Raw genomic sequence first — 57,516 nt, 5'->3', positions numbered from 1 at the left:
ACATCGTCCATGATTTGGCTAACCCGCAAATGCCAAGGACGGCGCATGGTTTCCTCACCGAAGCGCTGTCGCGCCGCCGTGGCGCCGGCATCCAGCCATTCACCGTGCTCTGCTGCGACAACCTTCCGGCCAACGGCGCAACGCTGCACCGCCTGCTGGTCGAATTCGCAGCACTGCGCGATTCCAGGCTCGCCACTTCAGGCGATGCCAGGCTCGCCGCACACATCGCCGACGGCGTCGCCTTTCCGTCGAGCATGGTCGACCGCATCGTGCCGGCGACCACCGATGCCGACCGGGCGCGTGTTGCTGTCGAGCTCGGGGTCGAGGATGCCTGGCCGGTGATGACCGAGCCGTTCTGCCAATGGGTGGTCGAGGACGATTTCCCCGGGGGCAGGCCAGCCTGGGAGAAGTTCGGCGTCACGATGGTCGGCGACGTCGGGCCATTCGAAGATATGAAGCTGCGGCTGCTCAACGGTTCGCATTCGGCAATCGCCTATCTCGGCCTGCTCAGCGGCTACGACACGGTCGACCGCGCCTTTGCCGATCCGGCGATCCGGCAATTCGTCGACGGACTATGGGCCGAGGCCATCCCGACACTGCCGCAGGACGCCGGGCTCGATACGGCCGGCTACACGACCCAGCTTGCCGAACGCTACTCGAACACCGCGCTCGCCCATCGCACGGCGCAGATCGCAAATGACGGCAGCCAGAAGCTGCCGCAGCGCATCGTCGCCTCCGCCCTCGATCGGCTGGGCGCCGGTGACCCGCCTGCGCATCTCATGCTGGTGGTAGCGGCCTGGATCGCCGCTTGCGAGGCGCGCAGCAAAACTTTGCCGGAAGCCCATTTTACCGACCCGATCGACACTCGGCTTACTGTGCTCGGTAGCCAGCCGGCTGTCGAAACCGTGATGGCGATGTTCGATCTCGGCGGCTTCGCCAAGGACCATTCACATCGCATGACACTGATCGATCTGACGGCAGCCCATCTCGAGCGCCTGCGGCGGGGCGGGCCTGCCGCTGCTTTCGCAGCGCTTGGCATAGGGAGTGAGAAGCCATGAGACAGACCTGGCGCTGGTTCGGGTCCGACGATCCGGTGACGCTTGCCCATGTCGGTCAGGCCGGCGCCGTCGGCATCGTCAGCGCGCTGCACCACCTCAATGACGGCCGCGCCTGGCCGGCGGACGAGATCGCCCGGCGCAAGGCCGAGATCGAGGCAGCAGGCCTGACCTGGGATGTGGTCGAGAGCATCGTTGTCCATGAGGATATCAAGACCCGCAGCGGCGACTGGCGCACCCTGATCGACAATTACAAGGCCTCGATCCGCGCCGTCGCTGCCGCCGGCATCAATACCGTTTGCTACAATTTCATGGCGATCACTGACTGGACGCGCACCGACCTCGACTATCCGATGCCGCATGGCGGCACAGCGCTGCGCTTCGATGTCGTCGAGCTCTGCGCGTATGATGTCTTCATCCTTGAGCGAGAAGGAGCGGAGGCCGATCACCCACCGGCCCGTGTCGAGGCCGCGCGCGGGCGGCTGCAAGGGATGAGCGACAGCGACAAGGCAAGGCTCGAGCGCAATCTGATCGGCTGGGTGCCGGCGCGCGAATTCATCTTCGATCGGGCAAGCTTCCGCCGTGCCCTCGACCTCTACAAGGACGTCTCCACCGAAGGCCTGCGCGAAAACCTGTTTGGTTTCCTGCGCGAGATCGTGCCGGTGGCCGAAGAGGCCGGCGTCAGGATGGCGATCCACCCCGACGATCCACCTTTTTCGCTGTTTGGCCTGCCACGCATCGTTTCCAAGGCCAATGATGCCCGCGCGCTGCTCGACGCCGTCGCTTCGCCGGCTAACGGGTTGACACTGTGCACCGGCTCCTACGGCGCGGGCGCGCAGAATGATCTGCCGGCAATGGCCAGGGCCTTCTCCGAAAACATCCATTTCGCCCATCTGCGCAATGTCACCAAGGAGCCCGACGGCTCCTTCCACGAAGCCGATCACCTCGACGGCGACACCGACATGGTGGCGGTCGTGTCGGCGCTGATTGGCGAAGAGCGGCGGCGCAAGGCGGCCGGCAGGGCGGACTGGCAGGTGCCGATGCGGCCCGACCATGGCCATGCCATTGTCGACGACATCGGCAAGAAAGTGAACCCCGGCTATTCCTGCATCGGCCGCCTGAAGGGCCTCGCCGAACTGCGCGGCGTCATGCGCGCCGTGGAGACGCTGACGGTGTGAGCAGCCCCTCCCTTCTCCCTTTGTGGAGAAGGTGGCCGAGCGAAGCTCGGATGAGGGGTGTTCCAGGGAACGCTAACGTCTCATTTCTTCCAACACCCCTCAACCGTCTTGGCCCGCCCTACGCGCCAATCCACCTTCCCCCACAAGGGATAAGGAGAGAGGACGCCTGTCACGCCGGCAGGATGGCGCCTTCAAGCGTGGTAAGCTGGCTAAGGAACTGCTCGGCCTTGCTGCGGGTCTGATCGTCCTTGGCGTCGGCGGCGTCTTCCCTCGCTTCCTGGATGCGGCGGGCAAGGTCGGCGCGGTCGATGTCGCCGACGGCCACAGCCGATTCGGCGAGCAGCGTGCAGCCTGCCGGAACGATGTCGGCAAAGCCGCCGAACACCACATAGCGCTCTTCCTTGCCTTGCGCGGTCCTCAGCGTGACGACGCCCGGCTTGATTGTGGTCATGACCGGCGCGTGATGCGCCATGACGGTCATCTCGCCTTCGGCGCCCGGGATGACGACGGATTCGACCTCCTCAGAAACCAGCAACCGCTCCGGCGAGACCAGTTCGAATTTGAAAGCTTCAGGCATGATCAATTTAGCGAGTAGCGGGAGTGAGTAGCGAATAGAAAAAAACGCTCGGTCACATCGCCCCTATTCGCTACTCCCTTATTCGCTATTCGCTTCTTTACGCCGCTTCGGCGGCCAGGCGCTGTGCCTTCTCGACCGCTTCCTCGATGCCGCCGACCATGTAGAAGGCGGCCTCCGGCAGGTGGTCGTAGTCGCCGTTGCAAAGGCCCTTGAAGCCCTTGATGGTGTCGGCGAGGTCGACCAGCTTTCCCGGCGCGCCGGTGAACACTTCGGCGACGAAGAAGGGCTGCGACAGGAAGCGCTCGATCTTGCGGGCGCGGGCCACCGTCTGCTTGTCCTCTTCCGACAGCTCGTCCATGCCCAGGATGGCGATGATGTCCTGCAGCGACTTGTAGCGCTGAAGGATCGACTGCACCTGGCGCGCGACCTGGTAGTGCTCTTCGCCGACGACCATCGGGTCGAGCATGCGCGAGGTCGAATCGAGCGGATCGACCGCCGGATAGATGCCCTTTTCCGAAATCGCGCGGTTGAGCACGGTCGTCGCGTCGAGGTGGGCGAACGAGGTCGCCGGTGCCGGGTCGGTCAGGTCGTCGGCCGGCACATAGATCGCCTGCACCGAGGTGATCGAGCCCTTGGTGGTCGTGGTGATACGCTCCTGCAGCGCGCCCATGTCGGTGGCCAGCGTCGGCTGGTAGCCCACGGCCGAAGGAATGCGGCCGAGCAGCGCCGACACTTCCGAGCCCGCCTGCGTGAAGCGGAAGATGTTGTCGACGAAGAACAGCACGTCCTGGCCCTGGTCGCGGAAATATTCGGCGACCGTCAGGCCGGTCAGGCCAACGCGGGCGCGGGCGCCCGGCGGCTCGTTCATCTGGCCATAGACGAGCGCCGCCTTGGATCCTTCGCCGCCGCCCTTCTTGTTGACGCCGGACTCGATGAACTCGTGATAGAGGTCGTTGCCTTCGCGGGTGCGCTCGCCGACGCCGGCGAACACCGAGAAGCCGCCATGCGCCTTGGCGACGTTGTTGATCAGTTCCTGGATCAGCACCGTCTTGCCGACGCCGGCGCCGCCGAACAGGCCGATCTTGCCGCCGCGGGCATAGGGGGCTAGCAGGTCGAGCACCTTGATGCCGGTGACCAGGATCTGCGCTTCCGTCGCCTGCTCGACATAAGTCGGCGCCGGCTGGTGGATCGAGCGCATTTCGATGCCGTCGACCGGGCCTGCCTCGTCGACCGGCTCGCCGATGACGTTGATGATGCGGCCGAGCATACCCGGGCCGACCGGCACGGTAATCGGTGCACCGGTGTCATAGACATCCTGGCCGCGGACCAGACCTTCGGTCGAGTCCATGGCGATGCAGCGCACGGTGTTCTCGCCCAGATGCTGGGCAACCTCGAGCACCAGGCGATTGCCGACATTGATCGTCTCAAGCGCGTTCAGGATGGCCGGCAGATGCTCACCGAACTGGACGTCGACAACGGCGCCGATGACTTGGCGAACCTTGCCTGCCAGGCCGGTTTTCTTGATGGTAACGGCCGGCGTATTCACAACGGCGGCCTTGGTTGCTGCCGCCTTCTTGGCCGGAGCGGCCTTTGCCGCTGCCGGAGCCGTCGCTGGTGCTGCGGCCTTCGGGGCTGCCGTCTTCGGGGTCGCTGCTTTCGCCATCGTCTTTACCCTTTTCGTCTCTTTGTTTCTCACACGCTTGAGGTCGATGACCTCCTTGTGAGCGTGCCTAGAGCGCCTCGGCGCCCGAAATGATTTCGATCAATTCCTTGGTGATCTGCGCCTGCCGCTGGCGGTTGTAGGTGATCGACAATTTGTTGATCATGTCGCCGGCGTTGCGCGTCGCATTGTCCATGGCGCTCATCTTGGCGCCCATCTCGCCGGCCGCATTCTCGAGCAGCGCGCGAAAAACCTGCACGGAAATGTTGCGCGGGATGAGGTCGGAGAGGATTTCGCCCGGCTCCGGCTCGTATTCGTAGACGGCGCTGCCGCCATCATTCACTTCCGCGGCAGCCGAAGGCGCGCCCGCCGGGATAATTTGCTGCGCCGTCGGGATCTGGCTGATCACCGACTTGAACTGCGAATAGAACAGCGTGCAGATGTCGAAGCCGCCTTCGTTGAACAGGTGGATCACCTTCTTGGCGATGGCGTCGGCATTGACGAAGCCCAGCGTCTTGACCTCGCGCAGGTCGACGCGCTCGATGATCAGCGCCCCGTAGTCGCGGCGCAATATGTCGAACCCCTTCTTGCCGACGCAGATGATCTTGACCTGCTTGCCGTCGGCGAGAAGCTTGCGGATGTGGTCGCGGGCAAAACGGGCGATCTGCGAATTGAAGCCGCCGCATAGACCGCGTTCGGCGGTGCAGACGACAAGCAGATGCACGTCGTCCTTGCCGGTGCCGGTCATCAGCGCCGGGGCATCGCCGCCGCCGCCGATCGCCTGGGTGATATTGGCCAGCACCGCGCCCATGCGCTCCGAATAGGGACGCGCCGCTTCCGCCGCTTCCTGCGCGCGACGCAGCTTCGCCGCGGCGACCATCTGCATCGCCTTGGTGATCTTCTGCGTCGCCTTGACCGAGGCGATACGGTTACGAAGGTCTTTTAACGAAGGCATGCTTCAAACCTGATCCCGTCCGTCCCGCTCAAGCAAAGGTCTTGGCAAAGGCGTCGATCTCTGCCTTCAGCCTGGCGCGCAGATCGTCGGACAGCACCTTCTCCTTGCGGATGCCGTCGAGCACGTCCTTACCGGCCGAGCGCATATGCGACAACAGACCATGCTCGAACTTGCCGACCTGGTTGATCGACAGCTTGTCGAGATAGCCGTTGACGCCGGCGAAGATTACCGCGACCTGCTCCTCGACTTTGAGCGGCGAGAATTGCGGCTGCTTCAACAGCTCGGTAAGACGCGAGCCGCGGTTGAGCAGGCGTTGCGTGGCTGCATCGAGATCGGAGCCGAACTGCGCGAAAGCAGCCATTTCGCGGTACTGCGCGAGCTCGCCCTTGATCGACCCGGCAACCTGCTTCATCGCCTTGATCTGCGCCGAGGACCCGACGCGCGACACCGACAGGCCGACATTGACCGCCGGGCGGACGCCCTGGAAGAACAGATTGGTTTCCAGGAAGATCTGGCCGTCGGTGATCGAGATGACGTTGGTCGGGATGTAGGCCGAAACGTCGTTGGCCTGCGTCTCGATGATCGGCAGCGCCGTCAGCGACCCACCGCCATTTTCGTCATTGAGCTTGGCGGCGCGCTCGAGCAGGCGCGAGTGCAGGTAGAAGACGTCGCCCGGATAGGCTTCGCGGCCCGGAGGACGGCGCAGCAGCAGCGACATCTGGCGATAGGCGACGGCTTGCTTCGACAGATCGTCGTAGCTGATCAGCGCGTGCATGCCGTTATCGCGGAAATATTCGCCCATGGTGCAGGCGGTAAACGGCGCCAGGAACTGCATCGGCGCCGGATCGGACGCGGTTGCGGCGATGATGATCGAATAGTCGAGCGCGCCGCGCTCTTCCAGCACCTTGACGAACTGCGCCACGGTCGAGCGCTTCTGGCCGACTGCGACATAGACGCAGTACAGCTTTTCCTTCTCCGGGCCGTTGTCGTGCACCGATTTCTGGTTGAGCATGGTGTCGAGGATGATCGCGGTCTTGCCGGTCTGGCGGTCGCCGATGACCAGCTCGCGCTGGCCGCGGCCGACCGGGATCAGCGCGTCGATGGCCTTGAGGCCGGTCGACATCGGCTCGTTCACCGATTTGCGCGGGATGATGCCGGGCGCCTTGACGTCGACGCGCTTGCGTTCGGTGGCCTGGATCGGGCCTTTGCCGTCGATCGGGTTGCCGAGCGCGTCGACGACGCGGCCGAGCAAGCCCATGCCGACGGGCGCGTCGACGATGGCGCCGGTGCGCTTGACGGTGTCGCCCTCCTTGATGTCGCGGTCGGCGCCGAAGATGACCACGCCGACATTGTCGGCTTCGAGGTTGAGCGCCATGCCGCGGATGCCGCCGGGGAACTCGACCATCTCGCCGGCCTGGACATTGTCGAGGCCGTAGACGCGGGCGATACCGTCACCGACGGACAGCACCTGGCCGACTTCGGAGACCTCGGCCTCCTTGCCGAAATTCTTGATCTGGTCTTTCAGAATTGCGGAAATTTCCGCGGCGCGGATGTCCATCAGCCGACCTCTTTCAGTGCAAGCTTGAGCGAATTGAGTTTGGTTTTGAGCGACGTATCGATCTGGCGCGAGCCGATCTTGACCACCAGTCCGCCGAGCAGCGACGGATCGACGGTGACGGTGATCGCCACATCCTTGCCGGCGACACTTTTCAGCGCCGCTTTCAGCTCGGTTTCCTGGGCAGGCGTCAGCGCATGCGCCGAGGTGACCTCGGCGGCGGTCTCACCGCGGTGTTCGGCGGCGATCTGGCGGAACGCCCTGATCATTCCTGGCACTGCGAAAAGCCGGCGGTTCTGGGCAACGACGCGCAGGAAATTGCCAGTGAGGCCGGTGATCCCCGCTCTGTCGGCGATCGCGGCGATCGCCTTGGCCTGGTCCTCGCTGGAGAAAACCGGGCTCCTGATCAGCCGCGAAAGGTCAGCGCTGCCTTCGAGCATCGCTTCAAACCTGTTGAGGTCGGCCTCGACGCTGGCGACCGAATTGGTCTGCAGCGCGAGTTCGAACAGCGAACCCGCATAGCGTTCTGCGACACCTGAGATTGGCGAGGACGATTGGGCCACGGACCGTCTTTTCTCTTGTCTGACAGGCCGCAGATTGTTGGCGCGAGCAAAAACTCTGGCTAAATCTTTGACCTTACTACATTTTTCCAAGCACGGAGGCGCGGCTCCCGCTATCCCCGGTTGAAAGTCGATTGCCGTCTAGCACAGGCATTTTCAGACCGCAATGCGTCGTCCGGCATGGTTTTCAGGCACTATTGTCGCATCCGCTGGCCGAGTTCAGCAACCAACCCCGGATTGATCCCTGATTCAGGGCAAAAAGCCGAAGGCGAAGGCAAGCGGCAGCGCCGCCAGCACCAGCTCGACGACGATGGATGCCCAGTTGAACGGCGTATTGGCGCCGTCCGACATCATCGATAGCAGCCGGCCGAAGGCGGTGAATAGCCAGGAGAAGCCGAGCGCCATGTAGAGCAGCGGCTGCGCCAGGAGGATGCAGCACAGGCTGACGCCGAGATAGAAGCCCGACATCCGGCCGCGCCCCTCGGCGATGGCCGCCGCCTTCTCGGGCTTGACCTGCAGCCGCAGGATGCGGAATGCCAGCTGTGGGGCCAGGAATAGCAGCAGCCCGAACAGTAACGTCACCGCGGCGCTCGACCATGCCAGCCACTCGCCCTGGCTCATCGGCCACGGAAACGCAAATTCCATCTTGTCCCCTCGTAAATGGCGGTTCTAATTTCGGGCATTCTAACCAAGGACTTGCGACGCGCCAGACCGGATTCACCAAATCCGGCGTATCGATGGCCACCTTACAAAAAGCTTTGCGGGTCGATATCGACCTGGACCCGCACCGAGGCCCTTATCTTCGGTCCCTCGGCCAGCATGGTGCGAATGAACCCTTGCATGTCGGCGCGCCGCTCGCCCTGGATCAGCAGGCGAAAGCGATGACGGCCGCCGATCAATGACAGCGGCGCCTCGGCCGGGCCGAGCACGAACAGGTCGCTGGCCTGCGGCGCGGCACGGCGCAGGCCGCGGGCGTGCCCCTCGGCTTCCGCGCGCGTCGCCGCGCTGACGATAACACCAGCGAGCCGGCCGAAGGGCGGCAGCCCCGCCCGCTCGCGCTCGGCGATCTCGCGCTCATAAAAGGCCTCGGCATCGCCGGAGACGATCGCCCGCATCACCGGGTGGTCGGGCTGGAAGGTCTGCAGCAGGCCGAGGCTCTTCTTGCCGGTGCGGCCGGCGCGGCCGGTCACCTGGCTGAGCAGTTGGAAGGTGCGCTCGGCGGCGCGCGGGTCGCCATTGGCCAGGCCGAGATCGGCATCGACGACACCGACCAGCGTCATGTTGGGGAAATTATGGCCCTTGGCGACGAGTTGCGTGCCGATGACAATGTCGGCCTCGCCATTGGCGATGGCTTCAAGCTCGAGCCGCAGCCGCCGCACGCCGCCCATCAGGTCGGACGACAGTACGATGGTGCGGGCATCGGGGAAATGCGCGACGACCTCCTCGGCGATGCGCTCGACGCCCGGCCCGCAAGCAACGAGATGATCGAGCGTGCCGCATTCCGGGCAGGCCTCGGGACGGCGTTCATTGTGCCCGCAATGATGGCAGACGAGCTGGCCGCGAAAGCGGTGCTCGACCAGCCAGGCCGAGCAGACCGGACAGCCGAAGCGGTGGCCGCAGACCCGGCAGAGCGTCAGCGGCGCATAGCCGCGCCGGTTCAGGAACAGCAGCGACTGTTCCTTTCCTTCCAGCGTCTGCCGCATATGGCCGAGCAGCACCGGGGACAGGAAGCCGCCGCGTGCAGGCGGCGCACGGCGCATGTCGATCGTCTTGAGTTCGGGAAGTGCCGCCTCGGCAAAGCGCGCCGAAAGCACCGCCCTGCTGTAGCGGCCCTGGCTGGCATTGACGCGGCTTTCGACCGACGGTGTCGCCGAGGCGAGCACGACCGGAAACCCGCCGATATGGCCGCGCACCACGGCCATGTCGCGCGCGTTGTAAAAGACGCGATCCTCCTGCTTGTAGGCGGGGTCGTGCTCTTCATCGACGACAATCAGCCCAAGCTCCCTGAACGGCAGGAACAGCGCCGAGCGGGCGCCGGCGACCACTCGCACGCCGCCTTCCGCCACCTGCCGCCAGACCTTTTCGCGCATTCTTGGCGGCAGGTCCGAGTGCCACTCCGCCGGCTTGGCGCCGAACCGCTCCTGGAAGCGTTCGAGGAAGGCGTGGGTCAGCGCGATTTCCGGCAGCAGGATCAACACTTGCGTGCCGCGATCGAGCGCGGCCGCAACCGCCTCGAAATAGACCTCCGTCTTGCCGGATCCGGTCACGCCGTCGAGCAGGGTGACGCCGAATATGCCGGCCGCGACATTGGCGCGCAGCATCTCGGCGGCATCGCTCTGATCGGGCATCAGCGCCGGCACGGCATAGCCGGAATCGGGTGCTGCGACCACCGGCCGCGGCGGGATCATCACCGTCTCGAATACCCCCTGCGCCCGCAGCCCGTCCACCACCGTCGACGACACGCCGGCCGCATGCGCCAGGCCGGACCGCGTCCAGGCCAGCCCGCCTTCGGCCGTCTCCAGCACGCGCGTCCTCGCCTCCGTCATCCGGTCGGGCTTGGCGAAGGTGCGCTGTAGCCCTTCGATCCACGGTTCCGGGTCGAACGCCTCCGGCGCCCTGAGCAGCATGCGCGCCACCATGCCGGGCGGCGACAGCGTGTACTGCGCCACCCAATCGACAAAACGCCGCATCGCGCGGTCGATCGGCGGGCAGTCGAAAACCTGCTCGATCGGCCGCAATTTCTTCGCGTCAACCTTTTCGACGGCGCCGTCCCAGACGATGCCGGCGACCTGGCGGGGCCCTAGCGGAACGCGCACGATCGAGCCCGGCACCACGCGCATGCCGGCCGGCACGGCATAGGTGTAGGGGCGCTCGGCGGGCATCGGCACCAGCACCGGTGCGGCCGTGACAAAGGGCGAATCTTCGATCATGAGGCGTGACCTTGCCCCGACTTTGGTCTAGATCAAAGTCCGACCCCGAATGTGCATGACCTGCACATGAAAAATCTTCAGGAGACCGCCATGAAATTTTTTGTCGACACCGCCGATGTCAAGGAAATCCGTGAGCTGAACGATTTGGGGCTGCTCGACGGCGTCACCACCAATCCCTCGTTGATCCTGAAATCCGGCGGCAAGATCGCCGACGTCACCAGAGAGATCTGCGAGATCGTCAAGGGCCCGGTCTCGGCCGAAGTCGTTGCCACCGAATACAAGGATATGATGACGGAGGCCAAGATCCTGGCCAGGATCGCCGACAATGTCTGCATCAAGGTGCCGCTGACGCTCGACGGCCTGAGAGCCTGCAAGGACATCCGGTCGGACGGCCGCATGGTCAACGTCACGCTGTGCTTCTCGGCCACCCAGGCGCTGCTCGCCGCCAAGGCCGGCGCCTCCTTCATCTCGCCCTTCGTCGGCCGCATCGACGACAGCGGTTGGGACGGCATGGAACTGATTGCCGATATCCGCACCATCTACGACAATTATGATTTCCAGACCGAAATCCTGACCGCTTCTGTGCGCACGGTGAACCATGTCAAACAGGCGGCACTGATCGGCGCCGACGTCATCACCGCCCCGCCGGCGACGCTCAAGGCGCTGGTCAAGCACCCGCTGACCGACAAGGGCCTGGAGCAGTTCCTCGCCGACTGGGCAAAGACCGGCCAGAAGATCGGCTGAAGCGAAATATCCTACGTCGAACAAAAAAGGCCGAGCAATCGGCCTTTTGCAGATAGCGCAATCCGCCACAGACGGAGCGCTTCAATCCCAGGATGGAAAGACCTAGCTTGCCGCCGGCTTGCCGTGCTTGATCAGATCTTGGGCGATCGACAGCCGCAGCACATCCGCCAGCTCGCGCGCCGCGCGGTTCTCGGCGTCGATCTGCGCCCGATATGACGCGAATTCCTGGCGCGGCCTATCGTATGAGGACGGGATCGAGCGCTTGCCCCTCGCTATGACCGTGCCGGTCTTGGCATCGCTCAGCACATAGTTGGCGGTCAGCGTCACCGTGCCGGCGGTCGGCTCGTCCTCGTCGGTCGTGACCTGCTCGATTGCCGCCGATTCGACGAGTTCGGAGACGCCGAGATCAAGCGAATAGACGGGCGAAGCCGGCTCGCCGGCGCCCTGGCCGAGCGCGAAGATCAAATTGTTGCGAACCTGCTGGGCGTAGCGGGTCTTGACCGGCTTGACCGAGATCGATGCCAGTTCGGCAGCAGCGCCGACCTGAGAGCCGGCGATCAGCGGCGCGCTTGAATAGAGCGGCCGCACCGTGCAGGCGGAAACGAGCGCCACCGAAGCGAGCAGCCCGCAAAGCACGATACGGCGCGGCGTCAGCTCCGCTTTTTTCGGATCAGGCAACAACATTGACGATCCTCTGCGGCACGATGATCACCTTGCGCGGCGCCTTACCTTCGAGCGCTTTCTGCACGAAGTCGAGAGCCAGAACCGCTTTTTCGACCGCACCTTGGTCCGCGTCGCGGGCAATTGTCAAATCGCCGCGTTTCTTGCCGTTGACCTGGACCGGCAGCACGATCTCGGCGTCGACGACAAGCGAGGGATCGTAGTCCGGCCAGGGCCGTTCGGCGACAAGGTCGGTGCCGCCGAGCGTCTGCCAGCACTCCTCGGCCAGATGCGGCATGACCGGCGCGATCAGGTGCACCAGGATCTCGACGGCCTCACGGCAGGCCGCTTGCAATGCCGGATCGGCTTTGCCTTCGGCCGCCTCGTTGAGCGGCACGGTCAAGGCATTGGCGAGCTCATAGATGCGGGCGATGGCACGGTTGAAGGCGAGCTTTTCAATATCCTCGCCGACCGACTTCAGGATCTTGTGGGCGGGCTTGGACACTGTCCAGGCCTCGCCGTCCTTCGCCGTCTCTGGCCGAACTCCGGCGAGCGATTCGGCAGCCGTCGACACCAGCCGCCAGATGCGCTGGATGAAGCGATGCGCGCCGGCCGCACCCTCGTCGGTCCATTCGACATCGCGTTCGGGCGGCGAGTCCGACAGCATGAACCAACGCGCCGTATCGGCGCCGTAGCCGTCGGTGATCTCTTCCGGGCTGACGGTATTCTTCTTCGACTTCGACATTTTTTCGAGCGGACCGATCGCCGCCTCTTTGCCAGTGGCGATTTCGAAGGCGCGGCGCTTGCCGTCGGCGTCCTCCAGCCTGACCTCGCTCGGCGCAAGCCAGCGACCGTTCGAGGCGCCGCCAACCCGATAGGTCTCGTGCACCACCATGCCTTGCGTGAACAGGCCTCTGAACGGCTCGGCGAGATCGACATGGCCGGTCTCGCGCATCGCGCGGGTGAAGAAGCGCGAATAGAGCAGGTGCAAAATGGCGTGCTCGATGCCGCCAATATACTGGTCGACCGGCAGCCATTCAGTCGCGGCCTTGGGATCGGTCGGATCGTTGGCCCAGGGCGCTGTGAAGCGCGCGAAATACCACGACGAATCGACGAACGTGTCCATCGTGTCGGTTTCGCGCCGCGCATCCTTGCCGCAACGCGGGCATTTGACGTGCCGCCATGTCGAATGACGGTCGAGCGGATTGCCCGGCCGGTCGAACTCGATGTCGTCAGGCAGCCTGACCGGCAGGTCGGCTTTCGGCACCGGCACAACGCCGCAATCCTCGCAATGGATCATCGGGATCGGGCAGCCCCAATAGCGCTGGCGCGAAATGCCCCAGTCGCGCAGGCGGAAATTCACCTTGCGCTCGGCCATCGGCCGGTTGCCGATGACCTTTTGTTCCAGCAGCTTAGCCACCTCGTCGAATGCCTGATCCGGCTTCATGCCGTCGAGGAAGCGCGAATTGATCATCGAGCCATCATCGACATAAGCCTCATCGATGACCTGGAAGCTTCCTTGATTCTCGCCCTCCGGCATCACCACCGGAATGACCGGCAGGCCGTATCTGTTGGCGAAGTCGAGGTCGCGCTGGTCGTGTGCCGGGCAGCCGAAAATGGCGCCAGTGCCGTAGTCCATCAGCACGAAATTGGCGACGTAGACGGGCAGCGTCCACTTCTCGTCGAACGGATGGACGACGCGAATACCGGTATCGAAACCCTTCTTCTCGGCCGTCTCCAGGGCCGCCACCGAGGTGCCCATATGGCGGACCTCGTCGATGAACTTTGCCAGCGCCGGATTGTCTTCGGCGGCCTTTTTGGCCAGCGGATGGTCGGCGGCAATCGCCATGAAGGAGGCGCCGAAGATAGTGTCGGGCCTTGTCGTGTAGACTTCGAGCTCATGCTCGCCGGCTATTGGCTTGGCCAGCGGCCAGCGGACCAACAGGCCTTCCGAACGGCCGATCCAGTTCGCCTGCATCAGCTTCACTTTTTCCGGCCAGTCGTCGAGCTGGTCGAGCGAATCCAGCAGATCCTGCGCGTAGTCGGTGATCTTGAAGAACCATTGCGTCAGCTCGCGCTGTTCCACCAGCGCGCCCGAGCGCCAGCCGCGCCCGTCGATGACCTGCTCGTTAGCAAGCACCGTCATGTCCTCCGGGTCCCAGTTGACCTTGGAGGATTTGCGCGTCACCAGGCCCTTCTCGACGAAATCGAGGAACAGCATCTGCTGGCGATGGTAATAATCGACATCGCAGGTGGCGAACTCGCGTGCCCAATCGAGCGACAGGCCCATGACCTTGAGTTGCTCGCGCATGGCGGCGATGTTCTGATAGGTCCAGTCCTTGGGATGGACCTTGTTTTGCATTGCTGCGTTTTCGGCTGGCATGCCAAAGGCGTCCCAGCCCATCGGGTGCAGCACGTTGAAACCCTTGGCCCGCTTGTAGCGCGCCACCACGTCGCCCATCGTATAGTTGCGGGTATGGCCGATATGGATGCGCCCCGACGGATAGGGAAACATCTCCAGGACGTAGTATTTCGGGCGCGGGTCATCGTTGTCGGCTTCGAACAGCTTCTTGGCGTCCCAGGCCTTCTGCCATTTGGGCTCTGACGCGCGCGGATTGTATCGTTCGGTTGCCATCGGGTGTTTTTCACTTAAAAGCATGCGCGAGCCGCCGGACAATGCCCGGGCGGCTCAGGAAATGTCGTCGCGGTGTTCACCATGGATTACCGGACCCGTCAACTGCGGCGATCCGGCGAAAAGCCAAACACAGGCAGGATATAGGCATGGCGAGCGCCGTCGAACAGCTTTTCACCGTCAAGGCAAGGATCGCCACTGCCGAGCGCCAGGCCGGACGCGAGACCGGGGCGGTGACGCTGGTTGCGGTCTCGAAAACCTTCGATGCCACCGATATCCGCCCGGTTATCAAGGCCGGCCAGCGCGTCTTCGGCGAGAACCGCGTCCAGGAGGCGCAAGCCAAATGGCCGGCGTTGAAGGAAGCTTTCCACGACATCGAGTTGCACCTGATTGGGCCGTTGCAATCGAACAAGGCCAAGGAAGCGGTGGCATTGTTCGACGTCATCGAAACCGTCGACCGTGAAAAGATCGCCGCCGAACTCGCCAAGGAAATCGCCAGGCAGGGCAGGACGCCAAGGCTCTACGTCCAGGTCAACACCGGCTCGGAGCCGCAAAAGGCCGGCATCGAGCCACGCGAGGCGGTCGCCTTCATCGCCCGCTGCCGCGATGTCCACGGCCTCGCCGTCGAAGGGCTGATGTGCATCCCGCCGGCCGACGAGAATCCCGGCCCGCATTTCGCGCTGCTGGAAAAGCTCAGCACGGAGGCCGGCGTCGAAAAGCTCTCGATGGGTATGTCCGCCGACTACGAGACCGCGATCGCCTTCGGCGCGACCAGTGTCCGGGTTGGTTCGGCGATTTTCGGCGCCAGATGAGGCGCAGCGACCTTAGGCCACAGGCCGACATCGGCGAAGCCAGAGTATAGAAACGGAACGTTTCGTTCCTATATGGTTCGAGTTATCGCAAAGCCTCTGGAGCCACCATGCGTTACAATCAACTTGGAAATACGGGGATGTTCGTCTCCGAACTTTGCCTCGGTACAATGACGTTCGGCGCGGCCGGCGAGAATGCCCAATGGGGCCTGATCGCCAGCCTCGACCAGAAGGGCGTCGACGAGATCGTCGCCCGCTCGCTCGCCGCCGGCGTCAATTTCTTCGACACCGCCGATGTTTATTCCTTCGGCGCCTCGGAACGGCTTCTCGGCCAGTCGCTGAGAAATCTCGGCGTCAACCGGCAGGACGTGATCATCGCCACCAAGGTTCACGGCGCCATGGGCGGCGGCCCGAACCAGCGCGGTTCTTCGCGCGGCCATATCATGGATTCGGTCGAAGGCAGCCTCGAACGGCTGCAGCTGGACCATATCGATCTCTATCAGCTGCACGGCACCGACACGGTCACGCCAATAGACGAAACGCTGCGGGCGCTCGACGACCTGGTTGCCGCTGGCAAGGTCCGCTATGTCGGCGTCTCGAACTGGCAGGCCTGGCGCATCGCCAAGGCGCTGGGTATTGCCGAGCGCAAGGGCTTTGCCCGTTTCGAGACCGTGCAGTCCTATTACTCGATCGCCGGCCGCGATCTCGAGCGCGAGATCGTGCCGCTGCTCGACGAGGAGAAGCTCGGGCTGATGGTCTGGTCACCGATGGCTGGCGGCCTGCTCTCGGGCAAGTACGGACCCGGTGCCCCCGGCAATGGCGAGGGCCGCCGCGCCAGCTTCAATTTCCCACCGGTCAACGAGGACCGCGCCTGGGCAGCGGTTGCCGTCATGCGCGAGATCGCCGCCAAGCACGGCGTCAGCGTCGCCACGGTGGCGCTCGGCTTTGTCCTGGCCAAACCGTTCGTGATGAGCGTCATCATCGGCGCCAGCCGCATGGAACAGCTGGAACAGAACCTTGCGGCCACCGAGTTGAAACTCGATGCCGACGACCTTGCTCGTCTCGATGAAGTCAGCGCACTGCCGCCCGAATATCCGGGCTGGATGCTCGAACGCCAGGCGGCGGGCCGCAGGCCGGCGCCGTTCACGCCAAAGAAGTAGTTCCTTGTCGACATGACATTTCGGGAGCCAGATTCGGGAGCCCAGTGGGCTCCCGAGTGCCTTTCCGCTTCAGCCCAGCCGCGCCGTTTCGGCCAGGAAATCTAAAAAGGCCCGCACCCGCGCCGGCAAATGCTTGCCTTGGCCGACATAAACCGCATGTGTCAGTTCCTCGTCGTCGGGGTTGAACTCTTCCAGCAGTGGCAGCAGCCGGCCGGCGGCAATGTCGGCCTCCACGTGCCAGCGTGCCAGCCGGGCGATGCCCGCCCCTGAGAGCGCCATCAGCCGCATCGCCTCGCCGTCGCTGACCAGCGTGTTTCCAACGATCGAAATGGTGATCGGCTTGCCGGCCGCGTCGACAAAAGGCCAGCCCTCGAGGTGGCGCACGAAGCAGAAGCCCATCCGGTTGTGACGATCGAGATCGGCGAGCGTCTTGGGTGTGCCACGCGCTTCGAGATACGATGGCGCGGCAACGACGACCACCCGGCTTTGCCCGAGCTTGCGCGCCACCAGCCGTGATTCGCCGAGCGGGCCGGCACGGATGGCGACGTCGGCGCGCTCCTCCATCAGGTCGATAACACTGTCGGTCAACACCAGATCGACCGAGATTTCGGGGTATCGTTCTAGAAAACGCGGCAAAAGCGGGATCAGCCGGTGCTGCCCGAAAGGCACGTAGCTATTGACCCGCAGCCGGCCACGCGGCGCGGCACCCGCCGCTGCCTCGCGCTCGGCTGCCGCCATATCGGCCAGGATGCGCACGCCGCTGTCGAAGAAGGCCGCCCCTTCCGGTGTCAGTTGCAGCTTGCGCGTCGAACGGCTGACCACGCGCGTCCCGAGCCGTGCCTCCAGCCGCGCGATCAGCTTGCTCACCCCCGACGGCGTCATCCGCAGCGCACGGGCAGCGGCCGAAAAGCTGCCCGCCTCGACGACGCGGACGAACACTTCGATCTCGCCTGAACGGTTGATGTCGGGCCTGGCCATTGGTGAATCTATTTCACAGGCAATGTGCCCTAGGCAAGGCTAGTTCACAGGTCGGTGCATCACGATCTTTCGGGCCGGGCGTGAGAGGACACGGCGCCCATCGCCGAAACTGGCCGTCATCGAAGTGGGAACCGCCATGCCTCTTGCTCTCTACGCTCTTGCCGCCGGTGCCTTCGGTATTGGCGTCACCGAATTCGTCATCATGGGCCTGCTGCTCGACGTCAGCACCGATCTCGGCGTCTCGATCTCAGCTGCCGGCCAGCTGATTTCGGGCTATGCGCTCGGCGTCGTCATCGGCGCGCCGCTGCTGACGATCGCCACAGGCCGCTGGCCGCGCAAGACCGTGCTTCTGGCGCTGATGGCAATCTTCACGCTAGGCAACCTCGCCTGCGCGATGGCCCCTGACTACTGGACGCTGATGGGTGCGCGCGTGCTCACCGCCTTCGCCCACGGCACCTTCTTCGGCGTCGGCTCGGTCGTGGCGACCGGGCTGGTGGCGCCCAACAAGAAGGCATCGGCGATCGCCCTGATGTTCACCGGCCTGACCATCGCCAACATCCTCGGCGTCCCCTTCGGCACATGGCTCGGCCAGGCCTTCGGCTGGCGCGTGACCTTCTGGGCGGTGACCCTGGTCGGCATGGTCGCTTTCGCCATCATCCTGCTGCTGGTGCCGCGCAGCCAGACAGCGCCTGAGACAAGCAATTTGCGAGCCGATCTCGCCGTGCTCGGCCGCACGCCCGTCCTGCTTGGCTTTGCCACCACCGTGCTCGGCTATGCCGGCGTCTTCGCCATCTTCACCTACATCGCCCCGTTGCTGACCGAGATCACCGGTTTTGGTGAAGCAGCGGTGTCGCCGATCCTGCTGGTCTTCGGCGGCGGCCTCATCGCCGGCAACCTCGCCGGCGGCAAGTTCGCCGACCGCTGGCTGGTGCCTTCCGTTCTCGGCAGTCTCGTCGTGCTGGCGCTGGTGCTCGGCACCATGACCTTCGCCCTGCACAGCCAGGTTATGGCCGTCATCTATGTCGGCCTGCTCGGCGTCGCCGCCTTCGCCACCGTGGCGCCGCTGCAGATGTGGGTACTGGAAAAGGCACAAGGCGCCGGCCAGAGCCTCGCCTCGTCCTTCAACATCGCCGCCTTCAATCTCGGCAATGCGGCCGGCGCCTGGCTCGGCGGCGTGGTCATCGCCCATGGCCCCGGCCTCGGCGCCGTCACCTGGGTCGCGGCCCTGCTGCCGCTCTCGGCGCTTGCCGTCGCCACACTGGCGCTTCGCCTCGATCGCCCAACGCTCGGTGAACCGGCACCCGCCCGCTCGTAGCAACTCGACGAACCCTTGTACATCATAGGAGAAAAAGATGGATTATCGAAATCTTGGCGCATCGGGCCTGAAGGTCCCGGCGCTCTCGTTCGGCGCTGGAACCTTCGGCGGGTCAGGGCCGCTGTTCGGCGCCTGGGGCAACAGCGATGCGACGGAAGCGCGGCGGCTGGTCGACATCTGCCTGGAGGCGGGCGTCAACCTGTTCGACACCGCCGATGTCTATTCGAATGGCGCTTCCGAACAGGTGCTCGGCGAAGCGATCAAGGGCCGTCGCGATGCCGTGCTGATCTCGACCAAGACTTCGCTGCCGATGGGCGACGGTCCCAACGATGCCGGCTCGTCCCGTTCGCGCCTCATCACGGCCGTTGAAGACGCGCTCAAACGGCTCGGCACCGACTACATCGACCTGCTGCAACTGCACGCGTTCGACGCCGCAACACCGATCGAGGAGGTGCTATCGACGCTGGATAGGCTCGTGCGCGCCGGAAAGCTGCGTTATGTCGGCGTTTCCAATTTTTCCGGCTGGCAAGTGATGAAGTCGCTCGGCCTGGCGGACAGATACGGCTATCCCCGATACGTCGCCCATCAGGTCTATTATTCGCTGGTCGGGCGCGATTATGAATGGGAGTTGATGCCGCTCGGCCTCGACCAGGGTGTCGGTGCGCTGGTGTGGAGCCCGCTCGGCTGGGGCCGCCTGACCGGCAAGATCCGCCGTGGCCAGAAACTGCCGGAGAAAAGCCGGCTGCACTACACGGCAAGCTTCGGACCGCCGGTCGAGGACGAGCATCTCTATCGGGTCGTCGACGCGCTTGATGTTGTCGCCGAGGAAACCGGCAAGACCATACCGCAGATCGCCATCAATTGGCTGCAGCAGCGGCCGACCGTCGCCTCCGTCATCATCGGCGCGCGCAACGAGGAGCAGTTGCACCAGAATCTCGGCGCCGTCGGCTGGTCACTGACCCCGGATCAGATGAAAATCTTGGACACGGCAAGCGAGGTCACCGCACCCTATCCCTATTTCCCCTATCGCCGGCAGGAAGGTTTTGCCCGGCTGAACCCGCCCGCGGTTTGACGCTCCAAAAGCTGGGCGGCGGCTCCCAGGCTGCCGCCCGCGCTTTAGTGCAGCACGAACTCGCCGTCGACCTTGCGCCATTCGTTCGGCGCGATCAGCTTCTGGTGCGTGTAGCTGACCGAATGCAGCGGGCCTTCAAGCTTGGCCTGCCAGAACTCGATGAAGCGGATCAGCACCGGAAATTTCGGGGCGATGTCGTAGTCCTGCCAGATGAAACTCTGCAGCAGATGCGGATGATCGGGAAAGTGATAAAGAATCTTGGCCGTGGTCAAGCCATAGCCCTTGAGCATCAGGTCCATTTCGGAATGGTCGCGCATTGCGGTCCCCTGGTTGATTCTCCGTTCCTCCCAGCCTGAAATTGTGCTCGCCATTTGCTTAATCGTCTATTGATATTTTTGCGATCAAACTTGGTTTCTCCCGCAAAAACATACCCTTAGCAGCCATCTCGCCTGAGTGCTGACACCGCCCGGGAACGGGGCTGCGGCATCGCGCCGCGCAAATCCAACGTCTAATGTTGCCGACACCGCCGAACTGTTAATAATGCGCGCGAATTCGCGGCCGCATCGCTGCGATCCTGCCGGCAGTCAAGCCGGCGGTTTGGTTTCGGGAGGAAAGCTAAGAAATGTCCGATGTTCATGTCCACCGCGTCCAGCCGGCGTGGAAGAAGAATGCGCTGATCGACAACGACACCTACCTGAAATGGTATGCCGACAGCGTCAAGAACCCGGACAAGTTCTGGGGCAAGCACGGCAAGCGCATCGACTGGTTCAAGCCTTTCAGCAAGGTCAAGAACACCTCCTTCGACGGCAAGGTCTCGATCAAATGGTTCGAGGACGGCCAGACCAACGTTTCCTGGAACTGCATCGACCGGCATCTGAAGAAGCGCGGCGACCAGATCGCCATCGTCTGGGAAGGCGACAATCCCTACGACGACAGGAAGATCACCTATAACGAGCTTTACGAGCATGTCTGCCGGCTCGCCAATGTGATGAAGAAGCACGGCGTCAAGAAGGGCGACCGCGTTACCATCTACATGCCGATGATCCCTGAAGCGGCCTTCGCGATGCTTGCCTGCACGCGCATCGGCGCCATCCATTCCGTGGTCTTTGGCGGCTTCTCGCCGGATGCATTGGCCGGCCGCATCGTCGACTGCGAATCGACTTTCGTCATCACCACCGATGAAGGCCTGCGCGGCGGCAAGCCGATTCCGTTGAAAGACAACACCGACAAGGCGATCGACATCGCCGCGAAGAATTTCGTGATGGTCAACAAGGTCGTCGTCGTGCGCCGTACCGGCGGCAAGGTTGGCTGGGCTCCGGGGCGCGACGTCTGGTACCACGACGAGGTCGCGACGGTTAAGGCGGAGTGCAAGCCGGAGAAGATGAAGGCCGAGGACCCTTTGTTCATCCTTTACACGTCGGGTTCGACCGGCAAGCCGAAGGGCGTGCTGCACACCACGGCCGGTTATCTCGTCTACGCCTCGATGACCCACCAATATGTCTTCGACTACCAAGACGGCGACATCTTCTGGTGCACCGCTGATGTCGGCTGGGTCACCGGCCACAGCTACATCGTCTACGGGCCGCTCGCCAACGGCGCCACCACGCTGATGTTCGAGGGCGTGCCGAACTATCCGTCGCAATCCCGCTTCTGGGAGGTCATCGACAAGCACAAGGTCAACATCTTCTACACCGCGCCGACAGCGTTGCGCGCCCTGATGGGCGCCGGCGACGCCCATGTCACCAAGACGTCGCGCAAATCGCTGCGCGTGCTCGGCACGGTCGGCGAGCCGATCAATCCGGAAGCCTGGGAGTGGTATTTCAACGTCGTCGGCAACGGCAAGGTGCCGATCGTCGACACCTGGTGGCAAACCGAGACCGGCGGTATCCTGATCACGCCGCTGCCCGGCGCCACCAACCTCAAGGCGGGTTCGGCGACGCGGCCCTTCTTTGGCGTCAAGCCGCAACTGGTCGATGCCGACGGCAAGGTGCTGGAAGGCGAAGCCAGCGGCAATCTTTGTATTGCCGACTCATGGCCGGGCCAGATGCGGACCGTTTATGGCGACCACGACCGCTTCGTGCAGACCTATTTCTCGACCTACAAGGGCAGGTACTTCACCGGCGACGGCTGCCGCCGCGATGCTGACGGCTACTACTGGATCACCGGCCGCGTCGACGACGTCATCAACGTCTCCGGCCACCGCATGGGCACCGCCGAGGTCGAATCGGCGCTGGTTTCGCATGAGAAGGTCTCGGAGGCCGCCGTCGTCGGCTACCCGCACGATATCAAGGGCCAGGGCATCTACTGCTATGTCACGCTGATGGCCGGCGAGACGCCAAGCGAGGAATTGCGCCAGGAGCTCGTCGCCCATGTCCGCAAGGAGATCGGCGCCATCGCTTCGCCCGACAAGATCCAGTTTGCGCCCGGCCTGCCGAAGACGCGTTCCGGCAAGATCATGCGGCGCATCCTGCGCAAGATCGCCGAGGACGATTTTGCCGCGCTCGGCGACACCTCGACGCTGGCCGATCCGGCAGTTGTCGACGACCTGATCGCCAACCGGCAAAACAAGAAGGGCTGATGCAACCCGCGTCGGGCGCCGTCACCGAGCTTTGGCGCCGAGGATTGGGAAAGCCGCAGTGATGGCCAATCTCACCTCGGTGGGGCAGATGTCCGGCAGGACAGAGCGGGGCGCGAAGGATCGCGACAGAACGGAATACGCTCCCTACTCCCGGTACAAATCCGCCCGCGTCGGCGGCAGGCCGCTTGGGCCGCGCGCGCGCCTTGTGGCGACGGTCTGGAAAATCTGCGCCGACGCACGTTCGAAGGTGATCGAGCAGCCGGTGAGATAAAGCAGCCAGAGCCGCGCCTTGGCTTCGCCGACCTCGGCGATAGCTTCGTCGAAGTGTGCATGGAGACGCTCGGCCCACAGCCTGCAGGTGCGCGCATAGTGCTCGCGCAAGTTTTCGACGTCGTAGACGAGTAAGCCGTGCGCCTCGAGATTGCCGAGCGTCATGCCGACCGTATCGAGTTCGCCGCCCGGAAAAATGTATTTGATCAGCGCCTTGAATTCCGGCCCCTTGCGCAGCGTCTTCTTCATGTTGCCCTTGTCGCGCCGGGTGATGGCGTGGTGCAGATAGATGCCGCCGGGTTTGAGCAGGCGATGGATCCTCGAGAAATAGGCCGCATGGTTGGCAAGCCCCAGATGCTCGAACATGCCGATCGACGAGATCTTGTCGAAGGAGCCGGACAGCTCGGCATAGGACTTGATCTCGATGGTGATGCGGTCCTCCAGCCCCTCGGCCCGGATGCGTTCGCGGGCGAGCTCGGTCTGTGCCTCCGACAGCGAGACGCCGTGGCCGACGACGCCATAATTCTTCACCGCATGGATGAGCATCGCTCCCCAGCCGCAGCCGATGTCGAGCAGTTTTTCGCCGGGTTTCAGCCGAAGCTTGCGGCAGATATGGTCGAGCTTGTCTCTCTGCGCCTGATCGATATCGTTGGCGAAATCCTTGAAGTAGCCGCAGCTATAGACCATGCGCTCGTCGAGGAAGAGCCGGTAGAACGCGTTGGAAATGTCGTAGTGATGTTGGATCGCCTCCTTGCTCGAACCGCTGACGTAAGGATTGCGGCCGGAAAGATCGGTTCGCGCCGTCATTTGTTTTCGCGAAAACAGCACCGCTGGCAGGTCGCGCAGGATCGCCAGCTTCGGCAGTGTCTTGAGCTTGGTCCTGAGCTTGCCGTGCGTGGGCAAGGCGTAGAAATCGAACAGCGATCCGTCTTCGACGTCGACCGCCTTGGCAATCCACATCTCGATCAGCGTCGATAAGGATGGGCGGCGTACGATCTGCCAGACGATGTCCTGGTCGTTGATGGTGAGCACCGGGCCGGCAGCCGGGCCGATCCGCTCGCCCGTCCACAGCCTCACCGCAAAACCCGGCTTCAGCGTCTCGATCACCGTCCGAATAATCCGGGCCGCTCTCTCGGCTGCCTCCATCCCCGTCCTCCCTTAACCGGCAAATATTGGCCCGGAACAATAGCGGCTCGATCTTGCCTGCCCGATGGGCCGGCCGCAAGCCGCCTGGGTGCGCAAGCACGCTTGTTCAGGATTTTCGGGTGCCGCGCCTTGCCATTTGCCGGATGACACCCCATCATGAGGGAGTGTTCAACAAATCGAAAGGAGGTGATCCGATGTCGAGTGATTTCGTTTTCCAGAACGTGGCCTCAGCGGATCGCACTTTCGGGAAGCAGTCTTCCCGTTAAGGCGCGAGATGCGCGGCTGGCGACCGATGGTCGCCGCCATGAGCCGCGCCATGGACGGAAACACGGAAGGCCGCCGGCTTCGCGGGAAGCGGCGGCCTTTTCCTTTTTGGGCTGCTGTCTCCCTGTTTGGTTCCCTTACCTCGTGACAGTCAGCGTCTCGATGTTGCGCGCTATATCCTGGAAAGCCTGATTGAGTTCCGCTCCGGTGGCGGCCTGATAGAAGTGCTTGATCTTGGCGGTGTCCGGACTCGCGCAATCCTGGAGCGTCGCTTTGGCGTTCACTTCCTTGAGATCGAAGCCGACGGTGAAGATTTCGATGCCCTTGTTGCGCATGGCAGCGCAGAGTGTCTTTGCGGCCGTGCGGGTCGGCTCCTTGCCGGCGCCATTGTAAACGTCGCTGACGGTGCTGGCATCAAAGTAAGATAGGTTGAACTCGCCGTCGGTCATCAGGATCGCGATCTTCGCAACCCTCTTTGGATCCGTCTTGGCCGGCCGTTCCGAGGCTTTCATCACACTGCCCCAGTTTTCCGAAAGCATGTACCAGCTCCACTGCACGCCGATATGGCCGGCGGTCCCACCCGATGCGACAAAGGTCTTTATGACGTTCTTGAGCGCCGTGGCGTCCGCCGTCAGCGGTTTCAATGCGGCGGCAGGGCAGGCAGCCGTGCCGGTCTGCCAGGCGAAGGATGACAGCAGGTAGTCGCGATTGACCATGCTGACGTCGGGGCCCGCATCCGAATACTGATAGATCCCCTTGCGCTCGGTGGCGCAATTATCGGGACGGATAAAGCCCGAGACATACTGTAGGGCGCCATTTCCGGGCGCCTGCTTGCGTTGGCTGGCGGTGGTTTCCACATAGACGCTGCTGGCGGCAAGTGTACCGGCATTCACCGAATTGGCATAAGGCACGATAGCAACCCGCACACGTGGCTTGGAGGGGTCCTGGCCGCCCAGGAAGCTGTCGACAGCATTCGCCGCAGCCGCCCGCAGATCGATGATTTTCTGGCCGGCCATCGACCCGGTCACGTCGAGCATCATCGCGACTTCGACCTGCTTGTCCGAATAGAGCGCCGTCGTCGATGCGGGGACGCGTTGCGTGCCACTCGTGCCGAAAAGCGGGAAATAGTAGTTGACGTTGACATGGGCGTCCGCCTGGACAGTCTTGGCTGTCCTGTCGACAACCAGATTGTCGAGAACGATCTGGTTGTCCTGTAGGATACCCGCCCTGCTGTTGGCATCGAGAAAAGCCTGCACCGATTTGCTGGCGTCGGCCTCGCCGATGACGCCGGTTGTCAGGTCGCGGGCCGTCGAGGTGACCGCAGCATCGACGACGCCTTGCAGGCTCGATTTCACGTTGTAGAGTTGCGACATGTTGACGGCAAAGCCGACACTCAGGGCCAGCACTGCGCCGATTATCCCAAACAGCACCGCGAAATTTCCGCTGCGATCCCCGGCAAAGCCGCCGATCGCCTGAACAAGACCCCCGAAATGCCGCATCCCTTCCGCCTCAATTCGCTACAGCCTGCAGCTGTCCGAACGCGCATTGCAGGAATCCGGCCGGATCGCGCCGCCAGACGCGGGAAGGTGGGCGACTCCCGCTCAGGCCATTGTTCCAAAGAGTTTCGAGCGGCGGCAAGGTAAACAACGGGTAAACGAAAGCCGCGTGGGCGCGGCTTTGTTGACAAAGCGCTTACCAAGATTCGGGCTCGCAATTCGAGACGGCTGGACTGTGTCCCAACCCGGTACAGGCGAGATGTATCGAACCGGATCAGCGCGACCGCGTTGGCGGGAAATGGAGACACGGACTGTGAATGTGTCCCGAAAGACTAGGCCAGCATCCGTGCGCTGACCGTCTTGTCGACGCCACGATGGGGCGGCTTGAACAGATTGCCTTCCTGCTCGTGCGTCCAGACCTTGAACCGGCTGAGCCGATGCGGGCCGAAACTGTGCAGCAGCGGCACGTCGGTGGCGTCGCGGCCGCGGGCGATGACGACGCGGCCGATCCTCGGCACATTGTGGCGAGGATCGAAAGTGTACCATCTGCCGTCGAGGAACACTTCCACCCACGCCGAGAAATCCATTGGCGCCGGATCGGCGGGCACGCCGATATCGCCGAGATAGCCGTTCACGTAACGGGCGGGGACGTTCATGCAGCGGCAGAGCGTGATCGCCAGATGGGCAAAGTCGCGGCAGACGCCGACGCGTTCCTCATGCGCCTGCGCCGCCGTGCGGGTCGAGCGCGCATAGCCGTAGCCGAAGGACAGGCGGTTGTGGACATAGTCGACGATCGCCTGCACCCGCGCCCAGCCCGGCGGAAGCTGGCCGAAAAGTTGCCAGGCCAAGTCGCCAAGATGGTCGGTCTCGCAGTAACGGCTGCCAAGCAGATAGCCGAGCACGTCGTCCGGCAATTCGGCGACCGGGACTTCCCTGGCCAGCGTGTTGACCTCGTCCGTCTCGCCGCTGTCCTCGACCACCGCGTCATAGAGGATGCGAAAGCTCCCGGCCGGCGCCGTGAAGCGGCGGCAGCTATTGCCGAAAAGATCGTGGTAGACCCTGGTCGGGACCGACGGCGATGTCAGCACGCGCGTCTGCCGCTTGATGTCGGCCTGGCGATCCCCGTGGATGTCGAGCAATGAAATGACCGGCGTCGCTGCAACGCATTCAATGGCAATTTCATAGCCAAGCCGAATCAGCATTGCCCTCCCCCTACGATCGTCATGGAAGATAGTGCCGATCAACGCGGGACAGTGCGCAGCGGTTCCGTTGGGTGTCGAAAACGACACCGCCCGGCTTCCCATACGGACGCGGCGACGTTATGGTCGATCGATATGCGTCTTTCGAAATAATCCCTCCCAAGATTACCCCGGGAAAACCGATGTTCGCAGGCAGAAAATTCGCGGCCTTCCTGTTCGATATGGACGGCACGATTCTCAATTCGATTGCCGCGGCGGAAAGGGTCTGGGCAGCTTGGGCGCATCGGCAAGGTCTTGACGTCGCTGCATTCCTGCCGACTATCCACGGCGTGCGGGCGATCGAGACCATCGGCCGGCTCGCGCTCCCGGGCGTCGATCCTGCCCGCGAAGCCGATTCGCTTTTGCAGGCCGAGGCGGCCGATGTCGAGGGCATTCGCCCGATTGCCGGCGCCGCGGCCTTCCTGGCGTCGCTGCCGCCTGGAAGCTGGGCGATCGCCACTTCGGCACCGCGCGAACTCGCCCTGCTGCGCCTGCAGGCCGCGGGTATTCCGGCTCCCGCCGTGATTGTTGCGGCGGAGGACGTCTCCCGCGGCAAGCCGGCACCCGACTGCTTCCGGCTGGCGGCCGAACGGCTCGGCGTCGATGTGGGCGACTGCCTCGTCTTCGAGGACGCACCGGCCGGGGTTGCGGCGGCCGAAGCCGCGGGCGCTGCAATCGTCGTGATCAGCGCCACGCACCGGCATCCGTTGGACACGTCACATGCCACCATCGCCGGCTATGAAGCGATCGGCATCGCCGTCGATGCCAGCGGCTGGATTGCCATCGAAGCGGAACGGACCGCGCAGCCTGCGTAGTTTGGCGCCCTGCCTGGGCTAAAAGTCGCTGGTCAGGCCCTTGACTTCCCAGTCGCCGTAGCGGCCGGGCTCCTTGCCGCCGCGCCCGCCGATCTCCCTCGGCAGTGTGGCTTCCTTCTCGCGATATTTCTCGCGCCGGGCCTCGGCCTCGGCCAAGGCACGCTGGGCTGCTGGCCTCAGCGCCTTTTGCGGCTCGCCGTTAGCATTCGTTGTGCTGGTTTCGTCGATCATGCGATCTTCCGCTAGATTGAAACAGGCGCCCGATTGAACGGGAACCGCTGTTTCCCATCATATAGCGATGGGCCCACAAGGATCGACCCCTTTGTTGGGCCACAACGGAGCAGACGATGAACACCCTTCGCACCGCCATGCTTTTGGCCGCAATGACGGCCCTGTTCATGGGTGTCGGCTATCTGGTCGGCGGATCCGGCGGCATGATGATCGCCTTGCTGATCGCCGCCGGCACCAATTTGTTCAGCTATTGGAACGCCGACAAGATGGTGCTGTCGATGCATCGTGCGATCGAGGTCGACGAAAACAACGCGCCTGAATATTACGCCATCGTGAAGGGTCTGGCGCAACGTGCCGGCCTGCCTATGCCGAGAACCTATCTCATCGACAATCCGCAGCCCAATGCTTTCGCTACCGGCCGCAATCCGCAAAATGCCGCTGTCGCCGCCAGCACCGGTCTGCTCGAGCGGCTATCGCATGAAGAAGTCGCGGCGGTGATGGCGCATGAGCTCGCCCATGTGCAGCACCGCGATACGCTAACCATGACGATCGTCGCCACCTTTGCCGGCGCAATTTCGATGCTCGGCAATTTCGCCTTCTTTTTCGGCGGCAACCGCGACAACAACAATGCCTTTGGCATCGTCGGCGTACTGGTCGCGATGATCGTGGCGCCTTTGGCCGCCATGATCGTGCAGATGGCGGTGAGCCGCACCCGCGAATATGAGGCCGACCGGCGCGGTGCCGAAATCTGTGGACACCCGCTGTGGCTCGCCTCGGCACTTGACAAGATCGCGCGGGGCGCCGAACGCATCCGCAACCCCGATGCCGAGCGCAATCCGGCAACCGCCCATCTCTTCATCATCAATCCTCTTTCCGGCGAGCGCATGGACAGTTTGTTTTCCACTCACCCGAGCACAGAAAACCGCATCGCCGCATTGCAGAGGATGGCGAGCGAGATGGCCGGCGCACCAGAAGCGGCCGCGACGCCAACGCCAGCCCCGGAAGGGACCGGGCAGCAGCCGTCGGGTCCGTGGGACAGGGCCGCCCGGCCCGAGAGGCCGGCTGAGCCGGCCAAGCCGAGACCAAACCCCTGGGGACGCAATCCGACCGGACCCAAAGGCCCGTGGTCGTGAGTTCAGCGAAGCGCCGGCACCGAATTTCAGGCGATCGTGAACACAATTCGGGCAGCGAGGCTGTTGCCGGTCTCGCCGCGCGCAAGGCAGCCGCGCGCCTGCTTGCCGCCGTCATTGACGCGAAAACGCCGCTCGACGGGCTGACCGATCATGAGAACGGCCATCCGCAATACAAGGCGCTCGACTTGCGCGACCGCGCCTTGGTGCGCGCTATTCTGGTCACCGCCCTCCGCTACCGCATGACCATATCAGGCCTTTTGGCCCGCCGCCTGGAAAAGCCGCTGCCGCCCAATGCCACGGCGCTTTCGCACATCTTGCACGTGGCGGCAGCGCAGATCCTGTTCCTCGATGTTCCCGACAGCGCCGCCGTCGACCTCGCCGTGACGCACGCCAAGTCCGATCCGCGCACGGCGCGCTTTTCCGGCCTCGTCAACGGCGTGCTACGCACGTTGGCGCGGGCCAAGCAGGAAGGGCTCGCGGCCGCACTTGCTGGTACCGACGAGGCGCCAAAATGGTTTTCCGACCGTTTGAAAACGGTCTACGGCCTCGACACGGCCAGGCAGATACTGCTCGCCCATCGCCATGAGGCGCCGGTCGATTTTTCGGTCAAGTCGGACCCGGCGCTGTGGGCCGAACGGCTCGGCGGCTTCGTCTTGCCGACCGGCACGGTGCGGGTCGAAAAGCTCAGCGCTTCCGTGACCGAACTGCCCGGCTTTGGGGAAGGCGCCTGGTGGGTTCAGGATGCGGCGGCCAGCCTGCCGGCCCGGCTGTTCGGCGACGTCAATGGTTTGCGAATCGCCGACCTCTGTGCCGCCCCCGGCGGCAAGACCGCCCAGCTGATCCTCGCCGGCGCCCACGTCACCGCGCTCGACATGTCTAAAACGCGGCTGGCACGGCTGACGCACAACCTTGAACGGCTCGGCCTGGCCGCGGAGATCGTCCAGGCCGATCTTCTCAAATACGAGCCGAAGGACCGCTTCGACGCCGTCCTCCTCGACGCACCTTGCTCTTCGACCGGCACGGTGCGGCGGCATCCCGACGTTCCCTGGACGAAGACGGCGGCCGACATCGAAAAACTGGCCGACCTGCAACGCCGGCTGCTTGCCCGCGTCGTCACCCTGGTCAAGCCTGGTGGACGCATCGTCTTTTCCAACTGTTCGCTCGATCCGCTCGAAGGCGAAGCGCTCTACCGCGACTTTCTCGCCGGCAATGTGGAGATTGTCGATGACCCGCTTCGGCCGGGTGAGATCGCCGGCATCGAGCCGTTCCTGACGCCGCAAGGCACGTTGCGCACTACGCCTGCCGATCTGGAGCTAGGCTCGCCGGGCCGCTCCGGGCTGGACGGCTTCTTTGCCGCCCGCATGCGCCGAGCCGGCTAAGGGCCTATCTCGAAGCGCCATCCGGCTTCTTGGGGCAGGGAAGCATGGAAAACAGGCTGAACGGCCCCACTGCCGCGGAATTCGCCTTCGCACAAGTTCTTGAATCATATAAACTTGTGCTTGGGTGCGGACGATCAGGAGGGGTTTTGGCAATCGCTGCCGGTAACACGACGCGTCTGTGGACGCTTGTCGCGAGGGAGTTCTGGCGCAAGACGCGCCGGCGCATGCGTGCCGGGCCACTCTATCGCTGGCGTTACTCCGGCCGCACGCCGGAGCGCGTCCTGATTGCCCCGCCGGACCTGCGCCTCGCCGATCCTCAGATCGCGCTCGAGATCTATTACGGCCGCTATCCGCTTTCGGGGCATCTGGTCGAGACCGGCGGCAAATCGCCCTTCCAGATCGACGTGCCCAATCCTGGCTGGCAAAAGACGCTGCATGGCTTCCGCTGGCTGCGCCATATGCGTGCGGCGGGTACCGAGCTCGCCGCCGCCAACGCGCGGGCGTTGGTTTCCGACTGGATTGCAATCCATGGCAGCCATATTTCCGGCGTCGCCTGGGAGCCCGGCACGACGGCCAAGCGTGTCATCGCCTGGCTGCAGCATTCCTCGATCGTGTTGCAGGGCGCCGAATTTCCGTTCTACCGCGCCTTCCTGAAATCGCTCGCCGTCCAGATCCGCTATCTGCGCGCCATGGTGCGCGAGATGCCGGATGGCAAGGGCAGGCTGCGCGCGCGCATTGCGCTGGCCTTTGCCGCTTTGTCGCTGCCGGCGCCGGCCTCGGCGCTGCGCGGTGCCACCCGCAATCTCGCCGAGGAGCTCGACCGCCAGATCCTGCCTGACGGCGGCCATATCTCGCGCAATCCAATGGCAGTGCTTGAAATACTCGCCGACCTTCTGCCGTTGCGCCAGACATACGCCAATCAGGCCGAGACGCCGCCGGCCGCCCTGATCGGCGCCATCGACCGGATGCTGCCGGCACTGCGCTTCTTTCGCCATCAGAATGGCAGCCTTGCCCGCTTCAACGGCATGGGCGCCACCATTCATGACCGTATCGCCAGCATCCTGCATCACGACGACACCGCCGGCGCACCGTTGCTGCACGCGCCGCATTCGGGTTATGAGCGCCTGTCGATGGGCGGTGTCACTGTAATCGCCGATACCGGCCCGCCGCCCCCCGTCGACGTATCGAATGCCGCTCACGCCGGATGCCTCGCCTTCGAATTGTCGTCGGGCCGCCAGCACTATATCGTCAACGCCGGAATAGACACCTATGGCGCCGCCGAGTTCCGGCCGCTTGCCCGCGCCACCGCCGCCCACTCGACCGCCACCATCAACGACACGTCGTCGGCGCGCTTCAATCACTCCTTGCGCGTCAACGACCTGCTCGGCACGCCTTTGATCGGCGGTCCGCAGCATGTGCCTTGCAAGCGTACCGACCAGAAGGGCAGCCAAGGCTTCATCGCCCGCCATGACGGCTATGCGGCGCGCTTCGGCTTCCTGCATGAGCGCGAGCTGAAATTATCGACCGAAGGCAATGTGCTTGCCGGCAGGGACCGCTTCCTGCGGCCGGGCGGCGCGTCTATCCGCAACAACGGCCGTGATTTCGTCACGGTGCGTTTCCATGTCCATCCCGATATAAACCTGCTCCAGGATGAGCATGACCGTCTGGTGCTGGCCGCCGACCATGCCGACGCCTGGGTGTTTGCCTCTACCGAAGTGGCACCCGAGGTCGAGGAGTCGATCTATTTCGCAGGACTTGGCGGCCCGCGCCGCAGCCGCCAGATCGTGCTTGCGTTCAAGGCCTCGGAAATTTCCGAGGTCCACTGGCAATTGACGCGCACCATCATCGCGGGCCGTCCGGAAAAAGCTGAAGCCGGTCGCAACGGCAGACACTGATCAAGCCTTGCGGCTTGATTTCCCGGCCTCATATGCTACGGCCCGCGGACGCTCCCGAACCAGAACTGGAAAGCGCCAGCCCATGGCCGTCGCCGCCAAGAATATTCCCGCGCCCGATCTTGTACCCATCCGGCGCGCACTGCTCTCCGTCTTCGACAAAACCGGCCTGATCGATTTCGCCAGGGCGCTGGCTTCGGCCGGCGTCGAGCTGGTCTCGACCGGCGGCACCGCAAGGGCCCTTGCCGAGGCAGGCATGGCGGTGCGCGACGTGTCCGAGCTCACCGGCTTTCCCGAGATCATGGATGGCCGTGTCAAGACGTTGCACCCATCGGTGCATGGCGCGTTGCTTGGCGTGCGCGACGATCCCGAGCACGCCGCCGCGATGCGCGACCACGGCATCGAGCCGATCGATCTCGTCGTCTCCAATCTTTATCCGTTCGAAGAAGTGCGTCGCTCCGGCGCCGACTACGCAGCGATCGTCGAGAACATCGACATCGGCGGCCCGGCGATGATCCGTGCCTCGGCTAAGAACCACGCCTATGTCGGCATCGTCACCGACCCTGATGACTATGCCTCGGTGCTCAATGCGCTGGAGATGAATTTCGGCTCGCTGTCGCTGGATTTCCGCAAAAAGCTGGCCGCCAAGGCTTTTGCCCGAACCGCCACCTACGATGCGGCGATCTCGGGATGGTTCGCCGAGGCGCTTGAGATCGAGCATCCGACATGGCGCGCCTTCGGCGGCAAGCTGCAATCGGTTATGCGCTATGGCGAAAACCCGCATCAGGGCGCCGGCTTCTATGTCAATGGCGACAGGCGGCCGGGCGTCGCCACGGCGCGCCAGCTTCAGGGCAAGCAGCTTTCTTACAACAACATCAACGACACCGACGCCGCCTTCGAGCTGGCCGGCGAGTTCGATCCGGCCCGCTCCGCCGCAATTGCCATCATCAAGCACGCCAATCCGTGCGGCGTCGCCGAAGCCGCTTCGCTGCACGCGGCCTATGCCAAGGCGCTGGCCTGCGACCCGGTCTCGGCCTACGGCGGCATCGTCGCCATGAACCGCATCCTCGATGCCGGAACCGCCGAAGAGATCGTCAAGACCTTTACCGAAGTGATCATCGCACCGGAGGCGTCCGAAGAAGCGGTCCGCATCATTGCCGCCAAGAAGAATTTACGCCTGCTGGTCACCGGCGGCTTGCCCGACCCGCGCGCGGCGGGCCTTGGCTTAAAATCGGTTGCCGGCGGCTTGCTGGTCCAGAGCCGCGACAATGCGGTCGTGGATGATCTCGAGCTGAAAGTGGTGACTAGGCGCGCTCCGACGCCGGCCGAATTGGCGGATTTGAAATTCGCTTTTCGCGTGGCAAAGCACGTCAAGTCGAACGCCATCGTCTATGCCAGGGATGGCGCCACGGTCGGCATCGGCGCCGGACAGATGAGCCGGGTCGATTCCTCACGCATCGCCGCGCGCAAGGCGCTCGACGCGGCCGAGGCTGCCGGTCTGACGGAGCCTTTGACCGAGGGCTCGGTCGTCGCTTCGGACGCCTTTTTCCCGTTCGCGGATGGGCTTTTGTCGGCAATCGAAGCCGGCGCCACCGCCGTGATCCAGCCTGGCGGCTCGATGCGCGACGACGATGTCATCGCCGCCGCCGACGCTCACGGCATTGCCATGGTCTTCACCGGGGTGAGGCACTTCCGGCATTGAGCTCCCTCCCTTCCCCTGTGGGAGAAGCGAAGAACAGCTCACTCGGCCGGCCGGTCCGCAGGATAGGGCGTGCCGATCAGGATCGCCATGCCGGCGCCGAGGAACAGCACGATTGCCGCCATGCCGAGCCGCGCCGAGCCGCTGGCCAGGGTGATCGTGGCTACCATGAAGGGTGCGGCAAAACTCGTGGCCCGGCCGGCCAGCGCATAGATGCCGAAATAGCGACCCGATTCGGCTGCGGTGACGCTGCGCGCCATGTAGGAGCGCGACGATGCCTGCACCGGCCCGAAGGCAAGCCCGATCAGCAGGCCGTAGAAAATGTAGGCTTTTTCCGCTGCCGTGCCGAACAATCCGCCGCCATCCAGTCCTGGCATCACCCAGGCGCCGAACAGCGTATAGCCCGGGCCGGTCGAGACGATGCCGATCGTGGCAATGCTCAGCATGACCAGCGAAATCATCACTATGGTCTTGGAACCCAGTGCCGTGTCGAGGCGTGCGGCAACCAGGCAGCCGACGATTGCCACGACGTTGAGGATGATGCCGAATAGGCCGATCTCGGTAATCGACCAGTGGAACATTGCCGCCGCAAACGTTCCGCCCAGCGCCAGCAGTGCGTTGACGCCGTCCTGATAGATCATGCGGGCGACGAGAAACCGAAAAATGCCACTTCGCTTGCGCACTTCGGCCAGCGTCGACTTCAGTTCCGACAGGCCTTCGCGCACCGCCGGCCCGATTGGAATGCCTTTGATCGCATCAGGCGTGAAGAAGAACATCGGCAGGATGAACAGGAAATACCAGGCCGCCGACAACGGTCCGGTGGCGCGCGCGTCCTCGCCGAGCCTGGGGTCGAGGCCGAAGATCGGATCGAGCCCAACGACGGTCGTGCCGGTTTCAGGCGAGCCGGCCATGACAGTGACGACGAAGATCAGCGCGATCATGCCGCCGAGATAGCCTAGCCCCCAGGCCATGTTCGAGATCCTGCCAATGTCGCTCTTCGGCACTAGGCGCGGCATCATCGAATCATTGAACACGGTCGAGAATTCCGCCGCGACCGACGCCAGCGAGAACAACGCCACGACCACAAAAAGATTAGAGCCGGGCGCGGCGAACCACAGCAGGGTTAGGCAGGTGATCTTGACCGCGGCGAAGAAAGCTATCCACGGTTTGCGTGGTCCGGTCTGATCGGCGATCGACCCGAGGACCGGCGATAAAACGGCAATGACGAGGCCGGCGGCGGCAATGCCGTAGCCCCAGGCCGCTTGCCCCGTCTCCGGATTGCTGGCCATGCGCGAGACGAAATAAGGACCGAAGATGAAGGTGGTGACGACCGTGAAAAACGGCTGTGCCGCCCAATCGAACAGCATCCATCCCCAGATGCCGCGTCCCGACGCACGCTGCACTGCCATCTCAGCCATGTCCCCTCCGCTGGAGCTTGCCCAATGCCGATCGAATCGGAATGACGCACCGTCTTCTTGTTGAGCACGATCTTGTCCAAAAGCCGATCGTTAGGTTCGGGACCATGCTCCGGCGCCCCCAAAAGCAGGGCGCCGTTCGCTCTATAGCGCAGTTCTTCCCGGCAAGCCCGCGCGATGTGGAAGACGTTTCACAGCCCTGTCAGATCGCTCATCAAGCCGGACGCCACCGACAGCCGCGACACGGTGATATCGCCGCCCTCGGTCAGCGCCTGCAGCCGCTCGCGGATCCGTCCGACCCGTTCGCCGCCGGCCTCCAGCCATGCTGTCACCGGATCCGCCGCCTCGGCATGACCGGTGAGTGCCGCCACGGCGATGCCGCGCCTGGCCGCGCCGATCGTGTCTGTGGCGCGGGAAAGCGCCAGTTGATCATAATAATCCGACGGCGTGATCGAGCGCGCCGCATCTTCGACGCGCGGGATGCGGAAGACATCGCTGACTGCAAAAAACGCCTTGGCGGCAGCGACGATGCCGGCATTCGCCGTCCGCGCCGTCAGCGCAATGTCGGGGACGAGTTCCGCCACATCGGTCAACGCCAGTTGCCCGGCAAGGCTCTCGGGCGCGCCGCTCTTCGACAGGCTATGCCGCCGCTCCTCGATCCGCTCGCGCGAGAAGGCCGGCAGCAGCGAAACGAGCTTCGGCTCCAGCGCCTTGCGCGCATCCTGCAACTCGGCAATCCGCTGCCCGAGCGGTGCAGTGCCGGCATCGTTCTTCAGGTACCAGCCGCTGGTCACAAAGATCAGCCGGCTGACGGCCTGATAGAGATCGAGCTGGATCTGCCCATCGATCTGGTTGTCGAGCGCGTCGATCTGGCGATAGAGCGCCGGCAGCGCAAAGCCGTCCCGCACCACGGCGAAGGTGCGCACGACATCGGCCGCACTGCGCCCAGTCGCTTCCTGCAGCCGGTTGACGAAGGACGGGCCGCCGCGATTGACCAGATCATTGGCGACGACACGGGCGATGATCTCGCGGCGGAGGCGATGGCCGTGGATTTCCGCAGCATATTTCTTTGCCATGCGGTCGGGAAAGTAGCCCATCAGGTCGCGGTCGAAATGCGGATCGTCCGGTACGTCGCTGGCGACGATATCGGAAAACAGCACGATCTTGGCATAGGCAAGCAGCACGCCGAGCTCAGCCCGGGTCAGCGGCTCGCCGCGCGTCTCGCGCTCGGCAAGGGCCGCCGGCGACGGCAGCGTCTCGACGGCACGGTCCAGTAGTCCGCGCGCCTCCAGCGCCGCCATGAAGCGGCTCTGATGGGCGATGTCGGCGAGGCCGCGCTTACGGGCAAGGGACAGCGCCAGCGTCTGCTGGTAATTGTTGGACAGCACCAGGGCGCTGACCTCATCGGTCATCTCGGCCAGCAATTTGTTGCGCGTCGGCCGGGTCAACGATCCCTTGCGCATGGCGGAAGCCAGCGCGATCTTGATGTTGACCTCAACGTCGGAGCAGTTCACGCCGCCCGAATTGTCGATCGCATCCGAATTGCAGCGGCCGCCATTCAATCCGAATTCGATGCGCGCCCGCTGCGTGACGCCGAGATTGGCGCCCTCACCGATGACTTTGGCACGCAGGTCGAGTGCGGTGATCCGGATCGCGTCATTGGCACGGTCGCCGACATCCTGGTTGGTCTCGCCCGATGCCCTGACATAGGTGCCTATGCCGCCGAACCACAAAAGGTCCGCCGGCGCCTTGAGGATGGCACTCATGATCTCGACCGGCGTGGCCGTTGTCTTGCCGAGGCCGATCGCTGCAGCCGCGGCGGCCGGCAAGGTGATCGACTTCTGGCTGCGCGAGACGATGATGCCGCCTTCTGACAGCTTCGTCTTGTCGTAATCCTGCCAGCTTGAGCGGGCGAGAGCGAACATACGCCGGCGCTCGGCCATCGAAGCCGCCATGTCGGGATCGGGATCGATGAAGATGTCGCGATGATCGAAGGCAGCGATCAGCCGGGTCTGCTCCGACAGCAGCATGCCGTTGCCGAACACGTCGCCCGACATGTCGCCGACGCCGACGACAGTGAACGGCGTGGTTTGGATGTCGCGGTTCATCTCGCGGAAATGGCGCTTGACCGCTTCCCAGGCGCCCTTGGCGGTGATGCCCATCTTCTTGTGGTCGTATCCGGCCGAACCGCCGCTGGCGAAAGCGTCGTCGAGCCAGAAGCCGTGCCTTTCGCTGATGGCGTTGGCGGTGTCGGAGAAGGTCGCCGTGCCCTTGTCGGCGGCGACGACGAAATACGGATCATCCTGGTCGCGCCGCACCACGCCGGCTGGTGGGATGACGCCGTCCAGCCCGATATTGTCGGTGATCGACAACAGGCTGGAGACGTAGTTCTTGTAGGCGGCCGTGCCGGCCTCGAAAATGGCATCGCGCCCGGCACTCATCGGCAGTTTTTTCGGATAGAAGCCGCCCTTGGCGCCAACCGGCACGATCACCGCATTCTTGACCTGCTGTGCCTTGACCAGGCCGAGCACCTCGGTGCGATAGTCCTGCGCACGGTCCGACCAGCGCAGGCCGCCGCGCGCGACCGGGCCGAAGCGCAGATGCACGCCCTCGACCTCGGAGCCGTAGACGAAGATCTCCCGCCATGGCCGCGGCGCGGGCAGCCCGTCGACCGATTGTGAATCGAGCTTGATCGCCAGTGATTGGCCTTTCTCTTTCGTATCGGCAACGAAATGATTGGTACGCAACGAGGCTTCGATCAGATTCAGATAACGGCGGATGATGGTATCGTCGTCGATGTTGGGAACGTCTTCCAGCGCATCCGTGATCTTGGCCTTCAGATGTTTGGCCTGAACGACGCCTTCCGTCTCAGCCGTCGGGCCGAGGCGGGCGACGAACAGCGCATGCAAGCCGCGGGCGATCTCGGGATAGCGGTTGAGTGCGGCGGCGATGAAGTCCTGGCTCTGCGGGATGCCGACCTGCTGCAGATAGTGGCCATAGGCGCGCAGCACGGCGATCTCGCCCGACCATAGGCCGGCGGTCTGGGCAAGGCCGTTATAGCCGTCATTGTCGACGTCGCCGCGCCAGGCGGACAGGAAGGCATCCTCGAACAGCGCGCCGCCGTCGCCCAGGTCGATCGACTTGCCGTAGCTGTTCTCGAGTTCCATGTCGTGGATGAAGACCATGCCGGAGGCGTCATCGCCGACTTCAAAAGTGCGCTCGCTGATGACGCGGAAGCCGATGTTTTCCAGCACCGGCACCCGCCGCGACAGCGCCACCGGGCTGCGATGGTGATAGATCTTCAGCGCCGCCTGAAGCGGCTTCTGGTCGGCATGGCGGTAGTAGTCGATAGCAATCGGGTTGGCAGCATTGATCCTGGCGATGCGTTTGGCATCGGCCAGCGCCACGGCAGGCGAAAAACTGTCGCGATAACCTTCCGAAAAGCGCGAGGCGATGGCCGTGAGCGCGGCATCGGCGCCGGTCTCGATCGCGGTTTCGCGCAGAACGTCGTCCCAGGTCCGCACGATGGCGCGAATCGCCGCCTCGATCGTCGCCTGCTCGACCTTCGGCGTCTTGCCGCCTGAGCGGCCGATGATGAAATGGACGCGCGCCAGCCCGCCTTCCGGGAAGGCCGGATAATAGGCCGACAGCCGGCCTTCGAAGACGGTCTTCAGATAGGTGCCGATCTTCTCGCGCACGACGCTGTCGTAACGGTCGCGCGGCACGAAGACGAGCACGGAGACGAAGCGATCGAACTGGTCGGCGCGCACCAGCGCCCTGACGCGCGGCCGTTCGACCAGCCCCAGAATGGCTTCGGCGTGTTTGCGCAGGATCGGCACCGGAACCTGGAACAGCTCGTCGCGCGGATAGCTCTCCAGCACGTTGATCAGAGCCTTGCCTGAGTGATCGCTGGGATTGAAGCCGGATTTGGCAATGATGGTTTCGGCCTTCGAGCGCAGATACGGGATCTTCATCACCGAGCGCGTGTAGGCGGTCGAGGTGAACAGGCCGACGATGCGCAACTCGCCCGAAAGCACACCCTTGGCGGTATAGGTCTTGACGCCGATGTAATCGAGATAGATGCGCCGATGCACCGACGACTTGGCATTGGCCTTGGTGACGATCAGCGGCTCCGGCCCATGCAGGAAGGCGCGGATTTCCGGCGTCGTCGACACGGCTTCGGTGCCGCGCCGCAGCACCAGCACATCGGGATCGGACAGGATGCCGAGGCCGGGCTTCTCCGAGCGCTCAAGCATGCCGCTCTTCTCACCGCCGGTGTAGTTGAACTCGCGCATGCCGAGGAAGGTGAAATTGTCGTCACGCAGCCATTCGAGAAAGGCGATCGCCTCGGCGACGTTGGCCTGATCGAGCGGCACCGGCGCGTAGCGGAATTCCGAAATCGCCTGGTCGAGGCGGGCCAGCATCGGCTTCCAGTCGGTGACGGCGGCGTGCACTTGGCCCAGCAGCTTCCTGAGCCGCCCGGCCAGAGCCTCGGCCTGTTCGACCGAAAGGCGTCCGATATGGACGTGAATGACGCTGAGCCTATCACGGCTGTAGTCGCCCTTGGCCAAGCCGCCGTCGCCGAGAATTTCATCGACACCGCTCTTGCCGTGCTTCACCACAACGACCGGGTGGGTGACCAGCAGCGGTTCGCCGGCGCTCTCGGTGATCTCACCGAGGACGGAATCGAACAGGAACGGCATGTTGTCGTTGACGACGGTGATCACGGTTATCGGCCGTCCCTGCCGAACGACGCCCGAATCGACCTCTATGGCGACGACGCTTTCGCCCTTCTTGTGCCTGGCCACGGCGCGTCCGGCGAGATCGGCGGCGCGTTCGAGGTCGGAGACGTCATAGGCGGCGACATCTTCAGCCGGCGCTCGGGCGAGCAGGTAATCGGCAAGTCTGGCGGGCTTTTCGCCCGCCTTTGCCGGACCCCCTTTTTCAGCACTTGCCGTGCTCGTCTTTTTCAACCGGCTTTCGGATTTCAGGCTAGACATAGCGCTAATTCCCTCCCGTCGCATGCTTTTGCGACTATGGTAGCAGATGACCGATATTTGGCGACAAAGGTTTGACGGCTTGCCGAGAATTATCGGAATTCGGCGGCAACCCACCGACGAACGAGGAGGACCCCCCATGACCGGCAAAATTACGGCGCTTGACCTCGCGCATGCAGAATTGAGCGAAGCGACAAAGGCTTATTTCGCCAAATGCGAGGAGAAGCTCGGCCTCGTTCCGAACGTGCTTTTGGCCTACGCCTTCGACGAGAAGAAGCTGCGCGCTTTCACCGACATGTACAATGATTTGATGCTGGGTGAATCCGGCCTGTCGAAGCTGGAGCGAGAGATGATCGCGGTGGTCGTCTCATCGGTCAACCATTGCTATTATTGCCTGGTTGCACATGGCGCGGCGGTGCGCCAGCTTTCCGGCGACCCGGCTTTCGGCGAGATGATGGTGATGAATTTTCGCGCCGCCAAGCTGTCCGACAGGCAGCGCGCGATGCTCGAATTCGCGGTCAAGCTGACCGAACGGCCGGCAAAGATCGTCGCAGCCGACCGGGCGGCGCTGCGGCAAGTGGGCTTTTCCGACCGCGACATCTGGGACATCGCCTCGACTGCGGCGTTCTTCAACATGTCGAACCGGCTGGCATCGGCGATCGATATGCGGCCGAACGATGAATATCACGCGATGGCGCGATAGGGCACCGCGGTCGTATATATTAGCTACGTCGCATTCTCGTTGCTTGTTTGCCGGTTTGGTCCGATGATCGGCATGCGGCATGACCGCATGCCGGTTCGATGCCGCCGATCAAAGGAGGAGAACATGGCGAAATTTCTCTACGTCTATCACGGCTCGGGCAAGATGCCGACCGAGGAGGCCGAACGGAAGGCAGCGATGGATGCCTGGAACGGCTGGTACGGCAAGCTTGGCTCAGCCGTGGTCGACGGTGGCAATCCAGTCGGCATGTCGAAGACCCTGCTGCCCGGCGGCAAGGTCGAGAACAATGGCGGCAGCAATCCGACCGCCGGTTACACCATCATCGAAGCGAAAGACATCGACGATGCCGTCGGCAAAGCCAAGGATTGTCCTATCCTGACGGACCCGGGTTTCAGCGTCGAGATTGCGCCGATAATCGAAATGGGTTGACGCGCCGGCTCAAGACCGCGCCGCGATCGCCGCCGCAGCGCCGGCCATGGTGCCGGCGCTGATGCGGTTGGCGATCTTCATCGCCCGCTTGCTCCTCAAGAGCTTGCGCGCCTGCGATGCAGCGAGCACCCAGGTCAAATCGATGGCGACTAAGACCACGGCCATGGTCGCCGTCAGCTCGACCCAGCCGATCACGCTGACTGAACCGAGATCGATGATGGTCGGCAGCAGCGCCAGATAGAACATCATGATCTTGGGGTTGCCGAGCGTCACCGCCATGCCGGCAAAGAACAGTCTGACGGGCGAATCTTCGCGCGGCAGCGTGCCTTCCTTGGCCTCGACCGGTGCCGTCCACATCTTCCAGGCAAGCCAGCCGAGATAGGCGACGCCAACCCACTTCACGACGACAAAGGCGAAGTGGAACGTCTGCGCCACCACGGCCAGGCCAAACACCGCCAGAGACAGCCAGATCGCTTCGCCGATCCACATGGCAAGCAGGAACGGAAACACATCGCGGAAGCCCTTTGCGATGACCCGCGCGACAAGAGCGGCAATCGATGGGCCGGGCGAGCCGGCGGCAACAAGCAGGGCGCCGGCAAAAATCAGCAGCGACGTGAAATGCATGACGCGGATCTCGTTTGAAATGTTTGGGTCGTTCAGCATAACCCAACTGTTCCGGCGACGGTAGCGTCTACGGAAAGAAGGCTTGTCGGCCAGGCACCTCACCGCTAGAGATGTCGTCCCGAAATCCTTTCCGAGCTTCACTTTGCCTACGTAACCGCCGGTCTCGTCAACTCCCCCAACACAGAGCAGGGCGTCGCAGTCGCGGTGCCTGTTTTCACATCACGTGTTCCTCAGGGTGGCGGTTCGAGACCGGTTTGGCACTGCTGAACCGCTGTCGCGCATAACCACCCGCGACATCTGATTTCAACTGCCGCAGTCTCTCGCCACGCCGTGCCCGCAAGGGTTCTCGACATCGCCGATCTGACGAACTTCCCGACGGGAAGGGCTTTTCGGCATGCCTTCGATACTGCGTATCCGCTGGGCGATCGCGCCCAAAACCGCACCTCGACCTCACCTCAACTGCAATCGCTGCGGCGGCCTGAAAGCCTATCGCTGCAGCGGCAAATTCCGCGTCAACGCCAATGGCAAGCGCATTGACGCCTGGTTGATCTACCGCTGCATCGACTGCGACAATTCCTGGAATTTCGGCATTCTGGAGCGCTGCAGCCGCCGCGATATCGAACCGGCAATATTGCAGGCGCTCGAAAGCAACGATCCGGTCCTGGCGCGGCGCCATGCTTTCGATGTCGTCGCATTACGAAGCAGGATCGGGCGCGTCGAGGAGTTTCCCGAAGCCATCGTTCATAAGCAGGTGCTCGGGGACAGGCCGGAAAACATCAGCACTCTCGAACTTCAGCTCGGCCTCGAAATGCCGACAGCCTCGCGGCTCGACCGGTTGCTGGCCAGCGAACTCGGTGTCCCGCGCTCGCGGCTACAGGTTTGGGAAGAGAAGCGATTGCTGGTGGTTGGTCCGGACGGGGCCAAAGCCTTGCGCAGGCCAGCCCGGGCGGAAACGGCGATCCGCATCCACCTGTCTGGCGAACCAGACCGGGACGGCATTATCGCGGCTGCCGGCGGATAAGATAAAGGGAGGAAGCACGCACGTGCTCCCTCCCTCATAATTGCTGAGATAAGTGGCTTATGCCGCGCCGACCACTTTCGCCGACTTCTCAAAACGCTTGCGCTCGTTCGGGTCGAGATAGAGCTTGCGCAGGCGGATGGTCTTCGGCGTCACTTCGACCAGCTCGTCGTCCTGGATCCAGGCCAGCGCGCGTTCCAGCGTCATGCGGATCGGCGGCGTCAGCTTCACCGCCTCGTCCTTGCCGGCGGCGCGGATGTTGGTCAGCTTCTTGCCCTTGAGCACGTTGACTTCGAGGTCGTTGTCCCTGGAATGGATGCCGATGATCATGCCCTGATAGACCTTGACGCCGGGGTCGATGACCATCGGGCCGCGGTCTTCCAGGTTCCACATGGCGTAAGCCACCGATTCACCCTGTTCGTTGGAGATCAGCACGCCGTTGGTGCGGCCCGGCAGCTCACCCTTGTAAGGTTCATAGGCGTGGAACAGCCGGTTCATCACGGCGGTGCCGCGCGTGTCGGTCAACAGCTCCGACTGGTAGCCTATCAGGCCGCGCGTCGGCGCGTGGAAGACGATGCGCTGGCGATTGCCGCCCGACGGGCGCAGCTCGACCATTTCGGCCTTGCGCTCCGACATCTTTTGCACGACGACGCCGGCATGCTCCTCGTCGACGTCGATGACGACTTCCTCGACCGGCTCCAGCAATTCGCCGTTCTCGCCCTTCTGCATGACGACGCGCGGCCGCGACACGGCAATCTCAAAACCTTCGCGGCGCATCGTCTCGATCAGCACGGCCAGCTGCAATTCGCCGCGGCCGGAGACGAAGAACGAATCCTTGTCCGGCGATTCCTCGATCTTCAGCGCAACATTGCCTTCGGCCTCGCGCAGCAGGCGGTCGCGGATGACGCGGCTGGTCACCTTGTCCCCCTCGGTGCCGGCCAGCGGTGAATCGTTGACCAGGAACGACATCGTCACCGTCGGCGGATCGATCGGCTGCGCGTGCAGCGGCTCGGTCACCGACAGGTCGCAGAACGTGTCGGCGACAGTGCCTTTCGACAAGCCGGCGATGGCGACGATGTCGCCCGCCTGCGCTTCGTCGATCGGCTGGCGCTCGAGCCCGCGGAAAGCGAGGATCTTCGAGATGCGGCCGGTTTCGACCTGGGTGCCGTCATGGTGCAGCACCTTGACCGCCTGGTTGGATTTCAGCGTGCCGGATTCGATACGGCCGGTGATGATGCGGCCGAGGAACGGATTGGCTTCCAGAATGGTGCCGATCATGCGGAACGGGCCGGGATGAACGGTCGGCGCCGGCACGTGCTTGATGACGAGGTCGAACAGCGGCGCCAGAGCCTGGTCCTTTGGGCCTTCGGGGTTTTCCGAGACCCAGCCGTCGCGGCCTGAACCGTAAAGGATAGGAAAGTCGAGTTGCTCGTCGGTGGCGTCAAGTGCTGCAAAAAGGTCGAACACCTCGTTGACCACTTCGACATGGCGGGCATCCGGCCGGTCGATCTTGTTGATGACGACGATCGGCTTCAGTCCAACCTTGAGCGCCTTGCCCACCACGAATTTGGTCTGCGGCATAGGCCCCTCGGCGGCGTCGACCAGCACGATGGCCGAATCCACCATCGACAGGATGCGCTCGACCTCACCGCCGAAGTCGGCGTGGCCGGGCGTATCGACGATGTTGATGCGGGTGTCCTTCCAGTCGACCGAGGTCGCCTTGGCCAGGATGGTAATGCCGCGTTCCTTTTCGAGATCGTTCGAATCCATGGCGCGCTCGGCGACGCGCTGGTTGTCGCGGAACGAGCCGGACTGTTTCAGGAGCTGATCGACGAGGGTGGTTTTTCCATGGTCGACGTGCGCGATGATCGCGATATTGCGGATTTTCATGTTTTGGTCTCGGGAGCGTTGCAGGCAGCAGGCCAAAAGGCGCTGCCTCTTTCGGTTGGGCGGCTCATACAGGGTTTTTCGCAATTGCGAAAGAGGAGGCGAGCCACCAAATAAAGTCACCAAATCTTAAATGTCTTGGTGTGAAGTGGAATTATTAACCAAGGCGGAACCTTTCATGGTCCCGACAGTTCGAATTTCATGATCGAGATAGGCATCAAACTCCGGCCGATTTTGGCATGTAGCGCACTCGCCGTCCTCCTCGCGGCAGGCGCGGCGCAGTCGGCGGCGTCGTTCAAGGAGACGCGGACTGCTTTGCCGTCCGACAAGCGGTCGGCGGAGCAGCTTTTTGCGGATGCTCCCGACGGCGTCGACCCGGTGGTGACCGGGCCGGTCAGCGCCGCCTTCAAGCAGCGGCAGCAAAATGCCGGATGCGACAGCGCCGTCTGGCCCAACATTCCCGTCGTCTGCTATCCCGATTGATGCACGTCCTACCCTCGGGCTGGCCCGAGGGTAGTGGCGCAGTCGCTCACGCCGACCGCACCGGATCGAGCGTGACCTTGTAAAGTTCGCTGTCGTCGCGATCCATCAGCCGCACCGTCAACTGCTCGGTGGCGCCATCGATGTCGACGAGCCCGAAGAACTGCAGGCCGGCCGACGGCGGCAGGTTTTGACCCTGTTCGGCAGTCGGTGCCTTTATGAACTTCAGCTCCGGGCCGAATGTCATGTCGAAACCATTAGGCCCGAACGAGCCGGAATGGATCGGACCCGAAACGAATTCCCAAAACGGGTTGAAGTCCTGGAATTGCGCCTTGCCCGGATTGTAGTAATGCGCGGCTGTGTAATGCACGTCTGCGGTGAGCCAGACGGTGTTGCTGATACCCACGTTCTTTATATAGCGAAGAAGGTCGGCAATTTCCAGCTCACGCCCCTTGGCCGGGCCATTGTCGCCATTGCTGACCGCCTCGGCCCCTACCTTCTTGGTGCCGTCGTTCCAGACGACGAGGCCGAGCGGCATGTCGGCGGCAATGATTTTCCAGGTTGCGTTCGAATTCGCCAGTTCACGCTTCAACCACTTGATCTGCTGTTCACCGAGGATGCGTGATTGCGGCGTCATCGTCTCCTGCATGTCCGGACCGTTGGGGCCGCGGTAGGAACGCATGTCGAGGAAGAACACGTCGAGCAGCGGACCATAGGCGATCTTGCGGTAGACGCGGCCGGGCTCTGACGGCTCGTAACGGATCGTCGTCATTTCGTGGAACGCACGCGCCGCACGTGCCGCCAGCACATGGATCGATTTTTCAGTGTAGCGATCGTCGGCGGTCAGATCCTTCGAATCCGACCAATTGTTCAGCACCTCATGGTCGTCCCACTGATAGAAGGTGGGGCAGATGGCGTTGAGCCCCAGCACATTCCTGTCCATCAAATTGTACTTCCACTGGCCGCGGTACTCGTCCAGCGTCTCGGCAACCTTGCGCTTTTCGTCGATCAGCAGCGTGTTTTTCCATTTGCCGCCACCGGGCAGGTCGACCTCGTCCTTCATCGCGCCATCGGCATAGACCGTATCGCCCGAATGCAGGAAGAAGTCGGGCGTGTGCTCGGCAATGGTGGCGTACGTCTTCATGCCGGTGTCGTCGATGCCCCAGCCTTGGCCGGCGGTGTCACCCGACCAGGCGAAACGAATGTCGCGCTTCGAGGCAGGTGCCGTGCGGAAGCGGCCGACGATCGGCTCGGAAACGGCGTTGATGTCGGCAAGATCGGCCGCGACCATGCGGTAGAAAATGTCCTGGTCGGACGCGAGATCAGTGAGCAGCCGCTTCACCGTATAGTCGCTGGCCGGCGAGGTATCGAGCGGCGCCAGGCGGACGGCATTGGCGAAGCTTTCCTTCGACGACACTTCGAACATGACGCGCGACGGCCGGTCCGTGCGCGTCCAGACCATGCCGCTGGTCGCGTCGACGTCGCCGGACTGGATGCCATGGGTGAAGGCCGGACGCTGATTGGCGCGCGAGTAATAGGGAAGGGCGAGACCCGAGGCGCCGACCAGGCCGACGGCACTGGCCGATGTGACGAAAGCGCGCCGCGTCATCGAAATCTTGTTCATGGCTGTCTCCTGGATGGCGTTGAAGGTCGCCGCCAAGCTCCAGCTTCAATGTTTCAGGCACATTTCGAAACGATGAAGGTTTGATAACAGTGAACAGGCTGGCGACTCTCCCTCCTTGAGGGAGAGATGTCGCCGAAGGCGACAGAGGGGGTCGTCTCGCATGGAGCGCCGACCTCCTGCGTCTGCGATAAGGGGCCGAGCCCGGTCGGACCGACCCCTCTGATCGCTTTGCGGCCATTTCCCCTCAAGAGGGAAGATTAGCGCTCAGCCGTTGCAGCTCAAGCCGCTTGCGGTTCCGGCTCAAACGCCGGGCGGCTGGTGTTGATCAGCAGCGAGACGCAGGCGGCGGCTATTGCCGTCATGCCGGCGATCAGGAAGGCAAGCTCGTAATTGCCTTGCAGCTCGCGCATGGTGCCGCCGAAAAAGGCCGCCGTCGCGGCGCCGACCTGATGGCCGGCGACAATCCAGCCGAAGACGATCGGCCCGCTGCGGTCGCCGAACGCCTCGTTAGAGAGTCTGAGCGTCGGCGGCACGGTGGCAATCCAGTCGAGTCCGTAAAACACGGCAAAGATGATCAGGCTGGTCGCCGAGAAGCCGGAATAGGGCAAATAGATCAGCGACAGGCCGCGAATACCGTAATAGACGCCGAGCAGCTTGCGCGGGTCGAAACGGTCGGTGAGCCAGCCCGACAGTGTCGTGCCGATAAGATCGAAGATACCCATCATCGACAGCAGGCCTGCGGCCTGCACTTCGCCGATGCCCATGTCGCCGCAAAAGGCGATCAGGTGCGTGCCGACCAAGCCGTTGGTGGTGAAGCCGCAAACAAAGAAGGTGGCGAACAGGTACCAGAACACACGCGTACCGGCGGCGCGGCGCAACGTGCTTAGCGTCTGGGTGAGGAAATTGCCTTGCGCGGCCGGCGGCGCCGGCGGCACGTCGTCGGCCTCGGCACCATAACGCACCATGCCAATCGCGGCCGGGCGCTCCGGCACCAGCACATAAACCAGCGGCACCAAGGCGGCCGTGGCCACGGCAATGGCAATGGCGACCGGCTTCCAGCCGCCCGACTGGGCGAGCGAGGCGAGCAGCGGTAGGAAGACCAGCAGACCGGTGGCGCTAGACGCCGACATAAGCCCCATCACCAGGCCGCGATTGGTCTTGAACCAGCGGTTGACGATGGTTGCGCCGAGCACGGTGGCGACGGCGCCCGAGCTGATGCCGGAAAACACGCCCCAGGTGAGGAGCAGATGCCATGGCTTGGTCATTAACAGGCTGAGCGCGGTCGATCCGGACATCAAAAGCAGCGCGGCAAGCAACGTGCGGCGCAACCCGATCCGCTCCATCAGCGCCGCGGCAAACGGCCCGGTCAGGCCATAGAGGAAGATGCCGGTGGCCGCCGCCAGCGAGACGACGTCGCGCCGCCAGCCGAAACTGTTCTCCAGCGGCAGCATCATGACTGCCGGGGCCGAACGCAGGCCCGCTGCGATCAGCAGGCAAAGGAAGATGACGGCGACCACGACGAAAGCGTAGCACTGGCCAAACGGGCGGGATTGAGCTATCATGTTACTGACCGGTACGTTGCAGGAGTGCGAAACATACGTACCGACCGGTAACATTGTCAACCAGCTAATCGGCAGACCAGGCATGAAAAGCATTGAACCAACGATCAAGGCGAATGACGCACCGCCGCCGCGCGCCGCCGAACGGATTCTCCAGGTGGCGCGCGACCTGTTCTACCGGCAAGGCATCAGGGCGATCGGCGTCGACGAGATCGTACGGCGTGCCGGCGTCACCAAGCCCAGCCTCTACCGCAGCTTTCCGTCCAAGGATGAGCTCGCCGCATCCTACCTCCGGCACTATGACCTCGAATTCTGGGGGCGTTTCGACGAGGCAGTTGATGCCCATCCCGGCGATCCGCGCGCGCAGATCGTCGCTTTCCTGACTCGCGTCGGCAAGCGCACGCAAAAGCCCGACTATCGCGGCTGCGGCATGACCAATGCCGCGGTCGAATATCCCGAAGCTGGCCATCCGGCCCGCGTCGTGAGCGAAGCCAACAAGCAGGAATTGCGCCGCCGCTTGCGCGCCATGGCGACTGCGATGCGCGCCGGCGACGCCGACACGCTGGGCGACGGGCTGCTGCTGCTGATCGAGGGCGCCTATATTAGCGGCCAGCTGTTCGGTGTCGGCGGACCGGCGCAGTCGGTGGCCCGCAACGCCGACCTTTTGATCGAGGCAAGCTTGAAGAGATAGCGATCCGTTTACCAGATCATAGTGAGCGGCCTGAGTTCGTCTAGGCTGCTGATGGATTTGACGGTACGCTGCGGCAGCCCGAACGAAGCTGTCGACCATGCGCGCTCTTTTGATCCTGCTTGTCCTCGCCGGTTTCTGCCAGGCAGCCCGGGCTGGCGAGATATCCAGCGTTTATACCGATCTCGTTTGGGAGAAGGACTGCGTCACCTATGCCCAGGCGGAAGAAGGCGACGGCGACTGGGCCGATCTCGCCTGTTCGGGCTATGGCGGCTACCCGGTGATGGTTTCCTATGACGACGCGCGGGAATCGCTGTTCTACGGCTTTCCACCTGGCGATATGACCACGGTCTGGGAAAGCTTTTCCGGCCTCAATTCGGCTGGATCCAAAGTCGACTGGCGTATCGAAACCAACGGCAAAACTGCCATTCCCTTCGCCGTCATCCATCGTCGCTCGATCAGCGATACCGAGGGCGAGAACAAGGCGACGGAGGTGCTGCTCGTCGCCAAGGTTGCCCAGCCCCACAGCCACGAAGGCTGCACGATCGGCCTTGTGCTCGCCACCGGCAATCCCGCCGCCAACGATCAGGCGCGCAAGCTTGCCGACGAGAAGGCACGCACCTTCGCTTGCGGCAAGGACAAACGCGTGGTGATCGGCGACGCGCCCGCTTTCGGCCGCGTCGACAACTGACTATTTGCGCCCGTTAATTACTTGCGCTTGGCGCGCTCGATTGCCTCGACGATCATCCTTTTAGCATAGGCAGCATCGTACCAGCCTTCGATCTTGACCCATTTGCCGGGTTCGAGATCCTTGTAGTGCTCGAAAAAATGCTGCACTTGCTGGCGGGTAATGTCGGGCAGCTGCGTGTATTCGTGGACGTCCTCGTAGCGCAAGGTCAGCTTGGGTGAAGGCACCGCGATGACCTTCTCGTCCTGGCCGGCATTGTCCTCCATCACCAGCACGCCGATCGGCCGCACATTGATGACGCAGCCCGGCACCAGCGCGCGTGTGTTGCAAACCAGCACGTCGATCGGGTCGCCGTCGCCCGACAGCGTATGCGGTACGAAACCGTAATTGCCGGGATAGCGCATCGAAGTGTGCAGGAAGCGGTCGACGAACAGCGTGCCGGCCTCCTTGTCCATCTCGTACTTGATCGGCTCGCCGCCGATCGGCACCTCGATAATGACGTTGACGTCCTCGGGCGGGTTCTTTCCGCTGGCAATCGCTTCAATACGCATTCGCTTTATCCCTCTCTCGATTGGAGATCGATAGCGGGCGAGGGCGAATGGTGCAATGCGGCGAATGGTACGGGGATCGCCCGAACCGAAACCGGTCGGCTCACGCGCTGACCGTCATTCCCAGACGAAAGCGACCTTCTTCAACGCTTTCTGCTCGAAAATCTCGACGCCCTCGGCAACATCGCGGCCGCCGGCGCCGGCATAGAAGGCAAGTGCGTTCTGATTGTCTTCCAGCGCCCACACCACCATGCCTTTCAGGCCATGGTCGGCCAGCCGTGCCCGCGCGGCCGAGAACAGCCGGCTGCCGAGCCCGATGCCTTGATACTCCGGCCGCAGGTAAAGTTCATAGATCTCGCCCTGCTGCCTGAGTTCGCGGGCGCGGTTCTTGCCGATCGTCGCATAGCCGGCAATTTTGCCGCCGATTTCGACGACCAGGACGGTGGCGGCGCGGCGAATGGCATTCGCCCACCAGTCGGCGCCGCGGCGGTTGATCATCGATGTCAGCGTGCGGTGCGGGATGATGCCGCAATAGGCGCCGCGCCAGGCCTCGAGATGCACGTCGGCGATGGCCGCTGCATCGCGCGGTTCGGCTTTCCTGATGTCGATGCTCAGCGTATTCATGATTGGTTAACCATAAACCCGCCGCGCCCGATTGCAAGAGTCCGGTCAGCCGCCACGATGCTTTCACACAGCGGACGGTGCATCCTTGAGACGCTGCAAACTGCTTTTAGCGAGATCAAATCTCGACCAGATGGTCGTCCAGTTCGTTGCTGTCGCCGGTCGAGACCGGAAAATGCTCGGCCAGTACGGCGCCGACCGCTTCGATCGCCTTGACGAAGCCCTCGGCAAGCCGATCGTCGCCGGCATGCGCCGTAAGGTCGCGGACGACACCGTCCCAGACATGCTGGCCGACACGAGAATCGATGCCGCTGTCGGCGACCACCTCGGCATAGCGCTCGGCAATCGAGACGAACACCAGCACGCCGGTTCGCGCCGTGGTGCGGTGGACGTTGCGGGCGAGGAACTGCTTCATCGCATTGGCGTGGGCGGCCTGATAGCGCAGCCGCCTCGGCACCAAATGGATGCGCAATGCGGGCAATACCCACAACAGGATGAGTACACTGGCAAGCGCCAGCAGCTCGGCAATGACGAAATGCGGCAAGCGGATCGACAGCCACCAGGCTTCCAGCCCGTAACCGACGCCAAGGCTGACGAAGAGCATGCCGAGCATCGCCATGAAAGCGGCCGGAAAGAAGTAGCCGTCGCTGGCATACGCCACGACGCAGTAGATCTCGCCGTCGGTCTTTGATTCGGCAGCGCGGATCGCATCGGCGATGCGCTCATGATCCTCGGGGCTGATCGGTCGTGTTGCCATCATTGATGTCTCACCAGCTTCCTGAAGAACCGCCGCCGCCGGACGAACCGCCGCCGCCTGAAAACCCGCCGCCGGAACTTCCGGACGACCAACCGCTGCCGGAACTTCCAGACGACCAGCCACTGCCGGACGAGGTCCCCGACGTCCAGCCACCGCCACCGGAGGATGACGAGCCTGGCCCACGGCCGTAGCGGAACGTCATGCCAAGCCACTTGTACACGCCCGGCGACAGTTTCGTGCCGAAGATCGGCGGTAGGAACGCCATTGCCAAGCCGCCGAACAACATCGTCGCCCACAGGACCATGAACAGCATGAAGATGGGATCGACAGGATTGTCATTCGCCGGATTGCGCTTGCCGCGCGCCTCCAGCTCTTCGGGATTACCTTCCAGCACCATGATCATGTCGTCGACGGCCTTGCTGATGCCGCCGGAGAAATCGCCGGCACGGAATGCCGGCACCATGTCGTTTTCGATGATCAGCTTGGTGTGCAGGTCGGTCAGCGTGCCTTCCAGCCCATAGCCGACCTCGATGCGCATCTTGCGGTCGTTCGGCGCCACCAGCAAAAGCACGCCGTTGTTCTCCTTCGCCTGGCCCAGTTTCCAGGCGCGGAACAGCCGGTTGGCGTAAGGCTCGATCTCCTCGCCATCGAGGCTGGGGATCGTGGCGACGACGATCTGGTCGGAACCCTTGGTCTCGAAGTCGGCAAGCTTCCGCGTCAGCGCCGCTTTGGTCGCGGCATCGATGATGCCGGCATTGTCGACGACCCGTCCGGTCAGAACAGGCAGCTCGGCGGCGAAGGTCGCGAAGCCGACCAGCAGCACCGCAATGGCCATAAGCGCGGTGCCGATCACCTTTATGAAACGGCCGGATTCCGCCGGGCTGATGGCGTGTCTTGTCATCTCGTCACCAGCTTCCCGAAGAGCCGCCGCCGCCGGACGAACCGCCGCCGCCGGAAAACCCGCCACCGCTTGAACCCGACGACCATCCCCCGCCGGAACCTCCCGACCAGCCGCTGGACGACCGCCGGCTCGGCTTGAAGGTCATGCCCAGCCAGCGATAGCGGCCGGGACCGATCTTCCGGCCGAAGATCGGCGGCAGAATTGAGGCGGCGAGACTGCCGACGAGTATGGTCATCCAGACGGCCATGAAGACAGTGAAGAACAGATCGTCGCTGTTGAACGGCGGCTGCAGGTTGCGTTCGCCGCGCGCCTCCAGCTCTTCGGGATTACCTTCCAGCACCATGATCATGTCGTCGACGGCCTTGCTGATGCCGCCGGAGAAATCGCCGGCACGGAATGCCGGCACCATGTCGTTTTCGATGATCAGCTTGGTGTGCAGGTCGGTCAGCGTGCCTTCCAGCCCATAGCCGACCTCGATGCGCATCTTGCGGTCGTTCGGCGCCACCAGCAAAAGCACGCCGTTGTTCTCCTTCGCCTGGCCCAGTTTCCAGGCGCGGAACAGCCGGTTGGCGTAAGGCTCGATCTCCTCGCCATCGAGGCTGGGGATCGTGGCGACGACGATCTGGTCGGAACCCTTGGTCTCGAAGTCGGCAAGCTTCCGCGTCAGCGCCGCTTTGGTCGCGGCATCGATGATGCCGGCATTGTCGACGACCCGTCCGGTCAGAACAGGCAACTCGGCGGCAAGGGTGGTGAGCGGGACGAGGAGGAGAAAGGTGAGAACGAAGCCAAAAAAAATCAGGCCGGCGTTTCTTCCCACCCCCCTCTGTCCTGCCGGACATCTCCCCCGCAAGGGGGGAGATTGGCTTTCATCGCCAGCGACAGGCCTTCTGCAACGCGGAAAATTGGCGAAAGAAGCAAAGCTGTCGATCTCCCCCCTTGCGGGGGAGATGTCCGGCAGGACAGAGGGGGGTGTGACGGAACGAAAGGCCAACGGGACCAGACCCGCTAAGCTAATCGTTTACCCGCCCTGCGTGGTATTGGTGCCGAAATCGACCTTCGGCGGCTGCATCTTATCCTCCTCGATGGTGAAATTCGCAAACGGCTGGTTGCCGCGGAACCACAAGGTCGCCCAGATCACCGACGGGAAGGTCCTCAGCGTCAGATTGTACTCTCTCACCGCCTGGATATAGTCGCGGCGGGCGACCGAGATGCGGTTCTCGGTGCCTTCGAGTTGTGCCTGCAGCGCCAGAAAGTTCTGGTTGGCCTTGAGATCGGGATAGTTCTCCACCACCGCCAGCAGGCGCGACAGCGCGCTGGTCAAGCCGGCCTGGCTGTCCTGGAATTTCTTGAAGGCTTCCGGATTGTTCAATGTTTCCGGCGTCACGGTCACCTGCGTCGCCTTGGCGCGCGCTTCGACCACAGCGTCGAGCGTATCCTTCTCGTGCGCGGCGTAGCCCTTGACCGTGTTGACCAGATTGGGGATGAGATCGGCGCGGCGCTGGTATTGATTCAACACCTCGCTCCATGCTGCCTTGGCATTTTCCTCAGCCGTCGGGATGGTGTTGTAACCGCAGCCTGCAAGCAGCGGCAGCATGACGGCCATGACCAGGAACGCAGCTAAATTACGGGAGATTGGCGGCGAAGAAAGGCGCTGGGCAAGCATGATAAGGTCCCCTCCATAGCATTGGCAGGCGAAGCATTAGCACAATCCTTGCGTAAGAAAATGACTGCGGCCGAGAAGTGCTACTGGTTTTCTACCATTCGCCGTCGGGCCCTGTGACAGACGAGGCGAACGGGTTAAGCTCGGCATAAAACGGGACATCACCATGGCGAAACGCCACGACAGCGACGCGGAATCGCGCCGCATCATCGAACGGGTGGCGCGCGAGACCGACCCGGACCGCACCTCGTTCCTCGCGCGAAACGCCAGAGGCGCACGCGACCACGTCACCGCGGCCGATGCCGACCGGTCGGACCCAATCGAATATTGGGGCACCCGCATCGGTCGGGCAGCGGGCTTGCTTATTGCCATCGGCCTGTTGATCTGGCTCGTGCTTGTCGTCACCAGGGGCAGTTAGGAAAAATCAATGGGTGCCGAAAAAACCGACGCGCCGCGCGCGGTCATCGTCGTCTCCAGCCATGTCGCACGTGGCTCGGTCGGCAACCGTGCCGCCGTCTTTGCGCTGGAGACGCTCGGCTTTCCGGTTTGGGCGGTGCCGACCGTCATTCTGCCCTGGCATCCGGGGCATGGCCGGGCCACCCGCATCGTGCCGCCGCTGGATCAGTTCAAGGCGCTGATGGCCGACCTTGAGCGCGCGCCGTGGCTGGGCGAGGTCGGCGCCGTGCTGTCCGGCTATCTCGGCGAGGCTGGCCAGGCCGAAGCCGTCGCTTCGCTGGTCGGCGCGGTCAAGGCGAAGACGCCGGAAGCCCTCTATGTCTGCGACCCGGTGATGGGCGATTCGGGCGGGCTCTACGTACCTGAGCCGACCGCTATCGCCATGCGCGACCGGCTGATACCAATCGCCGATATCGCCACGCCCAACCGCTACGAGCTGGAATGGATGGCCGGAACGCCGCTGCCCGACCTGAAATCGGCAATGGCTGCAGCCCTGCAAGCCGGCCCACCGGCCATGCTGGTCACTTCGGCTCCGGCGATGATGGCCGGCGGCACCGGCAATTTGCTACTCACCGGCAGAGAGGCGCTGCTTGCCGAACACCGGCTCATCGACAAGCCGCCGAATGGGCTCGGCGACCTGACGGCGGCCGTCTACCTGGCGCGGATCCTGTCCGGCCAGCCGGCCGCCAAGGCGCTGCAATCGACCACGGCGGCGGTCTACGAGATCCTGGCGCGCACCGCCAAGCGCGGCGGCGACGAATTGCAGCTCGAGACCGATGCCCAGAGCCTGTCGCACCCGATGGCAATGGTGCAGCTTCGCCATCTCCTGCATCCGGAACGGGACCGCCGGGCGTGAGGCAGGCCGAAGACGCCGTGCCCCAGGATGCGCTCAAGGATCTTGCGCCCGACGATGTTGCGCCCGCAGATGTTACCCTTGTCGGCGTCGACGGTTGCAAGGCCGGCTGGATTGCCGTCCGCCGCGATCCCGGTGCGGCACCGTCGACAACTGTTTTCCCAAGCTTTGCGGCGTTGCTCGACCAACTGCCCGCCGATGCAATGGTAGCGGTCGATATGCCAATCGGCCTGCCCGATTTCTCCCAAAGAGGCGGTCGCGGCCCGGAGGCGCTGGTGCGGCCACTGCTCGGAGCCCGGCAGTCCAGTGTCTTTGCCATCCCCTCCCGCGCCGCGCTCTACGCGGACATCGAAGCCTTCACCACGGTCGACGCCTGGTACGCCGCACATCGTAAGGCAAGTGAGGTGGCCAAGACGAAATCAGATCCGCCGCGCGGCGTCTCGATCCAGGCGTTCGGCATCTTCGCCAAGATCCGCGAGATCGATTCGCTGCTGATCGCGCGCCCCGAACTGCGCAGCCGCGTGTTCGAATCGCATCCGGAAGTTGCCTTCTGCAAACTGAACGGCGACCGGGCGATGCGCCTGCCGAAGAAGATCAGGGGCAACATCAATCCGGCCGGCATGGCAGAACGCAAGGCGCTGCTTGCCCGGCATGGTTATAGCCAGGATTTTCTCGACCAGACGCTGCCGCGCGGCGCGGCCGCCGACGACTTCCTCGATGCCGCGGCGATGATGCTGGTTGCCGGACGCATCATCAGAGGCGAGGCAATGCCGTTTCCGGATCCGCCGCTCGCCGATCGTTTCGGCATTCCCGTCGCCATTTGGGCCTGAACCTCTTGCGACGGTCGGAGGTAAAGCCTCCCAAAGGCTTCGGACAGCATCCTATACACCCAGGTACCATCGGCTGACCGTTTGCCAGGAATGGCCGCGGGGCCTGGTTTCATGCCGGTTACACATTAGTTAATTGCCCATCGTCGGCCCGTTACAGGGTGCGGTTAAGTTCGTTTCAACAGGGAAAAGAAGAACACCGAAGGAAACAACGATGCCTACGAAAACCCAGATCACTGACAACGACCATCGCCTGCAAGGCCCGCAGCGCAACCACCGGCGCCCGAAGCTGGCGCTGCGCCAGCACGCCAGTGATCACCCAATGGCGATGTTCGCGCTGCTGGCGGCTGCCGCATTTGCCGGCATGACGTTAACGCCGACCGTCGGCCCGGCCTTCGCCTCACTGAACCCGCCGGCCAACCTCATCGATGGCGCGACAACCACCACCAAGACGGCACGCCTGCCGATGCCGGAGATCGATTTTGCCTGCAAAGGGCAGGCCTGGGGTGCCGAGAGCCTGGATTGCCTGCGCGTCATCGCCGCCCAGTCGGGCAAGGCACGGCCGGTCCGCATGATCGCCAATGCCGCTCCGCTGGCCGATACGCCGAACGTTTTTTGATTTTTGCGAGCGCCCTCCAGCACTCCAGTCAGGCTCCCGCCGCAATGTCGGCCGGGAGCCTTTTTTTCCGGGGGAGATCGCGGTGTCTAGATGTTTGATCCCAGGCTTTGATGGGGCATCCTTGTCCTCCGAATCAAGGGATGCGCTATGGGCCAGGTTCTTC

At 63.5% G+C, this 57,516-nt stretch carries 50 protein-coding genes (1 of these 50 only partly in view); 23 read left to right on the top strand and 27 right to left on the bottom strand.

The genetic code is table 11. From position 1 onward, the window contains the following. Positions 1-1,058 carry the 3' portion of a mannitol dehydrogenase family protein gene (locus AC0L2P_RS19270; protein WP_473503030.1) on the top strand. 445 nt of this gene lie to the left of the window's left edge, so only the last 1,058 of its 1,503 coding nucleotides appear in the window; the start codon falls outside the window, past its left edge; the stop codon is at positions 1,056-1,058. Beyond that, positions 1,055-2,233, top strand: a complete 1,179-nt coding sequence (uxuA, locus tag AC0L2P_RS19265) for a mannonate dehydratase (protein ID WP_473503028.1) — start codon at positions 1,055-1,057, stop codon at positions 2,231-2,233. The genes AC0L2P_RS19270 and uxuA overlap by 4 nt, the downstream gene beginning before the upstream one ends. Before the next feature lie 169 nt (positions 2,234-2,402). On the opposite strand, the gene AC0L2P_RS19260 is transcribed toward uxuA, so the two are convergent. The 7 genes from AC0L2P_RS19260 to AC0L2P_RS19230 all read right to left on the bottom strand — a co-directional run bounded on the left by AC0L2P_RS19260 (position 2,403) and on the right by AC0L2P_RS19230 (position 10,470). Beyond that, positions 2,403-2,810: a F0F1 ATP synthase subunit epsilon gene (locus AC0L2P_RS19260; RefSeq protein ID WP_473503026.1), complete on the bottom strand. Its 408-nt coding sequence runs from the start codon at positions 2,808-2,810 to the stop codon at positions 2,403-2,405. A gap of 97 nt (positions 2,811-2,907) precedes the next feature. Then, positions 2,908-4,473 carry a F0F1 ATP synthase subunit beta gene (gene atpD, locus AC0L2P_RS19255; protein ID WP_473503024.1) on the bottom strand — a complete coding sequence of 522 codons (1,566 nt, stop codon included), beginning with the start codon at positions 4,471-4,473 and terminating at the stop codon, positions 2,908-2,910. A gap of 67 nt (positions 4,474-4,540) precedes the next feature. Further along, complete coding sequence (locus tag AC0L2P_RS19250) at positions 4,541-5,425, bottom strand: F0F1 ATP synthase subunit gamma (protein WP_473503022.1); 885 nt, start codon at positions 5,423-5,425, stop codon at positions 4,541-4,543. 28 nt (positions 5,426-5,453) lie between these two features. Beyond that, a complete protein-coding gene (gene atpA, locus AC0L2P_RS19245; RefSeq protein WP_473503020.1) occupies positions 5,454-6,983 on the bottom strand; it encodes a F0F1 ATP synthase subunit alpha in 1,530 nt (509 codons plus the stop codon). Further along, positions 6,983-7,543, bottom strand: a complete 561-nt coding sequence (locus tag AC0L2P_RS19240; protein WP_473503018.1) for a F0F1 ATP synthase subunit delta — start codon at positions 7,541-7,543, stop codon at positions 6,983-6,985. The genes atpA and AC0L2P_RS19240 overlap by 1 nt, the downstream gene beginning before the upstream one ends. Positions 7,544-7,789: 246 nt before the next feature. After that, positions 7,790-8,185, bottom strand: coding sequence for an AGROH133_08824 family phage infection protein (locus AC0L2P_RS19235; RefSeq protein WP_473503016.1), 396 nt, complete (start codon positions 8,183-8,185; stop codon positions 7,790-7,792). Positions 8,186-8,286: 101 nt separating this feature from the next. Continuing rightward, positions 8,287-10,470 (bottom strand): primosomal protein N', encoded by a 2,184-nt coding sequence (locus AC0L2P_RS19230; RefSeq protein WP_473503014.1) that lies wholly within the window; start codon positions 10,468-10,470, stop codon positions 8,287-8,289. Positions 10,471-10,560: 90 nt separating this feature from the next. On the opposite strand from AC0L2P_RS19230, the gene fsa reads away from it, so the two are divergent. Further along, positions 10,561-11,214 carry a fructose-6-phosphate aldolase gene (fsa, locus tag AC0L2P_RS19225; protein WP_352640105.1) on the top strand — a complete coding sequence of 218 codons (654 nt, stop codon included), beginning with the start codon at positions 10,561-10,563 and terminating at the stop codon, positions 11,212-11,214. A 102-nt stretch (positions 11,215-11,316) separates the two neighbouring features. Here the strand turns inward: fsa and AC0L2P_RS19220 are convergent, their stop codons facing one another. After that, positions 11,317-11,898, bottom strand: coding sequence for an LPS assembly lipoprotein LptE (locus AC0L2P_RS19220; RefSeq protein WP_473503012.1), 582 nt, complete (start codon positions 11,896-11,898; stop codon positions 11,317-11,319). Continuing rightward, on the bottom strand, positions 11,885-14,509 hold the full coding sequence (gene leuS / locus AC0L2P_RS19215) for a leucine--tRNA ligase (protein ID WP_473503010.1): 2,625 nt from the start codon (positions 14,507-14,509) through the stop codon (positions 11,885-11,887). The genes AC0L2P_RS19220 and leuS overlap by 14 nt, the downstream gene beginning before the upstream one ends. Before the next feature lie 146 nt (positions 14,510-14,655). Here leuS and AC0L2P_RS19210 point away from each other — a divergent pair, with 146 nt between their 5' ends. Beyond that, complete coding sequence (locus tag AC0L2P_RS19210; RefSeq protein ID WP_473503008.1) at positions 14,656-15,318, top strand: YggS family pyridoxal phosphate-dependent enzyme; 663 nt, start codon at positions 14,656-14,658, stop codon at positions 15,316-15,318. 107 nt (positions 15,319-15,425) lie between these two features. Then, positions 15,426-16,475 carry an aldo/keto reductase gene (locus AC0L2P_RS19205; RefSeq protein WP_473503006.1) on the top strand — a complete coding sequence of 350 codons (1,050 nt, stop codon included), beginning with the start codon at positions 15,426-15,428 and terminating at the stop codon, positions 16,473-16,475. Positions 16,476-16,544: 69 nt separating this feature from the next. On the opposite strand, the gene AC0L2P_RS19200 is transcribed toward AC0L2P_RS19205, so the two are convergent. Next, positions 16,545-17,453, bottom strand: coding sequence for a LysR family transcriptional regulator (locus AC0L2P_RS19200; RefSeq protein ID WP_473503004.1), 909 nt, complete (start codon positions 17,451-17,453; stop codon positions 16,545-16,547). Positions 17,454-17,589: 136 nt separating this feature from the next. Here AC0L2P_RS19200 and AC0L2P_RS19195 point away from each other — a divergent pair, with 136 nt between their 5' ends. Next, positions 17,590-18,768, top strand: coding sequence for an MFS transporter (locus AC0L2P_RS19195; RefSeq protein ID WP_473503002.1), 1,179 nt, complete (start codon positions 17,590-17,592; stop codon positions 18,766-18,768). Between the two features lie 37 nt (positions 18,769-18,805). Further along, the gene (locus AC0L2P_RS19190) at positions 18,806-19,840 is read left to right on the top strand and encodes an aldo/keto reductase (protein ID WP_473503000.1); all 1,035 of its coding nucleotides are present in this window, start codon (positions 18,806-18,808) and stop codon (positions 19,838-19,840) included. Between the two features lie 44 nt (positions 19,841-19,884). On the opposite strand, the gene AC0L2P_RS19185 is transcribed toward AC0L2P_RS19190, so the two are convergent. Continuing rightward, positions 19,885-20,157, bottom strand: coding sequence for an usg protein (locus AC0L2P_RS19185; protein WP_023719720.1), 273 nt, complete (start codon positions 20,155-20,157; stop codon positions 19,885-19,887). A 305-nt stretch (positions 20,158-20,462) separates the two neighbouring features. On the opposite strand from AC0L2P_RS19185, the gene acs reads away from it, so the two are divergent. Next, the gene (gene acs / locus AC0L2P_RS19180; protein WP_473502998.1) at positions 20,463-22,418 is read left to right on the top strand and encodes an acetate--CoA ligase; all 1,956 of its coding nucleotides are present in this window, start codon (positions 20,463-20,465) and stop codon (positions 22,416-22,418) included. Between the two features lie 144 nt (positions 22,419-22,562). Here the strand turns inward: acs and AC0L2P_RS19175 are convergent, their stop codons facing one another. The 3 genes from AC0L2P_RS19175 to AC0L2P_RS19165 form a co-directional block, all read right to left on the bottom strand. Next, entirely contained in the window at positions 22,563-23,834 is a 1,272-nt protein-coding gene (locus tag AC0L2P_RS19175; protein WP_473502996.1) for a class I SAM-dependent methyltransferase, read from the bottom strand. Positions 23,835-24,235: 401 nt separating this feature from the next. Further along, a complete protein-coding gene (locus AC0L2P_RS19170; protein WP_473502994.1) occupies positions 24,236-25,597 on the bottom strand; it encodes a pilus assembly protein TadG-related protein in 1,362 nt (453 codons plus the stop codon). A 329-nt stretch (positions 25,598-25,926) separates the two neighbouring features. Further along, positions 25,927-26,796: a transglutaminase-like domain-containing protein gene (locus AC0L2P_RS19165; protein ID WP_473502992.1), complete on the bottom strand. Its 870-nt coding sequence runs from the start codon at positions 26,794-26,796 to the stop codon at positions 25,927-25,929. A 179-nt stretch (positions 26,797-26,975) separates the two neighbouring features. Between AC0L2P_RS19165 and AC0L2P_RS19160 the strand changes: the two genes are divergently transcribed. Continuing rightward, complete coding sequence (locus tag AC0L2P_RS19160; RefSeq protein ID WP_473502990.1) at positions 26,976-27,647, top strand: HAD-IA family hydrolase; 672 nt, start codon at positions 26,976-26,978, stop codon at positions 27,645-27,647. A gap of 18 nt (positions 27,648-27,665) precedes the next feature. On the opposite strand, the gene AC0L2P_RS19155 is transcribed toward AC0L2P_RS19160, so the two are convergent. After that, positions 27,666-27,878 (bottom strand): DUF1674 domain-containing protein, encoded by a 213-nt coding sequence (locus AC0L2P_RS19155; RefSeq protein ID WP_473502988.1) that lies wholly within the window; start codon positions 27,876-27,878, stop codon positions 27,666-27,668. A 116-nt stretch (positions 27,879-27,994) separates the two neighbouring features. On the opposite strand from AC0L2P_RS19155, the gene htpX reads away from it, so the two are divergent. From htpX to purH, 4 genes are all read left to right on the top strand, one after another. Next, on the top strand, positions 27,995-29,011 hold the full coding sequence (gene htpX / locus AC0L2P_RS19150) for a zinc metalloprotease HtpX (protein WP_473502986.1): 1,017 nt from the start codon (positions 27,995-27,997) through the stop codon (positions 29,009-29,011). After that, a complete protein-coding gene (locus tag AC0L2P_RS19145) occupies positions 29,002-30,390 on the top strand; it encodes an RsmB/NOP family class I SAM-dependent RNA methyltransferase (protein WP_473502984.1) in 1,389 nt (462 codons plus the stop codon). Before htpX ends, AC0L2P_RS19145 begins: the two co-directional genes overlap by 10 nt. Before the next feature lie 146 nt (positions 30,391-30,536). Next, positions 30,537-32,285 (top strand): heparinase II/III family protein, encoded by a 1,749-nt coding sequence (locus AC0L2P_RS19140; protein WP_473502982.1) that lies wholly within the window; start codon positions 30,537-30,539, stop codon positions 32,283-32,285. Positions 32,286-32,367: 82 nt separating this feature from the next. Continuing rightward, complete coding sequence (purH, locus tag AC0L2P_RS19135; protein ID WP_473502980.1) at positions 32,368-33,984, top strand: bifunctional phosphoribosylaminoimidazolecarboxamide formyltransferase/IMP cyclohydrolase; 1,617 nt, start codon at positions 32,368-32,370, stop codon at positions 33,982-33,984. Between the two features lie 38 nt (positions 33,985-34,022). On the opposite strand, the gene AC0L2P_RS19130 is transcribed toward purH, so the two are convergent. Both AC0L2P_RS19130 and AC0L2P_RS19125 read right to left on the bottom strand, forming a co-directional pair. Continuing rightward, a complete protein-coding gene (locus AC0L2P_RS19130; protein WP_473502978.1) occupies positions 34,023-35,399 on the bottom strand; it encodes an MFS transporter in 1,377 nt (458 codons plus the stop codon). A gap of 188 nt (positions 35,400-35,587) precedes the next feature. Beyond that, complete coding sequence (locus AC0L2P_RS19125) at positions 35,588-40,396, bottom strand: NAD-glutamate dehydrogenase (protein WP_473502976.1); 4,809 nt, start codon at positions 40,394-40,396, stop codon at positions 35,588-35,590. Between the two features lie 136 nt (positions 40,397-40,532). On the opposite strand from AC0L2P_RS19125, the gene AC0L2P_RS19120 reads away from it, so the two are divergent. Beyond that, positions 40,533-41,096, top strand: a complete 564-nt coding sequence (locus tag AC0L2P_RS19120) for a peroxidase-related enzyme (RefSeq protein WP_473502974.1) — start codon at positions 40,533-40,535, stop codon at positions 41,094-41,096. Positions 41,097-41,219: 123 nt separating this feature from the next. After that, the gene (locus tag AC0L2P_RS19115; RefSeq protein WP_023678126.1) at positions 41,220-41,543 is read left to right on the top strand and encodes a YciI family protein; all 324 of its coding nucleotides are present in this window, start codon (positions 41,220-41,222) and stop codon (positions 41,541-41,543) included. 9 nt (positions 41,544-41,552) lie between these two features. Here the strand turns inward: AC0L2P_RS19115 and AC0L2P_RS19110 are convergent, their stop codons facing one another. After that, on the bottom strand, positions 41,553-42,167 hold the full coding sequence (locus AC0L2P_RS19110; RefSeq protein WP_473503190.1) for a LysE family translocator: 615 nt from the start codon (positions 42,165-42,167) through the stop codon (positions 41,553-41,555). 394 nt (positions 42,168-42,561) lie between these two features. Between AC0L2P_RS19110 and AC0L2P_RS19105 the strand changes: the two genes are divergently transcribed. Beyond that, positions 42,562-43,188: a DUF1062 domain-containing protein gene (locus AC0L2P_RS19105; protein ID WP_473502972.1), complete on the top strand. Its 627-nt coding sequence runs from the start codon at positions 42,562-42,564 to the stop codon at positions 43,186-43,188. Positions 43,189-43,245: 57 nt separating this feature from the next. On the opposite strand, the gene typA is transcribed toward AC0L2P_RS19105, so the two are convergent. Then, positions 43,246-45,075: a translational GTPase TypA gene (gene typA, locus AC0L2P_RS19100; protein ID WP_352465599.1), complete on the bottom strand. Its 1,830-nt coding sequence runs from the start codon at positions 45,073-45,075 to the stop codon at positions 43,246-43,248. Between the two features lie 198 nt (positions 45,076-45,273). Here typA and AC0L2P_RS19095 point away from each other — a divergent pair, with 198 nt between their 5' ends. Beyond that, the gene (locus AC0L2P_RS19095) at positions 45,274-45,555 is read left to right on the top strand and encodes a hypothetical protein (RefSeq protein ID WP_473502970.1); all 282 of its coding nucleotides are present in this window, start codon (positions 45,274-45,276) and stop codon (positions 45,553-45,555) included. A gap of 46 nt (positions 45,556-45,601) precedes the next feature. Here the strand turns inward: AC0L2P_RS19095 and AC0L2P_RS19090 are convergent, their stop codons facing one another. Together AC0L2P_RS19090 and AC0L2P_RS19085 are read right to left on the bottom strand one after the other, a co-directional pair. Then, positions 45,602-47,176: an alkaline phosphatase D family protein gene (locus AC0L2P_RS19090; RefSeq protein ID WP_473502969.1), complete on the bottom strand. Its 1,575-nt coding sequence runs from the start codon at positions 47,174-47,176 to the stop codon at positions 45,602-45,604. 278 nt (positions 47,177-47,454) lie between these two features. After that, a complete protein-coding gene (locus AC0L2P_RS19085; protein ID WP_473502967.1) occupies positions 47,455-48,738 on the bottom strand; it encodes an MFS transporter in 1,284 nt (427 codons plus the stop codon). A gap of 82 nt (positions 48,739-48,820) precedes the next feature. Between AC0L2P_RS19085 and AC0L2P_RS19080 the strand changes: the two genes are divergently transcribed. Further along, positions 48,821-49,426, top strand: coding sequence for a TetR/AcrR family transcriptional regulator (locus AC0L2P_RS19080; protein WP_473502965.1), 606 nt, complete (start codon positions 48,821-48,823; stop codon positions 49,424-49,426). Positions 49,427-49,523: 97 nt separating this feature from the next. Next, entirely contained in the window at positions 49,524-50,114 is a 591-nt protein-coding gene (locus tag AC0L2P_RS19075) for a hypothetical protein (protein ID WP_473502963.1), read from the top strand. A 17-nt stretch (positions 50,115-50,131) separates the two neighbouring features. Here the strand turns inward: AC0L2P_RS19075 and ppa are convergent, their stop codons facing one another. The 6 genes from ppa to AC0L2P_RS19045 all read right to left on the bottom strand — a co-directional run bounded on the left by ppa (position 50,132) and on the right by AC0L2P_RS19045 (position 54,601). Beyond that, complete coding sequence (gene ppa, locus AC0L2P_RS19070) at positions 50,132-50,662, bottom strand: inorganic diphosphatase (protein WP_473502961.1); 531 nt, start codon at positions 50,660-50,662, stop codon at positions 50,132-50,134. A gap of 114 nt (positions 50,663-50,776) precedes the next feature. Further along, positions 50,777-51,283, bottom strand: coding sequence for a GNAT family N-acetyltransferase (locus tag AC0L2P_RS19065; protein WP_473502959.1), 507 nt, complete (start codon positions 51,281-51,283; stop codon positions 50,777-50,779). 115 nt (positions 51,284-51,398) lie between these two features. Then, positions 51,399-52,037: a TPM domain-containing protein gene (locus tag AC0L2P_RS19060; protein WP_473503188.1), complete on the bottom strand. Its 639-nt coding sequence runs from the start codon at positions 52,035-52,037 to the stop codon at positions 51,399-51,401. Between the two features lie 10 nt (positions 52,038-52,047). After that, complete coding sequence (locus AC0L2P_RS19055) at positions 52,048-52,938, bottom strand: TPM domain-containing protein (protein ID WP_473502957.1); 891 nt, start codon at positions 52,936-52,938, stop codon at positions 52,048-52,050. Positions 52,939-52,942: 4 nt separating this feature from the next. Next, positions 52,943-53,755, bottom strand: coding sequence for a TPM domain-containing protein (locus tag AC0L2P_RS19050; RefSeq protein ID WP_473502955.1), 813 nt, complete (start codon positions 53,753-53,755; stop codon positions 52,943-52,945). A gap of 201 nt (positions 53,756-53,956) precedes the next feature. Next, a complete protein-coding gene (locus AC0L2P_RS19045) occupies positions 53,957-54,601 on the bottom strand; it encodes a LemA family protein (RefSeq protein ID WP_473502953.1) in 645 nt (214 codons plus the stop codon). 163 nt (positions 54,602-54,764) lie between these two features. Here AC0L2P_RS19045 and AC0L2P_RS19040 point away from each other — a divergent pair, with 163 nt between their 5' ends. From AC0L2P_RS19040 to AC0L2P_RS19025, 4 genes are all read left to right on the top strand, one after another. Further along, positions 54,765-55,016 carry a hypothetical protein gene (locus AC0L2P_RS19040; RefSeq protein ID WP_473502951.1) on the top strand — a complete coding sequence of 84 codons (252 nt, stop codon included), beginning with the start codon at positions 54,765-54,767 and terminating at the stop codon, positions 55,014-55,016. A 9-nt stretch (positions 55,017-55,025) separates the two neighbouring features. Then, a complete protein-coding gene (gene pdxY, locus AC0L2P_RS19035) occupies positions 55,026-55,910 on the top strand; it encodes a pyridoxal kinase PdxY (RefSeq protein ID WP_473502949.1) in 885 nt (294 codons plus the stop codon). Positions 55,911-55,927: 17 nt separating this feature from the next. Continuing rightward, positions 55,928-56,737, top strand: coding sequence for a DUF429 domain-containing protein (locus AC0L2P_RS19030; RefSeq protein ID WP_473503186.1), 810 nt, complete (start codon positions 55,928-55,930; stop codon positions 56,735-56,737). A 211-nt stretch (positions 56,738-56,948) separates the two neighbouring features. Then, entirely contained in the window at positions 56,949-57,353 is a 405-nt protein-coding gene (locus tag AC0L2P_RS19025; RefSeq protein WP_473502947.1) for a hypothetical protein, read from the top strand. Positions 57,354-57,516 lie beyond the last annotated feature (163 nt).

The sequence above is a fragment of the Mesorhizobium sp. WSM4836 genome (assembly GCF_055811815.1).
This window is presented reverse-complemented; position numbering and strand designations above follow the sequence as displayed.

Coding starts and splice junctions, on each gene's coding strand:
- AC0L2P_RS19260 (WP_473503026.1), bottom strand. CDS start 2,810: ATGCCTGAAGCTTTCAAATTCGAACTGGTCTCGCCGGAGCGGTTGCTG.
- AC0L2P_RS19210 (WP_473503008.1), top strand. CDS start 14,656: ATGGCGAGCGCCGTCGAACAGCTTTTCACCGTCAAGGCAAGGATCGCC.
- AC0L2P_RS19165 (WP_473502992.1), bottom strand. CDS start 26,796: ATGCTGATTCGGCTTGGCTATGAAATTGCCATTGAATGCGTTGCAGCG.
- AC0L2P_RS19230 (WP_473503014.1), bottom strand. CDS start 10,470: ATGATCGAAGATTCGCCCTTTGTCACGGCCGCACCGGTGCTGGTGCCG.
- AC0L2P_RS19170 (WP_473502994.1), bottom strand. CDS start 25,597: ATGCGGCATTTCGGGGGTCTTGTTCAGGCGATCGGCGGCTTTGCCGGG.
- atpA (WP_473503020.1), bottom strand. CDS start 6,983: ATGGACATCCGCGCCGCGGAAATTTCCGCAATTCTGAAAGACCAGATC.
- AC0L2P_RS19195 (WP_473503002.1), top strand. CDS start 17,590: ATGCCTCTTGCTCTCTACGCTCTTGCCGCCGGTGCCTTCGGTATTGGC.
- AC0L2P_RS19120 (WP_473502974.1), top strand. CDS start 40,533: ATGACCGGCAAAATTACGGCGCTTGACCTCGCGCATGCAGAATTGAGC.
- AC0L2P_RS19250 (WP_473503022.1), bottom strand. CDS start 5,425: ATGCCTTCGTTAAAAGACCTTCGTAACCGTATCGCCTCGGTCAAGGCG.
- htpX (WP_473502986.1), top strand. CDS start 27,995: ATGAACACCCTTCGCACCGCCATGCTTTTGGCCGCAATGACGGCCCTG.
- AC0L2P_RS19115 (WP_023678126.1), top strand. CDS start 41,220: ATGGCGAAATTTCTCTACGTCTATCACGGCTCGGGCAAGATGCCGACC.
- AC0L2P_RS19040 (WP_473502951.1), top strand. CDS start 54,765: ATGGCGAAACGCCACGACAGCGACGCGGAATCGCGCCGCATCATCGAA.
- AC0L2P_RS19095 (WP_473502970.1), top strand. CDS start 45,274: ATGATCGAGATAGGCATCAAACTCCGGCCGATTTTGGCATGTAGCGCA.
- pdxY (WP_473502949.1), top strand. CDS start 55,026: ATGGGTGCCGAAAAAACCGACGCGCCGCGCGCGGTCATCGTCGTCTCC.
- AC0L2P_RS19025 (WP_473502947.1), top strand. CDS start 56,949: ATGCCTACGAAAACCCAGATCACTGACAACGACCATCGCCTGCAAGGC.
- AC0L2P_RS19160 (WP_473502990.1), top strand. CDS start 26,976: ATGTTCGCAGGCAGAAAATTCGCGGCCTTCCTGTTCGATATGGACGGC.
- AC0L2P_RS19190 (WP_473503000.1), top strand. CDS start 18,806: ATGGATTATCGAAATCTTGGCGCATCGGGCCTGAAGGTCCCGGCGCTC.
- ppa (WP_473502961.1), bottom strand. CDS start 50,662: ATGCGTATTGAAGCGATTGCCAGCGGAAAGAACCCGCCCGAGGACGTC.
- atpD (WP_473503024.1), bottom strand. CDS start 4,473: ATGGCGAAAGCAGCGACCCCGAAGACGGCAGCCCCGAAGGCCGCAGCA.
- purH (WP_473502980.1), top strand. CDS start 32,368: ATGGCCGTCGCCGCCAAGAATATTCCCGCGCCCGATCTTGTACCCATC.
- AC0L2P_RS19065 (WP_473502959.1), bottom strand. CDS start 51,283: ATGAATACGCTGAGCATCGACATCAGGAAAGCCGAACCGCGCGATGCA.
- AC0L2P_RS19110 (WP_473503190.1), bottom strand. CDS start 42,167: ATGCATTTCACGTCGCTGCTGATTTTTGCCGGCGCCCTGCTTGTTGCC.
- AC0L2P_RS19125 (WP_473502976.1), bottom strand. CDS start 40,396: ATGTCTAGCCTGAAATCCGAAAGCCGGTTGAAAAAGACGAGCACGGCA.
- AC0L2P_RS19075 (WP_473502963.1), top strand. CDS start 49,524: ATGCGCGCTCTTTTGATCCTGCTTGTCCTCGCCGGTTTCTGCCAGGCA.
- fsa (WP_352640105.1), top strand. CDS start 10,561: ATGAAATTTTTTGTCGACACCGCCGATGTCAAGGAAATCCGTGAGCTG.
- AC0L2P_RS19055 (WP_473502957.1), bottom strand. CDS start 52,938: ATGACAAGACACGCCATCAGCCCGGCGGAATCCGGCCGTTTCATAAAG.
- AC0L2P_RS19045 (WP_473502953.1), bottom strand. CDS start 54,601: ATGCTTGCCCAGCGCCTTTCTTCGCCGCCAATCTCCCGTAATTTAGCT.
- AC0L2P_RS19205 (WP_473503006.1), top strand. CDS start 15,426: ATGCGTTACAATCAACTTGGAAATACGGGGATGTTCGTCTCCGAACTT.
- AC0L2P_RS19200 (WP_473503004.1), bottom strand. CDS start 17,453: ATGGCCAGGCCCGACATCAACCGTTCAGGCGAGATCGAAGTGTTCGTC.
- AC0L2P_RS19105 (WP_473502972.1), top strand. CDS start 42,562: ATGCCTTCGATACTGCGTATCCGCTGGGCGATCGCGCCCAAAACCGCA.
- AC0L2P_RS19235 (WP_473503016.1), bottom strand. CDS start 8,185: ATGGAATTTGCGTTTCCGTGGCCGATGAGCCAGGGCGAGTGGCTGGCA.
- AC0L2P_RS19080 (WP_473502965.1), top strand. CDS start 48,821: ATGAAAAGCATTGAACCAACGATCAAGGCGAATGACGCACCGCCGCCG.
- AC0L2P_RS19085 (WP_473502967.1), bottom strand. CDS start 48,738: ATGATAGCTCAATCCCGCCCGTTTGGCCAGTGCTACGCTTTCGTCGTG.
- AC0L2P_RS19155 (WP_473502988.1), bottom strand. CDS start 27,878: ATGATCGACGAAACCAGCACAACGAATGCTAACGGCGAGCCGCAAAAG.
- acs (WP_473502998.1), top strand. CDS start 20,463: ATGTCCGATGTTCATGTCCACCGCGTCCAGCCGGCGTGGAAGAAGAAT.
- typA (WP_352465599.1), bottom strand. CDS start 45,075: ATGAAAATCCGCAATATCGCGATCATCGCGCACGTCGACCATGGAAAA.
- AC0L2P_RS19090 (WP_473502969.1), bottom strand. CDS start 47,176: ATGAACAAGATTTCGATGACGCGGCGCGCTTTCGTCACATCGGCCAGT.
- AC0L2P_RS19185 (WP_023719720.1), bottom strand. CDS start 20,157: ATGCGCGACCATTCCGAAATGGACCTGATGCTCAAGGGCTATGGCTTG.
- AC0L2P_RS19220 (WP_473503012.1), bottom strand. CDS start 11,898: ATGTTGTTGCCTGATCCGAAAAAAGCGGAGCTGACGCCGCGCCGTATC.
- AC0L2P_RS19060 (WP_473503188.1), bottom strand. CDS start 52,037: ATGGCAACACGACCGATCAGCCCCGAGGATCATGAGCGCATCGCCGAT.
- leuS (WP_473503010.1), bottom strand. CDS start 14,509: ATGGCAACCGAACGATACAATCCGCGCGCGTCAGAGCCCAAATGGCAG.
- AC0L2P_RS19175 (WP_473502996.1), bottom strand. CDS start 23,834: ATGGAGGCAGCCGAGAGAGCGGCCCGGATTATTCGGACGGTGATCGAG.
- uxuA (WP_473503028.1), top strand. CDS start 1,055: ATGAGACAGACCTGGCGCTGGTTCGGGTCCGACGATCCGGTGACGCTT.
- AC0L2P_RS19130 (WP_473502978.1), bottom strand. CDS start 35,399: ATGGCTGAGATGGCAGTGCAGCGTGCGTCGGGACGCGGCATCTGGGGA.